This is a genomic window from Caulobacter sp. GW821-FHT10C03, from assembly GCF_059415485.1.
The window spans coordinates 1-45878 of record NZ_JBWKNI010000031.1 but is presented as its reverse complement, the minus strand read 5'-3'; the positions used below and the strand labels follow the sequence as shown (position 1 = coordinate 45878).

The window sequence follows — 45878 nt, the reverse complement described above, 5'->3', positions numbered from 1 at the left end:
AGCGCTCCCTCCCGAAGACCAAAAGGTCGTCGGCAATCCAGCTGCCCGAGTCGATTGAGGCCGCGGAACTTAGCGATCCAGCGCCGAAAATGCAAGTCGAAACCTTCATTTCCGAAGCTGCGAAGGCGTCCCCCGCGGCGAGGTGCGGCTTCTACGTGGGGCCTCCGCCGGCCGCAAGCCGATTCCGCCCGCCCCGCGCCCTTAGCTGTGGGCGGATCTGTGCATGGAGTCCGGAACAGAAGCGCTTGCGCCCCGCCCCGCCGTGGCTTCATAGAGCGCGCAGGGTCAGGTGCGCGCGGCTGACCCGCCTGACGCGCTCCATCTATAGAGAGCGCTCTATAGAAGAGGGGTCGTCGATGTTGTCCCAGAAGGCGCGCTACGCCCTGCGCGCGATGATCGAACTGGCGCGCGCCGAGGAGCAGGTCACGGCCGGCGAACTGGCCCTGCGCGCCGACGCGCCCCGCAAGTTCCTGGAAGCCATCCTGCTGGGCCTGGCCCGCCACAAGCTGGTGACCAGCCGCCGCGGCAAGTTCGGCGGCTACCTGCTGGCCCGCCCCGCCGCCGAGATCAATTTCGCCGAGATCATCCGCCTGGTCGACGGGCCGCTGGCCTTGGCCCCCTGCGTCAGCCGCACCGCCTTCCGCCGCTGCGAGGACTGCAGCGACCTGGTGACCTGCGCCCTGCGCGAGGCCCTGCTGCGGGCGCGCGACGCCACCGCCGCCGTGCTCGAGGGCTACACCCTGGCCGACGCGGTCACCGGCACGGGCGCCGAGCTGATCGGCTGACGCCCCTCTCTATATGTAGGGGCGCTCTCATATGAGGCGCTCCCTATAGAAGAGAGAGCGCCCCTCGCCCGCCCCGGCCTCAGCCGGCGGCGATATAGGCCTTCAGGCCGTCGGCCTCGGCCTGGGTCTCCTGGATCTTGTACTTCACCAGGTCGCCGATCGAGATGATCCCGACCAGCCGACCGCCCTTGGCCACCGGCAGGTGGCGGATGCGCCGGTCGGTCATCTTGGCCAGCAGGGCCTCGATGGTCTCGTCCGGCTGGGCGAAGATCACGTCGCGGGTCATGCAGGCCGAGATCGGCTTGGTGAGGGCGCCGGCCCCCTCCTTGGCGATCTGCCGCACGATGTCGCGCTCCGACAGTATGCCGGCGATGCTTTCGTCGGCCTCCAGCACCACCATCGCCCCGACCTTGCGGGCGTGCAGCAGGGCGGCCGCCGCGCCGACGGTTTCCTGGGGCGAGGCGGTGAACACCAGGTCGCCCTTGTCCTTCAGGATCTGAGACACCAGCAAAGCTCAATCCTCCCTTATGGTTCTTGGAGAACGAGGGTCTCGCAATCCCGCTCCGGGATCAATGGCGTAAGAGACGCCAAAGGATGCGCGGCCTTCCGATCGACCGCCCCAACCGCCGCGCGGTGCGCGTTTAACCAATTCTGGATACCTTGGCGCCTAGGATTGGCGTGTCCGGTTTTGGCACGGGGGTTGCTTGCAATCCCCTGGCAGACAGTCGCGGAGCCCGTCATGGCCTCAAATAAGAACAACAAGCCCCTCGTCCGGGCCTACGGCGCGGCTTTCGTCGCAGCCGGAGTCCTGATTTCGGGCGCCGTTCCGGCCTTCGCCCAGAGCGTCAGCACCAATTCGGCCTCGTACAACGCCGGCTATGGCCGCACGGCGGGGCAGGAAAACCAGATCGTCGACTATTCGACCCGCGACGCCAACGGCAACCGCGTCATCGTCGACGGCGTCATGCTGACCGGCAGCGACCAGAGCGTCTATTCCAGCCGCAGCTCGTCGGGCTCGCTCGACAGCTATTCGGGCGTCGGCAGCCTGGGCGGCTATTCCAGCTCGACCGCGATCGGCAACAACCTGACGGTCATCACCCAGGGCAGCAACAACGTGGTCATCGTCAACTCCAAGCAGGTCAACAACGGCAATGTCACCGCCGGTTCGTCGACCAACGGCGGTGTCTCCAATGGCAACTAAGCGGATCCTCCTGCTGGTGGCCGCGGCCTGCTCGGCGCTCAGCGCCTGTGGCGGCGGCGTGCCCAAGCGTCTGGACGCGGGCAACTACGCCCGGCCGATCGGCACGGCGCCGGTCACGGCCAACCCGACCCCCTATTCGACGGCGCTGAACTGCCTGGCCAGCTACGCTCGGCAGAACCGCGTCGCCGCCCCGCGCATCGCCGTAGGCCGCATCGCCGACTACACCGGCAAGGAAGAGTCCGACGGTTCGGGCCGCAAGGTCACCCAAGGCGCCTCGCTGATGGCCATGACCGCCTTCGCCAAGGCCGGCATGCCGATGGTCGAGCGCTTCGACACCTCGGTTTCCGAGCTCGAACTGAAGTACGCCAACAACAAGCTGATCTCCGACCGCCCGGCCCCGACGCCGGACGCTCCGGCCGACTATCGCAAGATCGTCGCCGGCCAGGTCGCGGGCTCGGACTTCTACCTGGTCGGCGGCGTCACCGAACTGAACTACAACATCCACTCGGCGGGCGCCGACCTCTACGGCGGCGACCTCGACAGCGACGGCCTGAAGGCCAACTTCAAGCGCCGCCTGTTCGTGATGAACATCGCCATGGACCTGCGCCTGATCAACAGCCGCACCCTGGTGGTGGAAGACGTCATCTCCTACCAGAAGCAGGTGATCGGCCGCGAAGTCAGCGCCGGCATCTTCGCCTTCGCCAACAATAACGTCTTCGACCTGTCGGGCGGCAAGGGCGCGCTGGAGCCGGTGCAACTGGCCGTGCGCTCGCTGATCGAGCGCTCGGTCGTCGAGATGAGCGCCAACCTCTACGGCATGCCGGGTCCCCAGAGCTGCCTGCAGTCGGATCCGTTCGGCGCCGACACCGTCGGCGTCACGGGCGCCTACACGCCCGCCTACAACAACCTGGGAACCAACAATGCGCAGACCCGCGAAGATCCGTCTCGCTGGAACGATCGCAGCGATCCCTCTGTGCGTCGCGGTCGCTACTAGCGTCGCCTTCGCCCAGGGCCAGGTTCTCAACAACCAGGTCAATCTGGGCGAGGTCTTCACCGAGCAGACCCTCAACGTCGTCACCGTCGAGGAGGGCGTCAGCGCCACCACGACCGCCGCCGGCAACGCCGTCGGCATCGGCGGCGAGCGCGCCGACGTCAGCGCCACCTCAAACCAGGTGAACTCCGGCTCGGTCTACGGCCACGGCGTGGTCAACGCCTCCGGCTCGATGGGCGCGTCCAGCGACGTCACCACCGTGGCGACCGGCAACAACGGCTCGGTCGACATGACCGAGGCCACCTATTCCGGCTTCACGGTCCAGACCAACAGCGGCGCGGTCACCGCCCGCGGCCAGGTCGAGGGCGAAACCGCCCAGGCCGGCGACCTGACCATGGCCACCCAGGCGATGGGCAACGCCCAAGGGCTCTATCTCGACAACGGCTCGGCCGGCGCCCGCATCAGCCAGGCCAATTCCGGCGACGTCCTGGCCGACGGCGGGGCGATCGTGCAGTACGTCAGCGGCACGTCCACCGTGGCCGGCGCGGCGGCGGGCAACAGCATCGCGATCGGCGGCTACAACCAGTCGGCCGCCCGCGTGATCGCCGACCAGGGCAACACCTCCGACCTCGTCCAGGCCAGCAAGTTCACCGCCTATGGCAACAGCTACCTGACCAGCACGGCGACCACCGCCGTCGCCAACGACCTGTCGGCCAGCAACACCGGGCCGCTGCTCGACGTGGCCAACCACCAGTACAACACCGCCTATGTGCGCTCGCAGGCCGAGACCAGCTCGTATCTCTACGGCTCGGCCCAGGCCAGCGCCAACGGTGTGGGCAACAACGCCGTCGTCGGCAACACCGGCGCGGCCCTGGTGCTCGACAACGTCCAGACCAACGACGGCGGCGGCGTCGAGGTGATCGCCAGCGCCACGGGCGACACCGGCTACGACATCGGCGCCAGCGCCACGGCGGCCGGCAATTCGGTCACCGGCTATGTCTGCAGCCAGTGCGGCGGCTCGATGAGCGTCTCCAACGACCAGTCCAACAGCGCCGACGTCTCGGCCCGCTCGACCACCACGGTCACGGGCTCGGCCCGCTCGGTGACGGGCACGGCCAGCGCCACGGGCAACAACGCGGCGTTCTACATCCGGAACTGAGGCCTCTCTGCTCCTCCCTTGCTTTAGCGGGGGAGGTGGCGCGCTGCGGATACGCAGCGTGACGGAGTGGGCGAGACTGGGCTCGGCCCTTCCCCCCGTAAAATCCCCGCGAGAGCGGGGACCCAGGTGTTTTCCAGCAATGCCCGTTCCCTCTCCCCTTGCGGGAGAGGGTGGCCTCCGAAGGAGGTCGGGTGAGGGGTCTCTCAGAAATCGAAACCGCGTGTGGCGGTCAGGCCGGGTGATGCGTCTCATGTCTGAGAGACCCCTCATCCGTCGGCTTCGCCGCCACCTTCTCCCGCAAGGGGAGAAGGATTTCAGCGCCCGTACACCGCGTCGCGCAGTTCCCGCGTCACCTGGCCGTTCATGCCTTCGAACGCGGTATTGGTCAGCAGCACCACGGTCAGACCAGCCTTGGGATCCACGAACCAGTTGTGCCCATAGACCCCGCCCCAGGCCAACGTGCCCTGCCCTTGCGGGGTCTTGGCCACCGCCGGATCGTCGAGCACGGCCCAGCCGTAGCCGAAGCCCCAGCCGGGGCCCTGGGTGGCGGCCTTGATACCGGCCTGGTCGGTGGTCATCAGCTTCACGGTCGCGGGCTTGAGCACCGGCCCGCCGCCCGTGCGCACGGCCTCCAGCAGGGCCAGCACGTCGCCGGCCGTGCCGACCATGCCCGCCCCGCCCGAGGGGAAGGCGGCCGGATCCGTCGCGCGGCTGGGGGCCATGCGCACGGCGGTGGCGCCCAGCGAGACGTCCTGATTGTCGGTCATCCGGGTGGGGGCCGGGCTGGCGTTGGCGTAGGGCGTGGCCAGGCGGGCCGGGTCCTTGGCCTGGAAGCCGGCGTCCTTCAGGCCCAGCGGCCCGGTGACGGTGCGCTCGACCACCTGCGGCAGCGGATGGCCGTCGGCCTTCTCGGCGACCAGCCCCAGCACGTCGATGGCCAGGGAATAGCGCCAGGCGGTCCCCGGCGCGAAGGCCAGCGGCCCCTTGCCGATCCGGGCGACGTTCTCGTCCAGGCTCAGGCCCGAGATGTCGAGCCCGTCCGAGACGCCCAGCTTGTGATACGGGTGCTCGGCTGTCTCCGACAGGCCGTAGGTCAGGCCCGCCGTGTGGTCGAGCAACTGGCCGATGGTGATGGTCGGGACCCGCCCGTCGGCCAGGGCCGGCTTGAAGTCGGGCAGCCACTTGGTCACCGGATCGGCCAGCGACAGCTTGCCCTCCTCGACCAGCCGCATGATCGCCACGCTGACGAACGGCTTGCTGACCGAGGCCAGGCGGAACACCGCATCCTCGCGCATCGGGGCGGCCGCCTCGCGGTCGGCCAGGCCCACGGCCCGGTGGTAGACGAGCTTGCCGTCGCGGGCGACCAGGGCCACCGCGCCCACCAGCCGCTGGTCGGCCACGGCGCGGTCGAGCACCGCGTCGATGCGGGCGGCCAAAGCGGCGTCCTGGGTCTGCGCGACCACCGCCGGCTTGCCCACGGCCTGGGCCTGAACCATCGCCGGCGCGCCCGCCGGCACCGCCCAAATCGCCAGGGGGGCCGCAACGCCCGCAAGCCATCGACGCATTTCGCTGCTCCCTCGCCGCCGGACGCCCGGCCTTCCTACGGAGTGGGATGCGGCCGCGCCTTGCGCAAGTCCAGGCGCGCGAGTTTCCCACAGGCTTGCGGGCCGATGTTGCAAACTGGAAGTCGCCCCGGCCCAATCCGCCGCCGCGCGGCCTTGCTTGCGCCACGCGCGCCGCCCAAGTTGAGCTTCGACATCTTCCGCAATCGATCGGTAGCCATGATATCCGTCTCGCGCCTGGCGCTCGTCGTCTCCGCCGGCCTGGCGCTCACCGCCTGCTCCACCCTGCCTTCCGTCCTGCCCGGTTCGAGCAAGAAGGCCGACGCCCCGACCGCAGCCGCCGCCCCGGCAGCGCCCGCGCCGCCGGTCGCCCCGGTCAAGACCTCGGGCCCGCAGTTCTCCGACCTCAAGCCCGGCCAGTGGCCGCACGAGATCTCCGACGTCGCCGTCGATCCGGCCATCCGCTTCGGCGTACTGCCCAACGGCATGCGTTACGCCCTGCGCAAGAACGCCACCCCGCCCGGTCAGGCGGCGCTGCGCCTGTGGTTCGACGCCGGCTCGCTGATGGAGGCCGACGACCAGCAGGGCCTAGCCCACTTCCTCGAGCACATGGCCTTCAACGGCTCGAAGAACGTGCCCGAAGGCGAGATGATCAAGATCCTCGAGCGCCGGGGCCTGGCCTTCGGGGCCGACACCAACGCCTCGACCAGCTTCGACGAAACGACCTACACCCTCGACCTGCCCAAGACCGACGACGGCACGGTCGACGACGCCATGATGCTGCTGCGCGAAGCGGCCGGCGAGCTGACCATCGACCCCGCCGCCGTCGACCGCGAGCGCGGCGTGGTGCTGTCGGAGGAACGCACCCGCGACACCCCCGGCTACCGCGTCTTCAAGCAGGGCTTCGCCTTCAACCTGCAAGGCCAGCGCCCGCCCGAGCGCCTGCCGATCGGCACGACCGACGTCATCTCCACCGCCCCGGCCCAGCGCATCCGCGACTTCTACCAGGCCTGGTACCGGCCCGAGAACGCGGTGTTCGTGGCCGTCGGCGACTTCGACCTCGACGCCATGGAGGCCAAGATCAAGGCCCGCTTCGGCGACTGGAAGGCCGTGGGCGAGCCGGGCGCGCGTCCCGACCTGGGCGCCGTGGCCCAGCGCGGCCTGACCGCCAAGGTCATCGTCGAGCCGGGCTCGGGCGAGTCCGTGCAGATCGGCTGGGCGCAAGCCGCCGATCAGCGGATCGAGACCAAGGCCACCGACCGCGAATACATGCTGGAATCGCTGGGCATGGCGGTGCTGAACCGCCGCCTGCGCGCCTTGGCCCGCGGCGAGACCCCGCCGTTCATCTCGGCCGGCGCCCTGCGCAACGACCAGTACCACGCCGTCCAGATCAACGGCCTGTTCGCCCAGGTGAAGCCAGGCGACTGGAAGACCGCCCTGCAGGTGCTCGACCAGGAACAGCGCCGCCTGGTGCAGTTCGGCGTGCGCCAGGACGAGCTGGACCGCGAGATCACTGCCATGCGCGCCGGCTATCAGGCCGCCGCCGCCGGCGAGGCCACCCAGCGCACCCCGGCCCTGGCCGGCGCCATCGTCGGCAGCCTGGGCGACCGCGAGGTGGTGACCAGCCCCTCGCAGAACCTCGCCGGCTTCGACGCCATCACCAAGGACCTCAAGGCCGACGCCGTCTCGGCCGCCGTGCGCGCGCTGTTCGCCGGCCAGGGGCCGCTGATCGTGCTGCCGACCCCGACCGCCATCGAGGGCGGCGAGGCCACGGTCACCGCCGCCTATACGGACTCGACCAAGACCCCGGTGACGCCGCCGGCCGCCCCGGTGGCCACGGCCTGGCCCTATGCGGTGTTCGGCCCGACCGGCAAGCCGGTGGAGCAGAAGGACGTCGCCGACCTCGACACCGTCTTCGTCCGCTTCGAGAACGGCGTGCGCCTGACGGTCAAGCCGACCAAGTTCCGCGACGACCAGATCCTGGTGAAGGCCCGCATCGGCAACGGCCTGCTCGACCTGTCCAAGGCCGGCCAGAGCCCCCTGTGGTCGGCCTCGTCGATGATCGAGGGCGGTCTCAAGCAGATCACCGCCCAGGACATGGAACAGGTGCTGACCGGCAAGGTCTGGAACGCCGGCCTCGGCGTCGAGGACGACGCCTTCGTGCTCAGCGGCCGCACCCGTCCCGAAGATCTCTCGACCGAGCTGCAAGTGCTGGCGGCCTACGCCTCAGACGCCGGCTGGCGGTCCGAGGCCTTCAACCGCATCAAGACCTATTACGGCACGATCCACGACCAGCTGGAGCGCACCAACAGCGGCGTGGTCGGCCGTGACCTGGCCGGGCTAATGCACCCGAACGACGGCCGCTGGACCTTCCCCAGCCGCCAGGACATCGCCGCCGGCTCGATCGACCAGCTGAAGGCCGCCGTCGGCCAGCCCCTGTCGACCGGCCAGATCGAGGTCGTGGTCGTGGGCGACACCACGGTCGAGAAAGCCGTCGCCGCCGTGGCCGAGACCTTCGGCGCCCTGCCCGTCCGCACCGGCGCGCCGGCCCCGGCCGAGGCCAAGCAGATCGGCTTCCCCGCCCCGTCCAAGACCCCGGTGATCCGCACCCACAAGGGCCGCGCCGACCAGGGCCTGCTGTTCATGGCCTGGAAGACCGACGACCTGTTCAGCGACCTGCAGCGCTCGCGCAACATCCAGGTCCTGGCCCAGGTGATGCAGCTGCGGCTGATCGACGAACTGCGCGAGAAGCAGGGTGCCACCTATTCGCCCTCGGTCTCGGCCACGGCCAACGCCACCTTCCCCGGCTGGGGGTATCTGGGCCTGTCGGTCGAGGTGCCGCCGGAAAAGCTCGACCAGGTGGTGGCCAGCGTCCGCAAGATCGCCGCCGACCTGCGCGACAAGCCGGTCAGCGCCGACGAGCTGGAACGCGCCAAGCTGCCGCGCATCGACCAGCTGGAAAAGGCCCGCGAGACCAACGAGTACTGGCTGGGCGCGCTCTCGGGCGCCCAGACCGACCCGCGCCTGCTCGACGCCACCCGCTCGGTGATCGCCGGCCTGCAACGCGTCTCCGCCGCCGACGTCCAGAAAGCCGCCCGCGCCTTCCTGTCCGACGACAAGAGCTGGACCTTCGAGGTCAAGCCGGAGAAGTGAACCTGGTCCCTCTCCCCTTGCGGGAGAGGGTGGCCCCCGAAGGGGGTCGGGTGAGGGGTCTCTCAAACCTCAAAACCGCGTGCGGCGGCCAGGCCTGGCGCAGCGTCCAATATCTGAGAGACCCCTCATCCGTCGACTTCGCCGACACCTTCTCCCGCAAGGGGAGAAGGACAAAAGAAAAAGGCCTCCGCTCTTTCGAACGGAGGCCTTTGTCGTTTCGAACGGGCTTAGGCGATCAGTAGACCACCCCGCCGACGCCGCCGTCGAGGCTCAGGCTCATGCCCGACGACCGCGTCTCCCGGACCGTCTCCTCGCGATAGGCGGTGTAGGTCTCGGTGGTCAGGATGGTCAGGATCTTCACGCCGGCGCCGTAGCGGCGCAGCAGCGAGCGCTCGTTGCAGTCGCGGGCCGGGCGCTGCGGACGGCAGACCAGGGTCCCGCCTTCGCCGCCACGAATACCGGGCGTGTGATAGAGCGCTTCGTTCTTCTGGCAGATATAGGTCTGGGCGCCGCGGCCGCCGGTGCTGACGTCGATCGTGCTGTCGTACTCCCCGATCACGTACTGCATGCGGCTGCCGGCGATGCAGCGATAGAGCTCGCCGTCATAGAGGTCGTCGATGTCGCGGTCGGGCGTGACCTGCGAGGCCGGGTGCGGGATGTCCTTGTCGTCCAGGCAGACGGCGCGGACGACGACGCGCTTGAACTTGGTGCGGGTGGCTTCATAGGCCGTGCGGCGGGCGGTCTCGCCGCCGATCACGTTGAGGCCGTCGATATAGCCGGTGGCCTGCGGGCCCGAATAGTAGCCGCCATGCGCGCCGCCGCCGTAGTAGACGGTCGAACTGGCGCCCGCGCCGGCCCCGGCGCTGCTGCCGGCCGAGGCATTGGCCGAGGCGCTCGCATTGACGTTGACGTTCACGTTGACGGAGGTCTTGCCGCCGCCACCGCCGTTGCAGCCGCTGTTGCAGCCGCTCGGCGGCTTGGGCGGGCGCGGGGGCGCCGGCGGCGGGGTGCAGCAGCTCGGAGGCGTGGTCGTGCAGCCGCTGTTGCACTGGGCGTAGGCGACACCGCCCACGAAGAGTCCGGCCAGGGCCGCCCCGATGGCGATCCACAGCTTGGACACGGTCAGTTTCGGCGCCGTCATGGCGTCTCCCCTTCACACAGCGTGCGTCTTCCAGCCGGTTCACCAGCAAGAAGCGCGCCATGGGCCCGCCGCGCCTCGACTCTGTGCCAAGACGATACGACGGGGCCCCTGGCCCGGTTCTCCTAGCAAGCCCCATGCGGTCGATCTGGACCGCGAAGTGGACCCGCCAGGGGACGACGATGTTCCATCCAAGCACGGAACGGTTGATAGACTATTGGCGAACCCAGGCCGGCGCCGCGCGCATGCCGTCCCGCGCCGATGTCGATCCGGGCGATTTCCTCGATATTCTGTCCCAGGTCTTCATCCTGGGACGCTCGGCAGGCCGCTATCCGTTCCGCCTGACCGGCGGCTTCGTGGCCGATCTGCACGCCCGCGACCTGCGCGGCGAGGACTCGCTGTCGCTCTGGGCGCTGTCGCACCGGCTGGAGGTGAAGTCGGCCCTGGAGGTAGCCCGCCGCCGTGCCGAGCCCGTCGTCGTCACCGCCGACATCCGCGCCCACGGCGTCGCCTCGGTCGGCATGGAGGTGCTGCTGGCCCCGATGACCGGCGCCAGCGGCGAGGTCGACCGGTTCCTGGGTCTCTACCAGCCGATCGCCATGATGCAGCGCCTGATGGGCCGCCCGGCCTACGAACTGGGCGTGCGCCGGATCCAGACGCTCGGCCCCAACAACGCCGAGGCCCCGCGCCTGCGGCTGGCCAGCCTGGACGGCCGGCTGATCGCCTGACGGCGGACAAGGTTTCCTCCCGGACTCTGGAGCGGGAGGCTTGCGTCGCACTGCCGGGTGCGACGCCGAAGGGACGGAGGGGGACGCTCGGGAGAGCGCCTCGCGGCGGGAGCGCCCCCTCCTCCCGGATTTACTCGGCGCCGCCGTTGCGAGCGGTGACGATCCAGCCCGCGCCATCGATCACCACGGACCGCTCCTGCGCCTTGGCCGCGAAGGCTTCACGCACCGCGATCCTGGCTTCTTCCACCACCGCCTTGGCCTGATCCGATAGGGCGCGGGTCAGCGGGCCGACCTGGAAGGCCAGGTCCACGGCGTCGGCGATCGCCGCCTCGCGCGTCTCGCCTTCGCCGAAGACGATCCGGTGGTCGACCGGCGTCAGCGCCACATCCACAAAGCCGGCTTCGCCCAGGATCCGCTCCACCCGCGCCCGGTCGCCGAACGAGAAAGGCCCAGGAGCCTCGGGTGGCGGCGCGGCGGGCGGGCCGACGATCGGGGCGATGGCCTTCAGCGGCAGCCGCACCCAGTCGTTCTCGCCCGCCCCGCGCCAGCAGACGAAGGCGAGGCGACCGTTCGGCTTCAGCGCCCGGCGCATGTGGCTGAAGGCCTGGGCAGGATCGTCGAAGAACATCACCCCGAACCGCGAGAACAGCAGGTCGAACTGCGCCACCGGCAGCAAAGCCCGGCTGGCGTCGGCCACCTGGAAGCGGGCGTTCGGGCGGTCCTCGCCCAGCTTACGGGCCCGCGCCACCAGCGGTTCGGAAACGTCGACGCCCAGAACGCCGCCCTTGGCCCCGACCAGAGCCGCCAGCGCCAGGCTGCCCGCCCCCGCCCCGCAGCCGATGTCCAGCACCTGCTCGCCCGGCGCCGGCGCGGCGGCGGCGACCGTCGCCCGGCCGTAGGCGTCGAGCATCCGGTCCAGCCGCGCCTGGTTCGCCACCCAGCGCTCGCCGGTGCGCCCGTTCCAGTCGGCGATCTGGTGGACATTGCGCTCGGTCATGGCAGGGCCTCAGTTGAGAATTGATCTCAACAAGCTTTAGCCCCGCCGTCGCCGGCTGTCGATCGAGAACACAGCCCCGCTAAGATCGCGGGGCCTCGGTCGCCAACTGGCGCAACCGTCGGACCGTGCTTTCGGCCAGATCCGCCAGATTCCAGGCCTCGCCGTCTTTCAGACGGTTGGCGATCATGCTCAGCGGATGACAGCCCAGTTGGACGCCCGTCAAGGCGACGCTGATCTCGTCGCCGTACGCGTCATCGACCGCCAGGGCCCATTCCAGGCCGCCGTGCGCGAGCAGCGCCTCGCCGAACGCATAGCCCACAGCCTCGATCGCCGCTGTCGCGCCTTCGGCCTCTGAAAGCAGAACATCGTAGAGCGCTTGCAGGTCGGCCGCCGACAAGCGCTCTACCCCGGCTATCCGTTCGGCCCGCGCTACCCCGGCGCGGACGGCCGCACGCTCGGCTTCATCGAGAGGACGGTAGATCGGCAAGGCTCAGCGCCCCGCCGCGTCCAGCGCCGCGATCACCTCGGGCGGCAGGGTCAGGCGGGCGCCGGCCAGCAGTTCGTCGAGCTGTTCGACGCTGGTGGCGCTGGCGATCGGGGCGGTGATGGCCGGATGGGCGACGATCCAGGCCAGGGCGATCTGGGCCGGGCTCGCGCCGGTCGCCTCGGCCGCCTGATCCAGCGCGGCCAGAACCCGGAAGCCCTTTTCGTTCAGGTATTCGCGCGCGACGGTCCGCCCGCGCGCCCGGCCTTCCAGATCGGCCTCGCTGCGATACTTGCCGGTCAGGAAGCCGGCGGCCAGGCCGTAGAACGGGATGATCCCGACGCCTTCCCGCGTCGTCAGCTCGGCCAGCGCGCCCTCGACCTCGTCGCGGTCATAGAGATTGAACTTCGGCTGGATCGACTCGTAGCGGACCAGGCCCTTGTCGGCCGAGGTCTTCAGCGACGCCTCCAGCCGCTCGGGCGTGAAGTTCGAGGCCCCGATCGCCCGCACCTTGCCGGCCTTCACCAGCCGGTCGAAGGCCTCCAGCGTCTCGTCGATCGGCGTGGCCGCATCGTCCTCATGCGACTGGTAGAGGTCGACGTAATCCGTTTGCAGCCGGCGAAGCGAATCCTCCAGCGCCGCGACGATGTTGGCGGCCGAAAGGCCCGGGCGCTTGGGCCACTTGGCCACCTTGGTCAGGATCTTGATGCTGTCGCGCTTGCCGCCGGCCGCCAGCCAGCGGCCGATCGTCGCCTCGGACTCGCCGCCCTCGTGTCCCGGGACCCAGGCCGAATAGACGTCGGCCGTATCGACCGCGTCGAAGCCGCCGTCGACGAAGGCGTCGAGCAGCCGGTGCGATGTCGTCTCGTCGGCCGTCCAGCCGAAGACATTGCCGCCGAACACCAGCGGGGCGATCGAGAGGCCGGAGCGGCCAAGGGGGCGTTGGCTCATGAAGCAGGTCCTATTGGAAGACGGCCGTGACTGTGGGCGGCTTCACCCGCCCTCGCCCAATCAAACTTTGAAATAAGGCCTATTGGGCGCGGGCAGCGGATCTATCCGAAAGCGCCCGCGCGCCTCCCTCTTCCGTAAAACCCCCGCGACAGCGGGGATTTTACGGGTGAAGAGGTCAGGCCGCCGCCGCGGCGGCCCCGTCGAACACCGGCGCGTCCTGCGGCGCCAGGGTCGCCTTCCCGCGCAGCAGGTCGGCCGCCCGTTCGGCGATCATGATCGTGGGCGCATTGGTGTTGCCGCCGATCAGGGTCGGCATCACCGAGGCGTCGATCACCCGCAGGCCCGCAAGGCCCTGCACCCGCAGCTGGTCGTCGACCACCGCCAGCGGATCGCCGGCCGCGCCCATCCGGCAGGTGCCGACCGGGTGATAGATCGTCTCGGCCTTGGCCCGGATCCAGGCGTCGATCTCGGCGTCGCTCTTCACCCCGGCGCCCGGCGCGTACTCGCTGTCGCGATAGGGATCCAGCGCCGCCTGGGCGGCGACGTCGCGGCCGATCCGCACGCCTTCGCGCATCGCCCGCCGGTCCTCGTCGGCGGCCAGGTAGTTGGCCAGGATCGTCGGATCGGCGAACGGATCGGCCGACCGCAGCCCCACCGAGCCCCGGCTCTCCGGCCGCAGCTGACAGATGTGCAGGGTGAAGCCGTCCTTCTCGACCACCACCTTGCCGTGGTCCTGCATGATCGCCAGCACCGCGTGAATCTGCAGGTCGGGCCGGTCGAGATCGGGCCGCGAGCGCAGGAAGGCGCCCGACTCCAGGAAGTTCTGCCGCCCAATGCCCTTGCCCATCAGCAGGTAGGAAAGGCCGACGCCCAGCTTGTTCAGCCCCTTGTTGGCCGAATAGGCGGTCTTCAGCCCCTTGGTCGTCCACGACAGGCAGACGTCCAGGTGGTCCTGCAGGTTCTGGCCGACGCCGCGCGACTCGTGGATAGTCGAGATGCCGTGCATCTTCAGCGCGTCCGGGTCGCCGATCCCCGACAATTGCAGAATTTGCGGAGACTGCACCGCGCCGGCGCTCAGCAGCACCTCGGCGTCGGCGTGCGCGACCGCCGTCTGGCCGCCCTTGCCTGCGACATATTCGACACCGATCGCCCGGCCTTTCTCGACCAGGATCCGCGTCGTGCGGGCCTCGGTGATGCAGGTCAGGTTCGGCCGCGCCAGGGCCCCGGCCAGATAGGCGGCCGCCGCGCTCCAGCGCTTGCCGTCGCGGATGGTCAGGTCGTAGGGGCCGAAGCCCTCCTGCTGGAAGCCGTTGAAATCCTTGGTCACCGGGTGGCCCGCCTGGCGGCCCGCCTCGATCACCGCCTTGTAGAACGGGCTGTCGGACTCGCCGGCCGAGACGTGCAGCGGCCCGTCGCCGCCATGATAGTCGCAGCCCCCGCAGTGGAAGGTCTCCGAGCGCTTGAAGTAGGGCAGCACCTCGGCATAGGACCAGCCCGACAGGCCCATCTGCCGCCACTGGTCATAGTCGCGCGCATGGCCGCGGATGTAGATCATGCCGTTGATCGCCGAGGATCCGCCCAGGCCCCGGCCGCGCGGCCACCACAGGCGGCGGCCGTCCAGGTTCGGCTCCGGATCGGTCCAGAAGCCCCAGTTGCTCTCGCCCTTGGCCTTGATCAGTTCGCCCACGCCCGCGGGCATGCGCACCAGCACCGAGCCGTTCTTGCCGCCGGCCTCCAGCAGCAGAACCTTCACCGCCGGATCCTCGCTCAGCCGCGCGGCCAGCACGCAGCCCGCCGAACCGGCGCCGATGATGACGTAGTCGTAGCGCGTGCCCGACATGGCGTCCCTCCCACAATGTTATCGTTGTTAAGACAGAGAGTGACCCGGCCCGGCGACGGCGGCAAGAGGGCGCGTAAACGCCGCCATAACGTCGTTACGGATTTTGCGAAGACTCAACCTTAATCCGATCTGCAAACCTGCCCGCCATCATGACGGCATCAGATCGATCGGCGGCTTCGTGGAGAGCGCCTTCCGGTCATCCGAACTTCCAACGGCGGCTTCGATCCCGCTGCCGCCGTGAGAAGCCCCGCGCACCGAGCCCCCCGCGCGGGTCCGTCAGGAGCGCCGCCGTCTTCCCCCCAGAGGGCGGCGCTCCTGCATTTTTCCGGCTCAGATGGCCGCGAGGCCGGCGCGGTAGCGCTTCCAGTTCTCGACATAGTGCAGGGCCGAGGCCTGCAGGATCATCGCCTGGTGCTCGCTGACCTCGCGGATGATCTTGCCCGGCGCGCCGACCACCATCGAGTTGTCGGGGATCTCCTTGCCTTCGGTGATCAGGGCGCCGGCCCCGATCAGGCAGTTCTTCCCGATCCTGGCGCCGTTGAGGATGATCGAACCGATGCCGATCAGCGAGCCGTCGCCGATCGTGCAGCCGTGCAGCATCACCATGTGGCCGACGGTGACGTTGGCGCCGATGGTCAGCGGGATCCCGGCGTCGGTGTGCAGCACCGAGCCGTCCTGGATGTTGCTGTTTTCGCCGATCGTGATCGGGTCGTTGTCGCCGCGCAGCACCGCGCCCCACCAGACGCTGGCGTTCTGCTTGAGCACGACGTTGCCCATCACGCTGGCGCTGGGGGCGATCCAGTATTCGCCTTCCGGGGGAAGCCGCGGCGCCGCATCGCCCAACGAATAGACAGTCATCCGTACACCCCGTGTTCTTTTGGCACGCAGAATCTTAATCGCTCAGAAACCATAATCACCCCATTGTAAATCCGGTGATTCGGCATGGAACATCCCTTCATCGGGAGACTTCCTTCCGTATCCGCCGCGGACCATACCGACCGCGGCCTCCTGACGACGGAGAACAGGGTCTTGCGTTCGGCGTTCCGGCGTACAGCACCGCCTTCCTGGGGCTCCACCGAGCCGCCTGGCCGCGCCTGCGGCTCCGTCTTCTGCTCCTCTCATCGACCCAAGGACGACGCCTCACGGCCTCGTCCTTTTTTCATGCCTGAATGGAGGCTTTGATGACCAAGCGAGCCCTGAAGCGGATGGTGCGCGAGGGCGCGGACGACCGCTACGACGACGCCAAGGTGCGTCGCCTGCCGGTGGAGCATCGCGGCGGCTGGTCGCCGCTGGGCGAGACGGACAACGCGCCCCGGGATCAGAGCTACATCAAGACGATAAAACCAAAATCGCCGGGCCAGGCCCAGCTGATGGAGGCCATGGACTCCAAGAACCTGGTCATGGCTCTGGGTCCGGCCGGCACCGGCAAGACCTACCTGGCCATCGCCAAGGCCGTGGAGGCGCTCGAGGCCGGCCGGGTCAACCGCATCGTCCTGTCGCGCCCCGCCGTCGAGGCCGGGGAGTCGATCGGCTACCTGCCGGGCGACATGGAAGACAAGCTGGCCCCCTATCTGCGCCCGCTCTACGACGCCCTGACCGATCGCCTTTCGGTCAAGCGCATGCGGGCCCTGATGGCCGAGGGCGCCATCGAGATCGCCCCGGTCGGCTTCATGCGCGGCCGCACCCTCAACAACGCCTTCGTGGTCATCGACGAGGCCCAGAACTGCACCTACATGCAGCTGAAAATGCTGCTGACGCGCCTGGGCTGGCACTCGACCATGGTGGTCACCGGCGACCCGAACCAGTCCGACCTGCTGCCGGGCATCTCGGGCCTGGCCGACGTGGCCGCCAAGTTCGAGGAGTTGTCCAACATCGCCGTCGTCCGCCTGGCCGACAAGGACATCGTCCGTCATCCCCTGGTGGCCGAGATGCTCGGCGTTCTGTGACCCTAATTCTGTAATTTCATAACAGTTCTTGCCCCTCGGGGCTTGAGTATGGGGCGGTCGGACTGCAAGGTCCGGCCGCCTTAACTGTTTTGGGACCCCATATGTCCGATGCCGCCGCCGCCCCACGCTCGGAGTTCACGCTCCGCGGCGTGCTTCTGGGGATCCTGATCACCGTCGTCTTCACGGCCGCCCAGGTCTATCTCGGCCTGAAGGTCGGCCTGACCTTCGCCACCTCGATCCCCGCCGCGGTGATCTCGATGGCCCTGCTGCGGTTCTTCAAGACCTCGACCATCCAGGAAAACAACATCGTCCAGACGATCGCCTCGGCGGCCGGCACGCTGTCCTCGGTGATCTTCGTCCTGCCGGGCCTGCTGATGATCGGCTGGTGGTCGAACATCCCGTTCCTGGCCACCTTCGGCATCTGCGCCGTCGGCGGCATCCTGGGCGTGATGTACACGATCCCGCTGCGCCGGGCGCTCGTCACCAACTCGCCCCTGCCCTATCCGGAAGGCGTCGCCGCGGCCGAGGTGCTGAAGGTCGGCGCCGGTTCGCGCGAAGGCGCGGCCGAGGGCAAGGCGGGCCTGTGGGCGGTGATCGCCGGCACCCTGGCGTCGGCGGCCTTCGCGGCCCTGGGCGCGGCCAAGATCTTCGCCGCCGAGGTCGCTACCTATTTCAAGGTCGGCAAGGGCGCGACCGGCATCGGCGCCTCCAGCTCGCTGGCGCTGATGGGCGCGGGCCACCTGATGGGCATCACGGTCGGCGTCGCCATGTTCACCGGCCTGTTCATCGCCTGGGCCGTGCTGGTGCCGATCCTGACCGGCGTGTTCCCGGCCGAAGCCGGCATGAGCGTCGCCGACCACGCCCTGAAGGTCTGGTCCACCAAGGTCCGCTTCCTGGGCGCCGGCGTCATCGGCGCGGCCGCCATCTGGACCCTGGGCAAGCTGGTCGTTCCGATCTGGCGCGGCCTGGTCTCGGCCTTCGAGGCCGGCAAGGCCCGCCGCTCGGGCTCGGGCGACATTCCGCGCGTCGAACAGGACATCCCGCTCTTCGTCGTCGGCCTGGTTTCGGTCGCCCTGCTGGCCCCGGCCGGCTGGCTGCTGGCCGCCTTTGCGCTCGGCGGTCCCGCCGGCGCCCTGGCCCTGCCGCTGACCATCGTCGGCGTCGCCTATCTGGTGTTCGCCGGCCTGCTGGCCGCCGCCGTCTGCGGCTACATGGCCGGCCTGATCGGCTCGTCCAACAGCCCGGTCTCGGGCATCGCCATCCTGACCGTGCTGGGCGCCTCGCTGCTGGTCGGCGCCATCGGCCGCGGCCTGATCGGCCCCGACGCCGCCAAGGCCCTGGTCGCCTTCGCCCTCTATGTCACCGCCACCGTCCTGGCCGTGGCCGTGGTCGCCAACGACAACCTGCAGGACCTGAAGACCGGCCAGCTGGTCGACGCCACCCCGTGGAAGCAGCAGACGGCCCTGGTGATCGGCGTGCTGTCGGGCGCCGTGGTCATCCCGTTCGTGCTGGACCTGCTGGCCAAGTCCAACGGCTTCGTCGGCGCGCCGAACCTCAACGTCGTGCCCGGCGCCGAGCCCCTGGCCGCGCCGCAGGCGACGCTGATCTCGACCCTGGCCAAGGGCGTCATCGGCCATAACCTGCAATGGGACCTGCTGGGCGTCGGCGCCCTGATCGGCCTTGCCCTGGTGCTCGTCGACATCGTCCTGCGCCGCGCCAGCAAGGATCGTTTCAGCCTGCCGCCGCTGGGCGTGGGCCTGGCCATCTACCTGCCCAGCGCGGTGACCGCCCCCGTGGTGGTCGGCGCCGTCGCCGGCTGGATCTTCGAGCGCGTGGTCTCCAAGGACCGCAAGGCCGAGGTCGCCAAGCGCCTGGGCGTGCTGATCGCCTCGGGCTTCATCGTCGGCGAGAGCCTGTTCAACGTGGCCCTGGCCCTGCTGATCGTCGCCAGCAACAAGGGCGCGCCCCTGGCCATCGCCTCGCCGCCGCCCGAGCACCTGGGCATGATCATCGCCCTGGTCGTCGCGGCGATCCTGGTGGCCGGCCTCTACGCCTGGTGCCGCATCCAGGCCCGGAAGACCGAACAGGCCTGATCGGACTTTTCCGCTGAAGACGAAGACCCCGGAAGCCGCCGCTTCCGGGGTCTTTTTCATTCCGCCGCCAGCACGGTGAACCAGACGTCCGCCCGCCGCTCGAAGCCCAAGGCCCGGTAGAGCGCATTGGCCCCGGCGTTGTCGGCGTAGCTGTGCAGGAACGGCGTCTCGCCCCGCGCCAGGATCTTGCCGGCCACGTGCGCCATCAGCCCGGCGGCGTAGCCCTGCCCCCGGAAGTCTGGGTGGGTGCAAACGCCGCTGACCTCGGTGAAGCCGTCGGGCCGCATCCGTTCGCCGGCCATCGCCGCCAGTTCGCCGCCGACCTTCACCCCGACGAACTCGCCCAGTTCGTGGGTGCGCGAGAAGAACGGCCCGGGCTTGGTCAGCGTGGCCAGGGCCAGCATTTCGGCCGCGTCGGCTTCGGTCAGGGCGACGATCTCGAAATCGACGGGCTTGAGCGGGGTGATCGCCGACGCCGCCATCTGCCAGCAGAGGGCGCTGGAGACCACCGCCGTCCCAGGGATCGGCGGCGGCGGAGAAAGCTCGACCAGGCCGCTGTTTCCATGCTCGCCGACGAGCTCGCCCAGGGCAGCCAGGCTCTCCGGCGTCTCATCCGCGATGGCGGCGAACAGGCCGAAGCGCGGATCCATCCGCAGCGCGCCCTCCTTGGCGATCGCCAGGTGCGCCTGCCGGCCGGTCAGGCTGGACCAGACAGGGCGGTCGAGGGGATGGCTCATGGGCAATAGGCGGCGATCAGGGCCTTCACGGCGCCGACGCTGGCCATGGCCGGCTTGTCGTCGCCGTCGAACATCTGGCTGGAGGTGAAGACGCCCTCGATCAGCAGCAGGAAGGCGTCGCCCAGGGCTGCGGGATCGCGCGCGCCCATCTCCCCGGCCTTGGCCCGAAGGCGCCGGCGCAGGTCTTCCTTGTGGGCCTGCGAGACCATGCGGCCCACGTGCTGGCGGTCGGGATACTCCACCGCCGCGTTGCTCAGCGCGCAGCCGCGATAGTCGTCGCCGACCGACCGCGCCGCCAGCCCTTCGAAATAGGCGACCATCTGGGCCTTGGGGTCGCCGGGGAACGCATCCTCGGCCGACTTGAAGCGGTCCCAGAAGCCTTCTTCCACCTCGCGCAGCACGGCGGCGACCAGGTCGTCCTTGGACTTGAAGCTGCGATAGAGGCTGGGCTTGGTCACCCCGGCCTTGCTGACGATCTCGTCCACGCCCACGGCGCGGATGCCCTCGCGGTAGAACAGGTCTCGGGCCGTCTCGAAGATCTTCTCGGCGGCCCGCGCACCGGGCGCATACGGCTGGAGGTGGAGGGGTTGGTCGGCGTCGGTTTTCGTCATCGGGAACAAGGCCTCTTGACGATGTTACTAACCGGTACGTACAACGCCATCAAGACCCGTACCGATCGGTTACATTTTCCGCTTGGAGCCTGACATGGCCGCGATCCGCCGCCCCTTCGGCCGCAACTACGCCTTCGTGGTGGCCGGCGTGACCTTCCTGGCCCTGCTGGCCGCCGCCGGCCTGCGAGCGGCGCCGGGCGTGCTGATCCTGCCGCTGGAAAAGAGCTTCGGCTGGGATCGCGGCTCGATCTCGCTGGCCGCCGCCATCGGCATCTTCCTCTATGGCCTGACGGGTCCGTTCGCCGCCGCCCTGATGCAGTCGTTCGGCGTGCGCAAGACGGTCAGCCTGGCCCTCGTGTTGATGGCCGTCTCCACCGGGCTTTCGGCCTTCATGACCCAGAGCTGGCACTACGTCGCCACCTGGGGCGTGCTGGCGGGCTTCGGCAGCGGGGCCGTGGCCATGGTGCTGGGCGCGACCATCGTCAATCGCTGGTTCGTCGAGCGGCGCGGCCTGATGCTGGGCCTGCTGACCGCCGCCACGGCCACCGGCTCGCTGATCTTCCTGCCGGCCATGGCCTTCATCGCCGAGCACGGCGGCTGGCGGCCCGTGGTGCTGACCGTCGCCGCCGTCGCCGCGATCATGGCCCCGATCGCCTGGCTGCTGATCCCCGAGCGCCCGGCCGACATCGGCCACAAGCCGTTCGGCGCGGGCGAAGACTGGGTGGAGCCGCCGCGCGGCTCGGCCTCCAACGCCCTGGCCGGCGCCTTCGGAGCCCTGGCCCGCGCCGGCAAGACCCGCACCTTCTGGCTGCTGTTCCTAGGCTTCTTCATCTGCGGCCTGACCACCAACGGCCTGATCGGCGTGCACATGATCGCCTTCTGCGGCGACCGGGGCATGCCCGAGGTCCGCGCCGCCGGCCTGCTGGCGTTGATGGGCCTGTTCGACCTCTTCGGCACGACGGCGTCGGGCTGGCTGACCGACCGCTACGACCCGCGCAAGCTGCTCTTCGTCTACTACGCCCTGCGCGGCCTCTCGCTGATCTACCTGCCCTATTCGGACTTCTCGATCGTCAGCCTGTCGGTGTTCGCGGTGTTCTACGGCCTGGACTGGATCGCCACGGTGCCGCCGACCGCCCGCCTGGCCACCCAGGCCTTCGGCGACCGCGACGGTCCGATCGTGTTCGGCTGGATCGCCGCCGGCCACCAGCTCGGCGCGGCGACGGCGGCCGTCGGCGCGGGCCTGATCCGCGCGGCCCAGGGCCAGTACGTCCAGGCCTTCGTCATCGCCGGCGTCGCCGGCCTGATCGCGGCCGGCGCCTCGCTGCTGATCCGCCGCGAGGTCAAGGCGATGGCGGTCTGAGCCAGCCTCCTCCACCGTAAAATCCCCGCGAAAGCGGGGACCCAGGCTTTTTCTGAAAGGCGTGGCGCTCGACGATAAAACACCTGGGTCCCCGCTTTCGCGGGGATTTTACGGGGTGGAGATTAAGCCCAAAAGAAAACGGCCGCCCCGGAGAACCGGAGCGGCCGCTTTGCATGCCCGGACGGGCGAAAGGCCTATTCGAGGTCTTCGGCCAGGATGGCCATCTCGAACATGTACGAGCCGTCCTCGTCTTCGTCCTGGAAGAGGACGCCGATGAATTCGCCCTTCACTTCGACCTCGGCGGAGTCCTTCTGCTTCGGACGGGCCTTCACGGCGATGTGCGGGTTGCCGAAGGTGCGCTTCAGGTGGGCTTCGAGCTTGGCGATGGCGGCGGCGTCCACGGGGGGCTCCTGATCTTGTTATTGGGCTTTCGCCCCCGTGGGGCGGAATGGCGGGAAACTAGAGGTCCCGGGCGCAAAGTGTAAGGCCTTTTGCGCGCGAACCGGCTCAGGCCTGTTGAGAAAACGGCGGCGGCGAGGTCGCTCGCCCCTGCTCCACGAGCCAGTCGCGAAAGCGCCGGGCCCCGCGCGAGGCGCCGGTCCTGGGCGTCAGGGCGCACAGCAGCGTCGGTTCGGCCGCCATGCCCAGCGGCGCCACCAGACGTCCGGCCGCCAGGTCCCGCTCGGCGAAGGCGTAGGGCACGACCGCCGCGCCCAGGCCGGCGGCGGCGGCCTCGATCATGTAGAAGTAGTGGTCGAACTCCCGCACCAGGCCCGGGGCCGGCAGGTCGAGACCCGCGGCCTTCGCCCACTGGTCCCAGCTGTGCAGGTAGGTGCGGGTGTGCAGGCGCGGCAGGGCCGCAAGGTCCGCCGCCGTCCGGACACGCGCGGCCAATTCAGGCGCGACGACGGGCCCTACGAAGGTCTCCAGGAACGGCGTCGCCTCGCCGTCCGGCGAGGGCGGGCCGCCGGGATCGCGCATCCGGATCGCCAGGTCCACGCCGTCGGCGCGGAAATCGAACGGCCCGTTGGACTCGGCCACCCGCACCGGCGTGTCTGGAAAGCGCGCGACGAAGTCGGGCAGGCGCGGGATCAGCCATTTCATGGCGAAGGTCGGCAGGCACGAGACCACGGTGGGCCGGGGCTCGTCCTCGGGCGGACGCGGCACGGTCTCGTCGAGGATGTCGAAGGCGCGGGTCAGGCCCTCGGCCAGCTTCAGCCCGGCCTCGGTCATGACGAGGCGATTGCGCGGCCCCTCGGTCAGGGCGACGCCCAGATGGTCCTCGAGCTGGCGGATCTGGCGGCTGACGGCGCCGTGGGTGACGCACAGCTCGTCGGCGGCCAGGGTCATGCGGCCGCGCCGGCCGAAGGCCTCGAAGGCGCGCAGGGCGTTCAGCGGCGGCAGCGGACGTCGAGCCATGTGACGAAACCTCACAGACCTCGACCGATAAGTCGTTAGCCGGTCGGGCGCAACCGCCGGATAAGCGCAGGCATGGACACGCGGCGGAAAATCACATCGGCGCAATGGGCGGCTGTCGCGGCGCTGTGGGCGCTGGCGATCTACGGCATGACGGCCAAGCCGGCGCCGAGGCTGGAGACAGCGCGGCTAGTGGCCTGCCGCTGAAGCTTGGCCGCTCAGCCACCTTGCCTCTAGGATACGCCAGCGCGGCGAACGGGATCCGAAGATGAAGTGGCCAGACCTGTTCAAGCCTCGCAGGGCGCTCGGCGACTACGATCCGCTGAACGATCCGACCATCGAGCAAACCTTCTACATCCTCACGGCGCGCAAACGCCGGGACGTCGGGCGCGACACCCAGGCGCGGCTCTATCTGCATGACGGCAAGCGCCTGATCGTCACCGCCGTCGCGGGCATCAGCGACACCGGACCGGTGGCCATTCTCGACATCGGGTCACCCGACCGCGAGATCGGCGCCTGCGTGCGCGAACACCTGCTGCGGTTCTCGCCCGACAGCCCGAGCGACATGCGCGATCACAAGGCCGCCGACTGGGCGGCGTTCAAGGCTTCCAAGGAGCGCTCGGTAAAGGGCTTCGAGGAACGATGCTTCATGGTCATCGTCCAAGGCGGGTCCAGCAGCGTCACGATCGACGCCTTTCCCCGCAAGGGCCTGCACCCCGGCTTCAGCGTCCATGCGACCGAGCGCTACGACGAAACCGAATTGGGCGCCGCCATCCGCCGGACCCTGGCCGGAGCCCAGGCCCTGCGGAGCGCGGGCGTCCTCTAGCCCTCAGATCACGTAGTCGTACACCACGTCGGCCAGGGTGTGGTCCATGGTCCGGGCCGGCTCTTCGCAGGTGGGGCAGTTGACCAGGCGGGCCGGCACGCCGGCGGCGGTGCAGTGCGGCGGGATCGGCTTGAGCACCACCGAGCCGGAAGCGACCTTGGCGTATTCGCCGACGGTGATGTTGCCCAGCACCTTGGCGCCCGCGCCCAGCAGCACGCCCTTGCCGATCTTGGGATGGCGGTCGCCGCGCTCGGCGCCGGTCCCGCCCAGGGTCACGCCGTGCAGCATCGAGACGTCGTCGCCGACCACCGCCGTCTCGCCGATGACGATGCCGGTGCCGTGGTCGATGAACACGCCCGCCCCGACGCGCGAGGCCGGGTGGATGTCGACCTGGAAGACCTCGCTGGCGCGGCTCTGCAGGTAGAAGGCCAGGGTCTCGCGATTGTTCTCCCACAGCCAGTGCGACACGCGGTGGGTCTGCAGGGCCAGGAAACCCTTGAAGAACAGGAAGGGCTGGACGTAGCCCTTGGTGGCCGGGTCACGCTCGAACACGGCGCGCAGGTCGGCCTCGGCCGCGGCGACGAGGGCCGGATCGCTCTCGAAGGCCTCGGCGGCGAATTCGCGGGCGGTCATGGCCCGCATTTCCTGGTCGCCGAGCTTGCGGGCCAGCTGGAAGGTCAGGGCGTCGGCCAGGTTGTCATGGCTGAGGATCACGGCGTTGAGCAGCGAGGCCAGGGCCGGCTCGGCCTTGGCGGCGTGTTCGGCCTGGTTGCGCAGGGCGGCCCACACGGGCGGCGCGGCGCGCTCGGTCACGACTTCAAGATGCTTGGCCACGGGGCTCTCCCTTCCCAGCGGAGACTAGAGCATATTTATTCAAAACGCCCTAGCCGAACGATCGGCGCACTGACTAGCGCCCCAGAACGCGCGCGGCCAGATCGGCCGGCAGTTCGCCCACGGACGCCATATGGTGCACCCGGAGCAGTAACGCCACCGTCAACGAGTCCGGCATCCGCCCAGTGACCGCCGCGTTCAGCGCTTCCTGGAACGGCACGCGGGCCACGGCCAGGTCCTCGGTGTCGTCGGGAGCGGTCTTGGTCGGCGACAGGTCCATGGCCAGGAAGCCGTGGGCGAACTCGTCGCTGATCGAGTTGGAAAGCTCCAGCTCGAGGATCAGCCGCCAGTCGGCGGCCACCAAGCCGACCTCCTCGGCCAGTTCGCGCTTGGCCCCGTCGAGCGGGTTCTCGTGCATCGGCGCGCCGCCCTCGGGGATCTCCCAGCTGTAGTTGCCACGCGGAAAGCGGGCCTGGCCGACCAGGGTCACCGTGCCGTCGGCGTGCAGCGGCACGATGCCGATCGCCTGGTTCTTGAACGACACCTTGCCGTACAGCGCCGGCCGGCCGGTCGGCGCGATGGTCTGGTACTCCGTCACCTCGATCCAGGGATTGCCGTAGACGACCTTGGCGCTGGTCACGCCCCAGGGCTTTCCGTGCGGCTTCAGCCAGATTGGATCGTCGGACATGAGCTCTCGACTTGTCTGAACCAGGGCGGGGCCATAGGTGACGTTTTCTGTAGCGCGCTTTCAGGAGATCGTCTTGGCCGGTTCCGTTCCCCCCGCCCCCGAATTCGGCGAACCGATCGCCATCGAACCGGCGCCCGAGGTGCTGGCCTTCCTGGCCCGCCGCCGCTCGGCCTCGGCCATGGCCCTGGTCGCGCCAGGCCCCAGCGAGGACGAACTGTCCGACCTGCTGCGCCTGGCCGTCCGCGTGCCCGACCACGGCAAGCTCGCCCCCTGGCGGTTCGTGCTGCTGCGCGGGCAGGCCAAGGCCGCCTTCGCCGAGAAGATCGCGCCCCTGGCCGCCGACCAGGCCAATCCGGTCAAGGCCACGGCCGCCATGCGCAAGCTGACCACCCCGCCCCTGGCCGTGGTGGTGATCGCCCGCCCGCTGTCGGACGAGGTGCCGAAATGGGAGCAGGTGATGAGCGCCGGCGCGGTCTGCACCCAGCTGCTGCTGGCCGCCTCGGCCATGGGCTACGGCGCCAACTGGATCACCGACTGGTACAGCTTCGACGAGCGGGCGCTTGAGATCCTCGGCGTCGCCGAGGGCGAGCAGGTCGCCGGCTTCCTCTACATCGGCACGAGCGCCGAACAGCCGCAGGAACGCGTGCGCCCGGACGTGGCGGCGATCACCAGCGAGTGGACGGCGTAGTTCCTTCTCCCCTTGCGGGAGAAGGTGTCAGCGAAGCTGACGGATGAGGGGTGGCACAGACGAAAAACGCCGCGACAGCTGATCGGCTGTCGCGGCGTCTTGCTTTTGAGAGACCCCTCACCCGACCTCCCTCCGGGAGGCCACCCTCTCCCGCAAGGGGAGAGGGAAACGGGTAATCACCCCCGGCCGCGATAGGCCGGCACGCCCTGCTCGGGCACCCACAGGCCTTCCGGCGCCGGGCCGGTCTGCCAGAAGACGTCGATCGGGATGCCGCCGCGCGGGTACCAGTAGCCGCCGATGCGCAGCCAGCGGGGCTTGGCGACCTCGACGATCTTGCGGCCCACCTTGACGGTGCAGTCCTCGTGGAACGAGCCGTGGTTGCGGAAGCTGGTCAGATAGAGCTTCAGCGACTTGCTCTCGATCAGCCAGTCGCCCGGCGCGTAGTCGATCACCAGGTGCGCGAAGTCGGGCTGGCCGGTCACCGGGCACAGCGAGGTGAATTCGGGGGCCACGAAGCGGGCCAGATACAGCACGTCGTTCTGCGGATTGGGCACGGCCTCGAGCACGGCGGCCTCGGGGCTCTCCGGCGCGGAGACGGTCTGGCCCAGTTGGGTCACGGAAAGTTCGGTCATGGTCGCGATTTAGGCCTCCGCCCCCGGCGAGACAAGCGCCCGCGCGCCGGTTACGGTGTCGCAAACAAGCGTTCGAACGCAGGAGGAAACGTATGACGGGTCGCGACTTCGACGGCTTTTCGGTGGTGGTCACCGGCGCGTCCACGGGCCTGGGGCGAGCGATGGCGGTCGAGACCGCCCGTCGCGGCGCGGCCCTGGTGGTGGTCAATTTCGCCAGCAGCGCAGACGAGGCCGAGGAGACCGCCCGCCAGGTCGAGGCTCTCGGCGCCCGCGCGGTTCTGGCCAGGGGCGACGTCGCCGACGACGCCGACTGCCGGCGGATCGTCGAGGCCGCCGCGCCCTCGGGCCGCATCGACGCCCTGTTCAACAACGCCGGCGTGACCAAGTTCGCCCCGCGCCACGCCGACCTCGACGCCGTGAACGCCGACGACTTCCTGCGGCTCTATTCGGTCAACGTGGTCGGCGCCTTCCAGATGGTGCGCGCCGCCCGCAGCCTGCTGGAGGCAGCGCCCCGCCCTGGCGCCGTGGTCAACACCAGCTCGATCGCCGGCGTCATGGGCAACGGCTCGTCGGTGCCCTACGCCGCCTCCAAGGGCGCGATGACCACCATGACCCTGTCGCTGGCCCGCGCCCTGGCCCCGAGGATCCGGGTCAACGCCGTCTGTCCGGGCTTCATCGACACCCCGTGGTTCGGCAAGGCCATGGACGAGGAGAAGATCGAGCGCCTGCGGGCCGGCGCGGCGGCCGCCACCCCGCTGCAGGTCGCCTCCAGCGCCGAGGACGTGGCCGGCGCCGCCGTGTTCCTGGCCTCGCCCGCCTCCCGCCACGTCACCGGCGAAACCCTGCTGGTCGACGCCGGCCTGCACCTGGGGGCCGCGACGATGGCGATGCGCTGAAGCCGCAGTTAAGCGCTAAACATCCACCTGGCGACAACTGTGGCCTAGGAAGCTGCTTATGAAGCAAATTCGTCACACATGCCCAAGTTTTGGACGACCCTTGTTCTTATCGCTGGCGCTGTCGCCTAGCTGATTGCAACTAGAGCACGGCCCGCAGTTAATCCTGGCTTGTGAACTGACGCGCTTGCAGGCGCCGCACAGGTTGGGAGCAAACTCCCGGCGGGCTAACAAAAAAGGGGATAGCACGGATGAAGTTCTTCAAGCTTTCGCTGGCGGCCGCCGCCGCGACGGTCGCCCTCGGCGGCGCCGCCATGGCCCAAGAAGTCAGCCTCTCGTACAATGTCGGCATCGCCAGCGACTACGTGTTCCGCGGCGTGAGCCAAACCCAGGAAGACCCGCAAGTGTTCGGCGGCGTCGATCTCGGCTACGGCATCGGCTACGCCGGCGTCTGGGCTTCGAACGTCGATTTCGGCACCGATGATCCGTCGGTGGAAGTCGACCTGTACGGCGGCATCAAGCCGACCGTCGGCGACGTGTCGTTCGACTTCGGCGTGCTGTACTACGGCTACGTCGAAGACAAGGGCCTGACCCCCGGCAAGTTCAGCTACACCGAACTGAAGGCCGCCGTGTCCAAGCCGTTCGGCAAGGTCACCCTCGGCGCCGCCGCCTACGTCTCGCCGGAATGGCCGGGCGACCTGGGCACCGCCACCTACGTCGAAGTCAACGGCTCGGTGCCGCTGAACGACAAGTTCTCGCTGAGCGCCGCCCTGGGCAAGCAATCGGTCGAAGACGCCGCCGACTACACCACCTGGAACGTCGGCGTCGGCTACGCCCTGACCGACAAGCTCGGCCTGGACGTCCGCTACTGGGACACCAGCGAGCATGACTTCGGCGACATCTACAAGTCGCGCATCGCCGTCTCGCTGAAGGCCGCTTTCTAAGCCAAGGCCCTTCGGTAAAGGATCAGCCGCCCGGGTTCGCCCGGGCGGCTTTTTCTTTGCCCGTTTACTGGGCCCGTTTACTTGGAACAACTTCGCCGGGGCTAGCCGCCCCAGGCGGCCTGGATCTCGGACGCGGTCTCCAGCAGGGCGAAGCTCAGCCCCAGGCTCTTGAGCGCGCCCTCGTGCAGGTCGGGCTCGTAGGCGGCGCAGGCGTCGCTGGCCACGAAGACGTGGTAGTCGCGATGGAAGGCGTCGCGCACGGTGCTGTCGACGCAGCACTCGGTCGTCAGGCCGCAGACCACCAGCGTATCGACGCCCCGCGCCCGCAGCCGCGCGTCGAGATCGGTGCCGACGAAGGCGCTGTAGCGCGGCTTGCGCACCACCAGTTCGCCCGGCCCGGGGAGCGGACCGTAGAAGTCGGCGCCGGACGTTCCGGCCCGGCAGATGGCCCGCTCGATCTCAGGATCGCCGCCCCGCCGGCGCATGCGCTCCAGCAAGGTGGGGGCGTCGGTCTGCGGCGTCGTCTCCAGGCCGACGAACACCACCGGCGCGCCGGCCGCCCGGGCCGACTCGACCAGGCGACCGGCCGCGTCCAGGGCGGCTTCGACCGCCGACAGGTCGACGCCGAACCGGCCGATCACCCCGTCCGGCGCGGCGAAGTCCACCTGCATGTCGACGACCAGCAGCGCCGTGCGCGCCGGCGCGATCCAGGTCGAAAGGCCGTCGTCGGCGCGGAGGGGGGCCGTGTTCAAGGATAGGCCTCCCGCAGGCCAGGCAGGATCTCGGCGCCGAACATGGAAAGACCGGCCTCGTAGTCGGGGAAGATCAGCATCAGCCCGTCCAGCTCGCAGGTTTCGACCAGGTCGCGGATCCGCGCCCCGCAGGTCGCCGGCGCGCCGATCACCGTCCGGGTCATGAACGCCCCCTGGCGCGCGGCGGTCTGCGCCAGGCGCTCGGGGGGCACGCCCCAGTTGGACAACATGGTGGTGACCGCCGCCATGTCCACCCCGTCGCGATAATGGTCGGCCAGGGCTTCGGCCTCCGCGTCGGTCGCCGCATGGACCACCGTGCACATGGCGTAGGTGCGGATGGCCTTGCCCAGCTCCGCCGCCCGCGCCTTGGCCCGACGGCTGGCCTCGCGCAGGGCCGCCTCGTCCTCGCCCCCGATGAAGCAGGCGTCGGCCTCGGCGACGGCGAAGGCAAAGCCGCGCTCGGAGACGCCGGCGCAGATCAGGTCCGGACGCGGCGCGCTGATCGGCTTGGGCTTGGACCGGCAGTCGTTCAACTTGAAGAACCGCCCCTGGTGGCTGACGCTGTCCTCGGTCCAGAGGCGCTTGACCAGGCGGGTCCATTCCTCGGCCAGTTCATAGCGGTCGTCGTGGCTCAGCGTGTCGTCCCAGGCGCTCATCTGGGCGAACTCGTCGCGATAGGCGCCGGCGACGATGTTGAGGCCCGCCCGGCCGCCGCTGATATGGTCAAGGGTGGCGATCATCTTGGCGGCCACGGCCGGGTTCTGCAGCAGCGGATGCAGGGTGGCCCAGATCTTCACGCGGCTGGTGGCCTCGGCCAGGGCGGCCATCAGGGTCACCGATTCCAGCGCCGCGCCCCAGTGGTCGGTCTCGCCGCCGAAGCCGCGGAACTTGGCCATCGACATGATGAAGTCGAGGCCGATCTCGTCGGCCAGCACGGCGGCGGCGCGGTTCTGGGCATAGAGGCCGTCCAGCGGCGGCGTCGTCTTCGAGACGATCCAGCCGCCATTGGCCACGGGCAGGAAGACGCCGAACTCCTTGCGTCCGTCCTCGCGCCCCATGCTCGCCTCCTGCCGTGCTCGCCCTGCTGGCGAGTCGGCGGCGACCATAGACCAAAAGGATGACGTTGCGAGACCTTGGGCGAGACCCCGGGACGAGGTATCGGCGTGCGGTATCAGGGCGCCGGGACGGCCTCCGTCTCCGCCGCCGCGAGACGCGGCTTGGGCGGACGCATCATCAGGGCCGCGACGAACACCACCGCGGTCAGGGCCGCGAACAGTTCGAAGGTCTGGGTGAAGCCCCCCAGCCGATCGCGCATGAAGCCGCCGATGAACGGCCCCGCCGCCGAGACCGCGCCCACCAGGCAGACCAGCGAGAAGAGCTCGACGTTGTTCCTGCGGCCGAAATAGTTGAGCAGCAGCAGGCTGACGGCCAGCACGGTGAGGCCAAAGCCCAGGCCCACGCCGACGGCGTAGAGGGCTTGCAGCGGCAGGGTCGTGGCCCGCGACAGGGCCAGCAGGCCCACGACCAGCAGGCCTTGCGCCAGGGCCAGCAGCCAGCGGGGATCGACCCGATCACCGACGGCCCCGCCGGCCAGACGCGCCACGACCTGCATCAGGCCTTCGGCGCTCAGCGCCCCGGCCGCCACCACCCCGGCCACGCCCAGCTGGGTCAGGTGGGCCTGGGTCAGGCTGGCGGCGGTCACCCCGGCCAGCAGGTGGCTGAAATAGGCCGCCACCAGGATGGCGAACTGCGGGGTGCGGACGGCGTCGCGGACGCTCCAGTCGTGGTCGGTGCGGAAGACGCGCGGATGGGCCGGCGCGGCCTTGGCGTCGGCGGCGGTCAGGCGGTCCATGGCCCGGCCCGCTTCCTCCAGCCACTTGGGTCCGCCGACAACGGCCGCGCAGAGCAGTCCCAGCACGCCGATGGCTAGCGCCTGCAGCGCCCAGTAGACCCGCCAGTGGCCGTCGAAGGCGCCTTGGCTGGCCAGCACCATCAGCGGCCCGGCCACGCCGCCCAGGGCGCCGCAGGTGAAGTAGATGCCGAACGGCATGGCCCGCTGGCGAAAGATCGCCGACAGCACGTAGGTCCCCGGGATCAGGGCCGCCGCCTGGAAGCCGACGCCCAGCAGGGCCGTGGCCAGGAAATAGGCCGGCAGGCCATGGACATTGGCCATCAGGGCCAGCCCCCCGGCCATCACGGCCGCGCCGGCCACCAGGGTCGCGCGCACGCCCCAGCGGCGGATCAGCAGGGTCGGCAGCCAGGACGAGGCGCCGGTGGCCACGCCCATGATCGAGAAGCCGAGGAAGGCGTGCTCCCAGCTCCAGCCCAGCTCCGGAACCATGGCCGGAATGACCACGCCCAGCGACGAATAGGTCGCCGCCGTGATCAGGAACAACAGCAAGCTGAAGGCGCCCAGCAGCAGCCAGGGGCGATGCTGGATCCGGACGTGGGCCATCAGAAGCGCCTCGCGAGAGTGACCCGCCACTCCCGCCCCTTGCCGGGCAGGGCGGCGAGGTTGGCGTAGGTGTCGGCGACGGGCGTGAAGTAGAGCTCGTCGAACAGGTTGTCGATGTTCAGCGTGGCCGTATAGGGGCCGTACTCATAGGCGACCGAGCCGCTGGCCACGGCGTAGGCCGGATAGACCGGCGCGCCGGGAACCGTGCCCGAGGTCTTGGTCACATGGGTGACGCCCAGCGTCGCGAAGACCTTGCCCCAGTCATGCTGGTCCGACGCGTAGGCGCCGTACAGGCTGACCACCGACTTGGGGATCAGGGTGTAGTCGTAGTCGCCCGCCCGGATGCTGGTGAAATCCCAGACCAGATAGGCCCCGCCATAGCCGTCCACGCCGCTGACGCCGACCGTGTAGACGGGGATGTACTGGAACGACTTGTCCGGCCCCTTCACCGTCGTGTGCTGGCTGTTGCCCGAGAAGGTGAAGCTGAAGTGGTCGCTGGCCAGCCAGCGCACCTCCAGCTCGACGCCCTTGGCGCGCGTGCCGGTCGGCACGGCGTTGATCCCCGTCAGCTGGGTGCGGTTCTGGCGATAGCCGGCCAGCGAGCCGATCAGCGTGCCCTTCAGCCACTGGAACTTCACGCCCGCCTCGGCCAGGTCGCTGTCCGACAGCCAGGCGTCGCTGGCGTCGGCCACCAGGCCCGGGGCGATGTCGCCCGCCTGGCTCATCTCCAGCGCCGAGGCCTTGGCGTAGGTCATGTAGGGCATCAGCCCGAAGGGCGCCTTGTAGCTGACGCTGGCCGTATAGGTCCCCTTGCCCTTGGCCGCCTTCTGCACGCCGGCGACAGTGTAGGACAGATAGCCGACGTCCTCCGACGTGACGTCGTAGTCGTCGTAGCGCCCGCCCAGCATCAGGTTCAGGCGCTTGCCCAGGGAAATGTCGGTGGTGAAGAACACGCCGGCCTGCGTCCACTTGGAGTGGTTGTCGTTCTCCCACGCCACGCCGTCGCCAGGATTGAACGGACTGCCGATGATGTCGGTCGCCGTGGCGCCGTACGACAGATCCCGGCGATCGAGCGCGATCAGGCCGCTGTTGAAGCTCTCGCGCCGCCGGCCGTCGAAGGCACGATATGAGGCGCCGACGAACGACTGGGCCCGCACCGCGCCGTCGAAGGCCTCGTTGCGGAAGTCCCAGGTCAGGCGGGCCTCCCAGACGTCGCTGTCGAACCAGGCCGGATAGCCGTAGGAGACGAAGCGCTTGTTCTCCAGGGAGTCGTAAAACAGCTGCAGCTTGACCGAGCTGTCGGGCGACAGCTTGCGGCCGATGTCGAAATAGAGGGTGTTGGTCGCCGTCTTCGAGAAGTCGGCGGCCGAGACGTAGACCGTGCGCGGCGACAGCTTGGTCGTACCCACCCCGGTGTCCAGCGTGTGGGCCGCGTCCGTCGTCGGAGAACCGAAATAGGCCAGGTACAGCGCGCTGGCGTAGGGGTAGTAGCCGATCTCGCTGGGCGTCAGCCGGCCGTTGCCGTCGCTGTCGACCAGGCTGGTGTCGCGGCCGGTGACATAGGTTCCGTTGTCGATCAGGTCCTGGGTCAGGCGGTTCCAGCCCGAGGTCTGCACGTCGCCCTGCGAGCGATAGATCATGCCGCCCAGCGCCACGCTCCAGCCGCCGCCCAGGTCGAAATCGGCCGAGACCTGGCCCGTCTGCCGCCTGGGATAGACGCCATGGTAGAAGCTGTGGTTGTCCTCGACCTCGCCATAGAGGTGGACGCCGCCGATCACCTGGCCGACCTCGACGGGCAAGCCGACCTGGGCCGTGGCGTCCTTCTTGTTGTAGTTGCCGTAGGTGAGGGTGATCTCGCCCTCGGGCTTTTCCAGATAGCCGCCCTCGCCCTTCCCGGACTTCGGGATGAAGTTCAGCATGCCGCCGACCTTGCCCGAGCCATAGATCGGGGTCGGCGGGCCGCGCACGATCTGGATCTGCTCGGCCGCCCCGATCGGCGTCGCGTAGGTGCCGCGGTTCTCGACGCGCTTGAAGCCGCGGAAGTAGTTTTCGGCCAGGGTGCCGCGGATGTTGAGCGCCCCCGGCACGCCGTAGAAGCTAGCCGTGTAGGTCCCCGGCGACACCGCCGTCAGGTCGTCGATGGTCTCGACGCCGTAGCGCTGCAGGGTCAGGCCCGAGACGAAGCTGGCCGAACGCGGCGTCTCGATCAGCGGCTTGTCCAGGCCGAACACCGTGTCGTTCGGCTGCTTTTCCAGCAGGCCGGCGTTGCGGTCGCGGGCCGTCACCACCACCGCGTCGACTTCCGTCAGCTGGTCGGCCGCCCGCGCCGAGGAGACGGCGGCGAGGCTCGCGAAAGCGCCGATCGAGGCGACGGTGGCGAGAAGGACGAGGCGACGAGACATGCGGCAGGCTCCGGGAAGCGGCGCCTTCGGCCCCGCCTCGCCGCACCAAATGGGGATGGCTTGACGTTCGTCAAAATCTCTTCTGACATTTTAGAACGAATTGCCAAAGCCCTGTGTCGAGAAAGCCTCACAGTTGGCGAGACGTTCCGCCGGCTGTCGCCCGCCGGCCACAGCCGGGCCTTCAGGCAGCCAGGCGCCGGGCCTCGATCCGGCGCGACGCGGCCTCGACCCGAAGCTCGTAGTGGTCGCCCTGGGTCACCTCCTGGACGTTGCGGGGACGATGGGCGACGACATTGATCCCGCCGGCGTGACGCAGACTGTCGAACAGGATCCCCGCCCCGCCCGAAGCCCGCACGGCCTCGCCCAGCACCTGGCCGGCCGTGTAGTCGTCGCTGGCGTAGACCTCGGGCCGCGCCGCCTGCTGGCCCCGGATGTCGAGATAGTCGCCCTCCAGCCTGGCCGAATAGACCCGGTACTGGCGGCTAAGCGCCTGCGCCCCCGTGGCGACCGCCTCGCGCCGCAGGTGGTGGGCCACCTCGGCCACCGCCGTCGTCAGCCGGGCGGCGGCGTACCAGGCGCCGAGGTCCGGGCCATTGAAGCGCATGCCGCCGGGCGCGACGTGCAGGAACGAGGCCATGACGATACTGGCGTTGGGCCGGCCATGGACCCGCTCATCGATCGGCAGGCGCGCCACGCGCTCGGCCACCAGGCGATCGTTGGTCCAGCCGGCCAGATCCATCACCGCGTCGAGATCGGCCGCCGTCGCCACCGTGTCGAACAGGCCGATCGGCGGAAAGCGCGACGGGATCAGCCGATAGCTCGGCTGCGGCGCCGGCGCGTAGGCCTCGCTCACGAGAAGACGATCTCGGCGTCGTCGTAGGCACAGAAGTCGCGGTCGAGATCGCCCGGCGGCATGTAGAGCCCGCCCCGCGCCGCATCGAGGAAGCGGCGCACGCTGATCAGGCCGTCCTGGGTTCCGCAGGTCAGCAGGTCCAGCGGCGGGCGGCCGCCGAACAGCGGGGCCGTGTGCGGCGTCCGCAGCCAGGCGACCGCCTCCCGCTCGCCCGCGTGCAGCACGCCCAAGGCCTGGTGCACGCCCAGCACCGCCGAGATGCGGGTCAGCATGTCGAGATCCAGCGTGACGTCGCGATGCTCCCGCACCGCCTTCACCCAGTTGTAGTAGGTCGAGCGCGACGGCAGGCCCAGCACCAGCAGGCGCTGGTCTTCGGACAGGTCCCACAGGTCGGCGATGGCCAGGAAGGTGCGCAGCCCCGGCCCGCTCAGCCGACGGCGGTTGGCCGGCGAGAAGCGCGACAGGTCCAGCACGGCCGAACCGGCGGCGACTTCGACAGGTTTGCGCTTGGCGACGGGCATGCGGGCCTCCATCCAGATCCGAATATAGTCCAAATATGGACTGGATGGAAGATCGCAGACTTCTCCCTTCCCCCTTGATGGGGGAAGGGTCGGGGATGGGGGTGATCTGCTGAGCAGGCGGCAGCGCGCGGCTTTCGACGCCGCACCACCCCCACCCACCCCTACCCCATCAAGGGGGAGGGCTAAGGACGGCGCGTTAAGCCTCCACCTGCGGCCGCTGAACGGCCTCGGGGGTGATGCTGAGGATGCGGATCATCGCCGCCTTCGAAGCCTCGACGTCGCCGCTGGCGATGACGTCGGCGACCTCGCGGTGCTGCTCGATGTCGGCCATCAGCTCGGCCTCGGTGGCCCCGCCGAACGAGAACACCCAGAAACGGGCGGCCTTGTGCTGGAGGGGGATCAGGATCCTGGCCAAAGCCAGGTTGCCCGAGGCGCGGGCGACGGCCGCGTGGAAGCGCTGATCCATGGCCACCAGGGCCGGCAGGTCGCGCGCCCGGGCGGCGTCCTCGGCCCCATCGAACACGGCCTTGATGGCGGCGATGTCGGCCTTGGAGGCGTGGCGGGCGGCCAGGCCCGCGCAGTGCGGCTCGATCAGGGCCCGCGCCTCGTAGCCCTGGCGCAGGTCCACCAAGTCCAGCGGCGCCACCGTGGTGCCCGAGCGGGCGCGGCGGATCACCAGCCCCTCCAGCGCCAGCCGGCCCAGGGCGTCGCGCACCCCGGCCAGGCCCGCATCGTAGCGCGCCGCCAGCGACTGCTCGTCCAGCCGCGCGCCGGGCGCCAGCTCGCCCAGGATCAGGTCGAGCAGGATCTTCTCGTAGACCTTGGCCTTCTGCAGGTCGGGCGACCAGTCCTCCAGCCCCGACGACGAGCAGACGTCCAGCACCAGCATGCGCGACCGCGCGCCGCCGGCGACACCGTCGTCAGGGGCCCGCAAGGGCGAAGGCTGGCGCACGAAACCGCTCCCGAAGGTTGTCTTCGAACTGATAGGTAAGCTGAAATGTCAGTTTCGCCTAGTGGCTTCGCACCCGTAAGGGTGCGGGCTCAGGCGATCCGGCCGCGCCTCGAAGGACGCAAAGCGCCCGCAGCGCCTCAGACGCCCTGCATCGGCGGCTGGAACAGGCCGGTCGGCGAGGCGGTGAACACCTCGCAGCCGTCTTCCGTCACGCCGATCGAGTGCTCGCACTGCGACGACAGCGACTTGTCGCGGGTCACGGCCGTCCAGCCGTCGCCCAGCACCTTCACCGCCGGCTTGCCCAGGTTCACCATCGGCTCGATGGTGAAGAACATGCCGGCCTTCAGCACCGCGCCCTGACCGGGACGGCCGAAGTGCAGGATGTTGGGCGAGTCGTGGAACACCTTTCCCAGGCCGTGGCCGCAGAAGTCGCGCACGACGCTGCAGCGCTGGGCCTCGACGTAGCTCTGGATGGCGTGGCCGATGTCGCCCAGGGTCGCGCCCGGCTTCACCACCGCCAGCCCGCGGGCCAGGCTTTCATAGGTAATGTCCACGAGGCGGCGGGCGCGCGGCCCGACCTCGCCGACGCCGTACATCCGCGAGGTGTCGCCGTGCCAGCCGTCGACGATGACGGTGACGTCGATATTGGCGATGTCGCCCTCGCGCAGGGTCCAGTCGCCCGGGATGCCGTGGCAGACCACATGATTGCGCGAGATGCAGACCGTCTTGGGATAGCCGCGATAGAACAGGCAGGCCGGCAGGGCGCCATTGTCGAGGATGAACTCGCGGGCCAGCGTGTCCAGGTGGTCGGTCGAGACGCCCGGAACCACGTGCGGGATCAGCATGTCCAGGCACTCGGCGGCCAGACGGCCGGCCTTGCGCATGCCTTCGAAGTCTTCCGGCTTGTGGATCTTGATCTCGCCCGTACGGGTCTCGGTCTCGATCTCGAAGGCGTCGTCGAGGGTCATGGGCGGCTCAATCTCAAACGGGGCGCGTCACGCGGGGGAGCGCCAGGAACAAATGTCGGTCGGGCTTATGTCGCGACTATAGCACGAAAGTTCAACGGGCGTCGCGAGGGGTTGGCCCCTTGAGCCGCTGAGGGCAAAGAGCCAAGCCCTATTGGCACACGATCGCGCGAACGGTCGCCCTCGGAATCACATTTCGAGGCCCTAGGCACATGGAAGAGCGCGCCTACTTACAAGGATGATAGCGAGGTGTCCACGCGCCGCCTAACCCACGGGAGAGCGCGGAAGAACCAACAGCGTATTTTAAGGGCGACGAAAAATCTCGCCGATTTTCGATCGGACCTCCCTCGAAGTAATCACCGTTATTCAGCATCGACGAACGGTTCCAGATGCACCTGCTGGAACGTGTCGAACACCTGAACCATCCCACGCCACTGTCCTACGAAACCCGGCGCAGCGATCTGCATATGGACCCTCCGGAAAGCGACGCTGCCGCCGACACTATGAAGACAGCAGATCGTGTGTTTCTGGCCCTTGAATAGGGGGAGGTGCGAGGTGGGCGTAAACTGGTAGTTAAAGCCGTAACCCGCCCAACGCTGTTCAGGGTCTTCAACGATCTGTGTTCCAAGCGGCGTCCACGACAGCGCAGGCTGCGTGAACTGAAGCTCCTGCCCAACGGTGACAGTCACCGAAAAATATTTCACCAGCGCTGGCGAAACGTTCTCGATGTTGATGGCGATATCGCAGCTGCCATGCTCGTCTCGGTTCATCAGGAGCATGTTGGCCACGATCAGCGGTGCCTCGTTCCGACGCATCAAGTCCTTGATCTCGTGATCGAGCATCGCTTGAGCCTTGGTGTCATACCGGCGGAAGTACTGTTTGTAGAGCCGCGACTGATGTGGGGCTAGGGTGGTCGCCTGCGGAACATCAATGACGAACGCTCGCTGACCGTTGTCCAACGGAACTGGGAATACCGCGACGCCGTGTATAGCCGGTTCGATGTTGCTGGTCAGGATGTCGTTGATCCGCTCCGGCTTGAGGTCGGCGACAGAAATGCCGTCGTCAATCGCAGCAGCGACGCCTTTTGCCTCTCTCACACCGAAGTAGATGCGACCACCGGCGGCGTTCGCCAAGGCGGTGACATCCTTCACGAGTTCTCGGCGCCTTTCGTCAGCCTCTTTGCCCGTAAAAAGCAGAGCCTCGGACTGCTTGAACTCCACCGTCTGCCCCTCGGTCAGCCCGATCAGGGCCTCAAGGTCGGCTTGTTTCCATTCCGATAGCGGCTTCAAGTGTTGCTCCATCGAGGCCTGGCAAGGTGCCTACCCGAATTCATGTCCTGACATGGTCGTGGCGTTGATCGCGATTTTGGCGACTTCCAAGAATGAAGCACTCATGCGCTCGTACTCGTCGCGGAGGGACAGTTCACCTTGTTCGAGGCCACCCTTGATCCAGTCCCAGTACACATATGCCGCCTCTAGCGCTGGGCTGAAGTTGGGGAACCTGTCGCTCGACGGGGCAAGCGAACGGTGGGCCGCATTCTCGTCTCGATAGGCCTTGATGGCGGCATGGTACTTTCGCCATTCCTCCTGAGACATTCCGACCGCTTTCAGCAGCGCCTCTCGAAAGGCGTCGGCCTCAAACATGTTTTTCCAGTGCAGCTTCTGGTTCTGCTGGTGGTCAGAGCCGAAGAGGATGCACCAGTCGATCACGGCGGTGTCGTACATCCCACCGGAGATCACACCCCAAAACACCGCCGTCCGCTTTACGCCGATCTCGTTGATCGCTCGATTGAGCGCCACCGCCCGAACGATGGTGACGAGGGTGTCGCGCGCGAATTTCTTGTTGGTATCGGGGAAGAGCATACCCGCAGCTTAGCAATGGGCTCTGCCGCGTAAATAGAGGACACCCCGGCTCACAACCCTCCACGCCATCCCCCAGCCAGACGGCACGGGCAGCGTCATCGGCGACCGTCCCTGCCTGACCGCCCAGCCCATCGAGCCCCTCTCTGCTAGCCGCGATGCGCGCCCAGCCGGACAACGACTAAGACTAGGCCACTATCGTATCGCGATCGTCGAACGGACCGCGCATACGGCGGCTGATCCGGACCTGTTCCGTGGACATGTCGCAGGCGTAGACCAGTACCTCGACACCGACGGAATGCGCCACGTCCAGCCCGCGCGCGAAGGCCGGGTCCAGCTCGCGGCAGGCCTGGAAATCCTCGCAGTCCTCGCGCTGCACGACGAACAGCGCCACCGCCCGGTGGCCCTCGGCGACCTGGGCGGCCAGGTCCTCCAGGTGGCGGGTCGAGCGGGCGGCCTTGCAGTCGGGAAACTCGGCCAGGCCCGGCGAGCGCGACAGGTGGACGTTCTTGACCTCCAGCCAGCACGGCGGCCGGTCCGGATCGGTGAGCAGGAAGTCCACCCGGCTGGCGGCCGCGTACTTCACCTCCGGCCGCACGTTGGCGTAGCCCGTCAGTTCGGGGATCACGTCGTTCGCCAGCGCCTCGGCGACCAGCTTGTTGGGCAGCATGGTGTTGACGCCCACCAGCCCCATCCCGTCCGCCCCGGCCGCCTCGACCAGTTGCAGCGTCCAGGCCAGCTTGCGCTTGGGATCGTCGGAGAACGACACCCAAGCCCCCTGCCCCGGCAGGTTCACTCCCAGCATCGCCCCGGAGTTCGGACAGTGCGCGGTCACCTCCCGCCCGTCGTCCAGCACCAGATCGACGAAGAAGCGCTTGTAGCGCTGGACGATGCGGCCGTGGGTAAGCGGTTGCGGCAGGAGCATGCGAAGCCTAAGTCGAGTAGCTATCCAGGATAGCGTTTAGGGGACGGCGACCATGACGGCCAGCAAGGATCGGGTGACGGCGGCGGTGCTGATCATCGGCGACGAGATCCTGTCGGGCCGCACCCAGGACGTGAACCTGAACGCCATCGCCAAGTACCTGGCGACCTACGGCGTCGACCTGGCCGAGGCGCGCGTGGTGCCCGACGTCGAGCAGGAGATCGTCGAGGCGGTCAACGCCCTGCGCACCAAGTACGACTACGTCATCACCACCGGCGGCATCGGCCCCACGCACGACGACATCACCGCCGACTCGGTGGCCAAGGCGTTCGGCGTCACCGCCCCCGAGCATCCCGAGATCATGGCCCTGCTGCGCGAGCGCTGGGGCGAGCCCAACGCCGCCCGCCGCCACATGGCGCACGTGCCCGAGGGCGGAACCCTGGTGAAGAACCCCGTCCAGGGCCCGCCCGGCTTCCAGAAGGAAAACGTCTTCGTGCTGGCCGGGGTGCCGGCGATCATGCGCGGCATGCTCGACGACGTCGGCCCGCGCCTGCGCACCGGGGCCGTGGTGGTCGCCACCACCGTCCGCGTCACCGGCACGGGCGAAGGCACGATCGCAGCCCCGCTGGAAGCCGTCGCCAAAGCCCATCCGGACCTGTCGATCGGCAGCTATCCGTTCTTCGCCCTGCCAGACGTCTACGGCGCCAGCCTCGTCATCCGCGGGCGCGACCCCGCCGAGGTCGAGGCCGCCGCGGTCGAACTGGAAAAGGCCCTCGCCGACCTCGGCGTCACGGGCGTGGAGCGGCTGGAGGCCTAAAGCATTTTCGAGCGAAGTGGATTCCGGTTCGCGTGAAGAAAATGCGTTAAAACAAAGAATTAGTTCTGGCCTGATGCGATCAGGTCGGAAATCTAATCCTCCTCACCGGCCTCGATCATCGCCTGGGCCAGGCCCACCATCGCTCGCTGGGTCTTGGGACCGGCCTGGGCGTAGGCGCTCAGCAGGTCCAGCGCGCCGGGCAGGGTCAGGGCCGCCAGCATGCCGGCGCTCTCCTCGGCGGGGGCGTCCTCGCCCACCAGGGTGGCGACCGAAGTCTCCAGCCGGGCGGCGATGCGCACCAGCATCGAGGCCGACACGCGGTTCTCGCCGCGCTCGTACTTCTGGATCTGCTGGAAGGTCAGGCCCAGGGCCTCGGCCAGCTCGTCCTGGCTGATTTTCAGGTAGCGACGACGAATACGAATGCGCGTTCCGACGGCGAGGTCGATGGGATCCGGGCCGGCTGTCGTCATCTAGGCATGTCCGAAAATCAAAGAACTCGGCTATCTATCGGCGTGGCCGCCCCGCGCCGCAACGCACTTCATCCCTAGATCGAGTGGAGCCGATTCGCTCGCCCCCATGGACACGCCTTCCAATCCCGCCGCCGGCCTCGAACTTCTGACCAAACGCGAGCGCGAAGCCCTGCGCCTGGTCAGCGAACACAGGCTTTCCAAGGAGATCGGCCCGCTGATGGGGGTCTCCAAGTCGCGCGCCGACGCCCTGGTGGAAAGCGCCTGCCGCAAGCTGGGCGTCAACGGCCGCCGGGCCGCGGCCCGGGTGCTGAGCGAGCATGAACGGGGAATCGATCCCCCGGTCGGGCCGCCCGCCGACTATGGGACTCGATACCACCCCGACCCAATCGGACTGGCGGGCGCCCCGCCGGCCTCGCCACCGTCGTCCTTGCGTAAAACCGAGGCCTACGACGACCGTGACATCCGACCAGAACACCCCCGCCCCAGTCAGCCTGCAGGAGCATCGCCTGGGCATGCTGGTGTGGAAGGCCCGCCAGATCAGGCAGGCGGTGACCGCCTTCGAACAGGCCTGGCCGCCCCTGCCCCCCGAGCCGCCGGTCCCGCCCTTCGGCTGGTCGCAGCTGCAGCGCCAGCTGACCGACCTCGCCCCGCCGGAACTGGCCCCGTTGGTGACCGACCTGGTCTCGGCGATCCGCAAGGAAGCGGCCGCCAAGCCGCCCGAGATGGTGCTGAGGGAGATCCTGACCATCACCGCCACGGTGCTGGACGAGAGCTTCCGCGAGAAATGCGCGGAGGATTCGACCATGCTCTGACCCCCGCCTTCCGCCTGCTGGCCGTCCTGGCCATCGCGCTCGGCTTCGCCATGCTGATCGGCGGGCTGCTCAGCGCCCGCCAGGTGGTCGAGCTCTTCCAGAACCTGCGCCACGGCTGAGGCCGCCTTTCCCCAGAAGGCGCCCGCCGGCGCCTTCGCTCAACGTCCGGATCGCGGCCCGCCGAAGCCGCCGGACCTTTCGAGGGGAACTCCACATGAACCGCCGCATCGTCGCCGAGCATCTCGCCACCCGCCTGTTCACCGCCGAGGAGGCCGTCGACAACACCCTGGCCGCCATGGGCGAGCTGATCGCCGCCATGCCCCGCGCCCGCCTCCAGGCCCGGGTCGCCGCCGGGGTGGGCCAGCAGGCCGTCGACCACGTGATGGTGGCCGCCTCGGGCCTGGCGGACGTCCGCCGCTCCCTGATCGCCGCCCACGGCGCCCTGTCCGACGCCAAGGACCAGATCGGCCTGCGCCGCGTCACCCTGGTGGGCGGCGGCGACAAGGAAGAGCCCGACTCCACCCGGGGCCAGCTGGAAGTGGTGAAGTCGGCCTGAGGCCCCAGCGCCCCCTTCGCCCCTTTGCCGATCCCGCGATTCACCGCGACAATGGCCCCCGGACACGTTCGGGGGCCGCCTTGTTCTCAATCCTGCCGACCCAGCTGGGCGCCGGCGCCATGTTCGTCATCTGCGGCGTCGCCCTGTGGATCGGCGGCCGCATGGAGCGCGGCCTGGCCATCGCCACCATCCTGGCCTGGGTGGGCTCGGCCGCCCTGGAGATCGACGACCACCGCATCCCCCAGTGGGGCATCTTCGCGGTCGACCTCGTCTATCTCGGCGTGCTGGGCAGCCTGGCCCTCTTCGACCGCCGGATCTGGCTGCTGTTCATGGCCGCCTTCCAGCTGCTGATCGTCCTGACCCACGTCGCCTTCGCCCTCGACCGCTCGCTGATGCAGTGGGGCTTCTTCTCGGCCTACTACCTGTGGAGCTACGCCGAGCTCGTGGCCTTCGCCATCGGACTGGCGGCGCTGGCGTGGAGGCGGAGGAAACAGGCTCGCCGCTGAGCGAGGGTGGCCGGCCCGGGCTGGGACGCGCGAGCCGGCCGGCGTCCGACAGTGTGGAGTGGAAACGAACGCGCGCCCGACCTCGCGGGAGTCGCCGCGCTCATCTGTGCGCTGCCGCACAAGGCGCTCTAGATGGCTGAAAAGCTGGTGCGGGTAGCCGGGATCGAACCGGCAAGGCCCATCATGGCTTCGCTCCAACCTTGGCAAGGAGGCTAGCGAGGCCAAGTTCTGGAGCTCCATCATCCTTGACTATACCGTCGGCAGATGACCGGAAGATCGCCGGTAAGATCAGTGCTCGATCTTTTTCATCCGCACCTTTCTCAGATATTAGAGCTAAGTAGCACGTAACCAATACCGCACGCTCTTTCGCATCATGTTCGAGGTGATGCTCACTCAGATAAAGACGAGTTAGCAACCTCCCAATCCACAGCAAAACACCGGTCACAGTCGCCAACCCCGCACCGATTATGACGAGCGCGGTACTCGACGGCTTTGTACCTAAATGTTCCAAATACAACAGGCCGCCAGATGCCGTGAAAAACATCGTTGGCAAGCCAATCAAAGCACCGACAAAAAACCATCGCAACCGCTCCAAGCGATTTGGTTTCTCCGCTCCATGCTCTCTAGCTTTTGCCATCCAATAATCGACAGAAGCACGCAGAGACATATCTTCGCGATAAGCCGTTTTTAGAGCCTCAAGGTCCTCACCACCTTGTTTAACTTGATCTTTAAAGATAGAATTCTGCTGCTCAAATACGACCAAGGCACGATTTGTAACATCAATTCCTTTTTGATATTCCACCTGAATTTCAGCGACACCCTGTCGGTCTAGCAGACTATTTCGCAAATTTGGCTCCGCTGCCAAAAGCGCGCCACGCATCGCTTTCGCAGTGCGCGCTTCACCCAACGAAACAGCTCCTATTGTCGCGGCATACGCAAATGCCGCAGTCTCTGCATGCTCCCCCTCCAATAACTCAAGTAGAAAATCGCCCACCCGAGTTCCAGAGAGTATTAACTGCGGATCTTGAAGGGGCTCTTGGATTGCCCCCTCCAATGCAATGACAGGTCGTTCAGGTTCGACCTCCTGGGCGACCCAACGTAATTTTTGGTACGCGTGACGCGGTGCCTTACCAAATCCATAGCCTTCCTGAAGTTCCATCAAACGCGTCCAGGTCAAATCTTCTCTGGCCGCCCACGCCGTTACCTCGTCCCGATCGTAAAAAGTGAAGCTCGCATCTTGGAATATGAAATTGAGCGGGCCAGGCATTAGGGCTGCGTCCTCTTCTTGGCGCAAATGGAGCGCAAAAGTAGAGTTGAAACCATTCGACACCACAAGCTGCGAAGCCAAGGCGCCGTTCAAAGCATGATATCGGAGTTTGGTGCGGGCAGCCGGGGTCGAACCGGCAAGACCTTGCGGCCGGCGGATTTTAAGTCCGCTGCGTCTACCAGTTTCGCCATGCCCGCGCGCCTGGTGACCCTGGCCTAGCCTAGCTGCGGGAGGTCGTCGAGCCCCTCAATCTGCGGTCCAGCCGCCGTCGACGACGAGGGAGGAGCCGGTCATCAGGGCCGAGGCGTCGGAGGCGAGGAAGACGATGGCGCCCATCAGGTCCTCGACCTGGCCGAGGCGCCCGAGCTTGATCTTGGCGAGCACGCTCTGCAGGAACGCCGGATCCTCGAAGAACGGCTTGGTCAGCGGGGTCTCGATGAAGGTCGGGGCGATGGTGTTGACCCGGATGCCGTGCGGGGCCAGGTCCAGCGCCATGGCCTTGGAGAGGCCCTCCAGCGCCCACTTGCTGGCGCAGTAGAGGGTGCGGTTGGGGCCGCCGACATGGCCCATCTGCGAGGTCATGTGGATGATCGAGCCCTTGCTCCCCGCCTCCATCATCCGCCCGGCGACGGCCTGGGCGACGAAGAAGGCGGCCTTCAGATTGAGGTCGAGCACGGCGTCGTAGTCGTCGACGCTGACGTCGGTGAAGGGCTTGGGGCGGTTGGTCCCGGCGTTGTTGACCAGGATTTCGAAGGCCGGACGCTGGGCCAGGGCCGCGTGAACGGCCTCGACGTCGCCGACGTCCAGCACCAGCGCCTCGGCCGCTCCGCCCTGCTCGCGGATCGCCTGGGCCGCCGCCTCGATCTCGCCGGCAGAGCGGGCGACCAGGGTGACGGCCGCGCCGGCGTCGGCCAGGGCCGCGGCGGCGGCCAGGCCGATGCCTCGCCCCGCCCCGGTGACCAGGGCCCGGCGGCCGTCCAGCCGGAACGACGGCGTGCTTGGCAACACAAGAGGGGGCAGCTCCATCGCCCTACCCGCCCCTATTCCGCCGCCAGCACGGGCGAGGCCGCGCCGGCGTAGGGCACCTCGCGATGGCCGTAGCGGCGCACGCGGAT

Annotated in this window: 47 protein-coding genes, 1 tRNA gene and 1 pseudogene; 19 read left to right on the top strand and 30 right to left on the bottom strand. The window is 68.5% G+C overall.

The genetic code is table 11. The features are described from left to right. Window positions 1-356: 356 nt before the first annotated feature. Window positions 357-785, top strand: a complete 429-nt coding sequence (locus tag AC07NG_RS24750) for an RrF2 family transcriptional regulator (protein WP_110120654.1) — start codon at window positions 357-359, stop codon at window positions 783-785. 79 nt (window positions 786-864) lie between these two features. On the opposite strand, the gene AC07NG_RS24745 is transcribed toward AC07NG_RS24750, so the two are convergent. After that, window positions 865-1296 carry a CBS domain-containing protein gene (locus AC07NG_RS24745; protein WP_110120655.1) on the bottom strand — a complete coding sequence of 144 codons (432 nt, stop codon included), beginning with the start codon at window positions 1294-1296 and terminating at the stop codon, window positions 865-867. 228 nt (window positions 1297-1524) lie between these two features. Here AC07NG_RS24745 and hfaA point away from each other — a divergent pair, with 228 nt between their 5' ends. From hfaA to hfaD, 3 genes are read left to right on the top strand one after another with little or no spacing between them, the layout of a single operon-like run. Next, a complete protein-coding gene (gene hfaA / locus AC07NG_RS24740) occupies window positions 1525-1986 on the top strand; it encodes a holdfast anchoring protein HfaA (RefSeq protein WP_494596997.1) in 462 nt (153 codons plus the stop codon). After that, a complete protein-coding gene (hfaB, locus tag AC07NG_RS24735; protein ID WP_110120657.1) occupies window positions 1976-2980 on the top strand; it encodes a holdfast anchoring protein HfaB in 1005 nt (334 codons plus the stop codon). The genes hfaA and hfaB overlap by 11 nt, the downstream gene beginning before the upstream one ends. Continuing rightward, window positions 2907-4136, top strand: coding sequence for a holdfast anchor protein HfaD (gene hfaD / locus AC07NG_RS24730; RefSeq protein ID WP_494596995.1), 1230 nt, complete (start codon window positions 2907-2909; stop codon window positions 4134-4136). The genes hfaB and hfaD overlap by 74 nt, the downstream gene beginning before the upstream one ends. A 314-nt stretch (window positions 4137-4450) precedes the next feature. Here hfaD and AC07NG_RS24725 read toward each other — a convergent pair whose 3' ends face one another. Then, the gene (locus AC07NG_RS24725; protein WP_494596993.1) at window positions 4451-5701 is read right to left on the bottom strand and encodes a serine hydrolase domain-containing protein; all 1251 of its coding nucleotides are present in this window, start codon (window positions 5699-5701) and stop codon (window positions 4451-4453) included. 216 nt (window positions 5702-5917) lie between these two features. Between AC07NG_RS24725 and AC07NG_RS24720 the strand changes: the two genes are divergently transcribed. Continuing rightward, the gene (locus AC07NG_RS24720; protein WP_494596991.1) at window positions 5918-8851 is read left to right on the top strand and encodes a M16 family metallopeptidase; all 2934 of its coding nucleotides are present in this window, start codon (window positions 5918-5920) and stop codon (window positions 8849-8851) included. A 235-nt stretch (window positions 8852-9086) separates the two neighbouring features. Here AC07NG_RS24720 and AC07NG_RS24715 read toward each other — a convergent pair whose 3' ends face one another. Further along, window positions 9087-9992 (bottom strand): hypothetical protein, encoded by a 906-nt coding sequence (locus AC07NG_RS24715; RefSeq protein ID WP_494596990.1) that lies wholly within the window; start codon window positions 9990-9992, stop codon window positions 9087-9089. A 179-nt stretch (window positions 9993-10171) separates the two neighbouring features. Between AC07NG_RS24715 and AC07NG_RS24710 the strand changes: the two genes are divergently transcribed. Beyond that, window positions 10172-10717 carry a PAS domain-containing protein gene (locus AC07NG_RS24710; RefSeq protein WP_494596989.1) on the top strand — a complete coding sequence of 182 codons (546 nt, stop codon included), beginning with the start codon at window positions 10172-10174 and terminating at the stop codon, window positions 10715-10717. Between the two features lie 130 nt (window positions 10718-10847). On the opposite strand, the gene AC07NG_RS24705 is transcribed toward AC07NG_RS24710, so the two are convergent. The 5 genes from AC07NG_RS24705 to AC07NG_RS24685 form a co-directional block, all read right to left on the bottom strand. Continuing rightward, window positions 10848-11714 carry a class I SAM-dependent methyltransferase gene (locus AC07NG_RS24705; RefSeq protein ID WP_494596988.1) on the bottom strand — a complete coding sequence of 289 codons (867 nt, stop codon included), beginning with the start codon at window positions 11712-11714 and terminating at the stop codon, window positions 10848-10850. 79 nt (window positions 11715-11793) lie between these two features. After that, complete coding sequence (locus AC07NG_RS24700; protein ID WP_494596987.1) at window positions 11794-12201, bottom strand: DUF3806 domain-containing protein; 408 nt, start codon at window positions 12199-12201, stop codon at window positions 11794-11796. 3 nt (window positions 12202-12204) lie between these two features. Continuing rightward, window positions 12205-13149, bottom strand: coding sequence for an aldo/keto reductase (locus AC07NG_RS24695; RefSeq protein ID WP_494596986.1), 945 nt, complete (start codon window positions 13147-13149; stop codon window positions 12205-12207). A 175-nt stretch (window positions 13150-13324) separates the two neighbouring features. Further along, window positions 13325-14989, bottom strand: coding sequence for a choline dehydrogenase (locus AC07NG_RS24690; protein WP_494596985.1), 1665 nt, complete (start codon window positions 14987-14989; stop codon window positions 13325-13327). 330 nt (window positions 14990-15319) lie between these two features. Continuing rightward, complete coding sequence (locus AC07NG_RS24685; protein WP_494596983.1) at window positions 15320-15847, bottom strand: gamma carbonic anhydrase family protein; 528 nt, start codon at window positions 15845-15847, stop codon at window positions 15320-15322. Between the two features lie 311 nt (window positions 15848-16158). Here AC07NG_RS24685 and AC07NG_RS24680 point away from each other — a divergent pair, with 311 nt between their 5' ends. Both AC07NG_RS24680 and AC07NG_RS24675 read left to right on the top strand, forming a co-directional pair. Beyond that, window positions 16159-16935 (top strand): PhoH family protein, encoded by a 777-nt coding sequence (locus AC07NG_RS24680; RefSeq protein ID WP_487292508.1) that lies wholly within the window; start codon window positions 16159-16161, stop codon window positions 16933-16935. A gap of 101 nt (window positions 16936-17036) precedes the next feature. After that, entirely contained in the window at window positions 17037-19028 is a 1992-nt protein-coding gene (locus AC07NG_RS24675; RefSeq protein WP_494596981.1) for an OPT family oligopeptide transporter, read from the top strand. A gap of 56 nt (window positions 19029-19084) precedes the next feature. On the opposite strand, the gene AC07NG_RS24670 is transcribed toward AC07NG_RS24675, so the two are convergent. After that, a complete protein-coding gene (locus tag AC07NG_RS24670) occupies window positions 19085-19765 on the bottom strand; it encodes a GNAT family N-acetyltransferase (RefSeq protein WP_492857465.1) in 681 nt (226 codons plus the stop codon). Then, on the bottom strand, window positions 19762-20376 hold the full coding sequence (locus tag AC07NG_RS24665) for a TetR/AcrR family transcriptional regulator (RefSeq protein ID WP_494596980.1): 615 nt from the start codon (window positions 20374-20376) through the stop codon (window positions 19762-19764). Before AC07NG_RS24665 ends, AC07NG_RS24670 begins: the two co-directional genes overlap by 4 nt. 94 nt (window positions 20377-20470) lie before the next feature. On the opposite strand from AC07NG_RS24665, the gene AC07NG_RS24660 reads away from it, so the two are divergent. Then, complete coding sequence (locus AC07NG_RS24660) at window positions 20471-21736, top strand: MFS transporter (protein ID WP_494596979.1); 1266 nt, start codon at window positions 20471-20473, stop codon at window positions 21734-21736. Between the two features lie 194 nt (window positions 21737-21930). Here the strand turns inward: AC07NG_RS24660 and AC07NG_RS24655 are convergent, their stop codons facing one another. Then, window positions 21931-22137: a DUF3126 family protein gene (locus tag AC07NG_RS24655; protein WP_110120674.1), complete on the bottom strand. Its 207-nt coding sequence runs from the start codon at window positions 22135-22137 to the stop codon at window positions 21931-21933. A 106-nt stretch (window positions 22138-22243) separates the two neighbouring features. Beyond that, a complete protein-coding gene (locus tag AC07NG_RS24650) occupies window positions 22244-23155 on the bottom strand; it encodes a LysR substrate-binding domain-containing protein (protein WP_494596978.1) in 912 nt (303 codons plus the stop codon). A 265-nt stretch (window positions 23156-23420) separates the two neighbouring features. Here AC07NG_RS24650 and AC07NG_RS24645 point away from each other — a divergent pair, with 265 nt between their 5' ends. Beyond that, the gene (locus AC07NG_RS24645) at window positions 23421-23978 is read left to right on the top strand and encodes a hypothetical protein (RefSeq protein ID WP_494596977.1); all 558 of its coding nucleotides are present in this window, start codon (window positions 23421-23423) and stop codon (window positions 23976-23978) included. A 3-nt stretch (window positions 23979-23981) separates the two neighbouring features. Here AC07NG_RS24645 and cysE read toward each other — a convergent pair whose 3' ends face one another. Then, window positions 23982-24812 carry a serine O-acetyltransferase gene (gene cysE / locus AC07NG_RS24640; RefSeq protein WP_110120676.1) on the bottom strand — a complete coding sequence of 277 codons (831 nt, stop codon included), beginning with the start codon at window positions 24810-24812 and terminating at the stop codon, window positions 23982-23984. 73 nt (window positions 24813-24885) lie between these two features. After that, on the bottom strand, window positions 24886-25497 hold the full coding sequence (locus AC07NG_RS24635) for an NUDIX domain-containing protein (RefSeq protein ID WP_494596975.1): 612 nt from the start codon (window positions 25495-25497) through the stop codon (window positions 24886-24888). A gap of 73 nt (window positions 25498-25570) precedes the next feature. On the opposite strand from AC07NG_RS24635, the gene AC07NG_RS24630 reads away from it, so the two are divergent. Then, a complete protein-coding gene (locus AC07NG_RS24630) occupies window positions 25571-26185 on the top strand; it encodes a nitroreductase family protein (protein WP_494596973.1) in 615 nt (204 codons plus the stop codon). Between the two features lie 176 nt (window positions 26186-26361). Here the strand turns inward: AC07NG_RS24630 and queF are convergent, their stop codons facing one another. After that, entirely contained in the window at window positions 26362-26817 is a 456-nt protein-coding gene (queF, locus tag AC07NG_RS24625) for a preQ(1) synthase (protein WP_110121693.1), read from the bottom strand. A gap of 92 nt (window positions 26818-26909) precedes the next feature. Here queF and AC07NG_RS24620 point away from each other — a divergent pair, with 92 nt between their 5' ends. After that, entirely contained in the window at window positions 26910-27713 is an 804-nt protein-coding gene (locus AC07NG_RS24620) for an SDR family NAD(P)-dependent oxidoreductase (RefSeq protein WP_494596972.1), read from the top strand. 248 nt (window positions 27714-27961) lie between these two features. Then, complete coding sequence (locus AC07NG_RS24615) at window positions 27962-28654, top strand: TorF family putative porin (protein WP_487291737.1); 693 nt, start codon at window positions 27962-27964, stop codon at window positions 28652-28654. A 101-nt stretch (window positions 28655-28755) separates the two neighbouring features. Here the strand turns inward: AC07NG_RS24615 and AC07NG_RS24610 are convergent, their stop codons facing one another. The 11 genes from AC07NG_RS24610 to sfsA all read right to left on the bottom strand — a co-directional run bounded on the left by AC07NG_RS24610 (window position 28756) and on the right by sfsA (window position 40338). Then, on the bottom strand, window positions 28756-29406 hold the full coding sequence (locus AC07NG_RS24610; protein WP_494596970.1) for a cysteine hydrolase family protein: 651 nt from the start codon (window positions 29404-29406) through the stop codon (window positions 28756-28758). After that, window positions 29403-30464 carry an LLM class flavin-dependent oxidoreductase gene (locus tag AC07NG_RS24605; RefSeq protein WP_494596969.1) on the bottom strand — a complete coding sequence of 354 codons (1062 nt, stop codon included), beginning with the start codon at window positions 30462-30464 and terminating at the stop codon, window positions 29403-29405. Before AC07NG_RS24605 ends, AC07NG_RS24610 begins: the two co-directional genes overlap by 4 nt. A 113-nt stretch (window positions 30465-30577) precedes the next feature. Beyond that, on the bottom strand, window positions 30578-31861 hold the full coding sequence (locus tag AC07NG_RS24600; RefSeq protein ID WP_494596968.1) for an MFS transporter: 1284 nt from the start codon (window positions 31859-31861) through the stop codon (window positions 30578-30580). After that, window positions 31861-34263, bottom strand: coding sequence for a TonB-dependent siderophore receptor (locus tag AC07NG_RS24595; RefSeq protein WP_494596967.1), 2403 nt, complete (start codon window positions 34261-34263; stop codon window positions 31861-31863). The genes AC07NG_RS24600 and AC07NG_RS24595 overlap by 1 nt, the downstream gene beginning before the upstream one ends. Window positions 34264-34444: 181 nt before the next feature. Further along, the gene (locus AC07NG_RS24590; protein ID WP_494596966.1) at window positions 34445-35116 is read right to left on the bottom strand and encodes an RES family NAD+ phosphorylase; all 672 of its coding nucleotides are present in this window, start codon (window positions 35114-35116) and stop codon (window positions 34445-34447) included. Beyond that, window positions 35113-35637 carry an antitoxin Xre/MbcA/ParS toxin-binding domain-containing protein gene (locus AC07NG_RS24585; RefSeq protein ID WP_494596964.1) on the bottom strand — a complete coding sequence of 175 codons (525 nt, stop codon included), beginning with the start codon at window positions 35635-35637 and terminating at the stop codon, window positions 35113-35115. Before AC07NG_RS24585 ends, AC07NG_RS24590 begins: the two co-directional genes overlap by 4 nt. Before the next feature lie 196 nt (window positions 35638-35833). Continuing rightward, a complete protein-coding gene (locus tag AC07NG_RS24580; protein WP_492857476.1) occupies window positions 35834-36526 on the bottom strand; it encodes a GntR family transcriptional regulator in 693 nt (230 codons plus the stop codon). Window positions 36527-36726: 200 nt separating this feature from the next. Next, window positions 36727-37557: a type I methionyl aminopeptidase gene (map, locus tag AC07NG_RS24575; protein WP_492857451.1), complete on the bottom strand. Its 831-nt coding sequence runs from the start codon at window positions 37555-37557 to the stop codon at window positions 36727-36729. 359 nt (window positions 37558-37916) lie between these two features. After that, on the bottom strand, window positions 37917-38843 hold the full coding sequence (locus AC07NG_RS24570) for an AlbA family DNA-binding domain-containing protein (RefSeq protein ID WP_494596962.1): 927 nt from the start codon (window positions 38841-38843) through the stop codon (window positions 37917-37919). 30 nt (window positions 38844-38873) lie between these two features. Then, the gene (locus AC07NG_RS24565) at window positions 38874-39416 is read right to left on the bottom strand and encodes a hypothetical protein (protein WP_494596960.1); all 543 of its coding nucleotides are present in this window, start codon (window positions 39414-39416) and stop codon (window positions 38874-38876) included. A gap of 184 nt (window positions 39417-39600) precedes the next feature. Beyond that, on the bottom strand, window positions 39601-40338 hold the full coding sequence (gene sfsA, locus AC07NG_RS24560; RefSeq protein ID WP_494596958.1) for a DNA/RNA nuclease SfsA: 738 nt from the start codon (window positions 40336-40338) through the stop codon (window positions 39601-39603). Between the two features lie 52 nt (window positions 40339-40390). On the opposite strand from sfsA, the gene AC07NG_RS24555 reads away from it, so the two are divergent. After that, window positions 40391-41152, top strand: coding sequence for a competence/damage-inducible protein A (locus tag AC07NG_RS24555; RefSeq protein ID WP_494596956.1), 762 nt, complete (start codon window positions 40391-40393; stop codon window positions 41150-41152). 92 nt (window positions 41153-41244) lie between these two features. On the opposite strand, the gene AC07NG_RS24550 is transcribed toward AC07NG_RS24555, so the two are convergent. Beyond that, window positions 41245-41622, bottom strand: a complete 378-nt coding sequence (locus AC07NG_RS24550; protein ID WP_487291747.1) for a helix-turn-helix domain-containing protein — start codon at window positions 41620-41622, stop codon at window positions 41245-41247. Between the two features lie 106 nt (window positions 41623-41728). On the opposite strand from AC07NG_RS24550, the pseudogene AC07NG_RS24545 reads away from it, so the two are divergent. The 5 genes and pseudogenes from AC07NG_RS24545 to AC07NG_RS24525 form a co-directional block, all read left to right on the top strand. Next, window positions 41729-41917, top strand: a pseudogene (locus AC07NG_RS24545) (LuxR C-terminal-related transcriptional regulator); the annotation flags it as partial. A gap of 160 nt (window positions 41918-42077) precedes the next feature. Next, window positions 42078-42434: a hypothetical protein gene (locus AC07NG_RS24540; protein WP_487291748.1), complete on the top strand. Its 357-nt coding sequence runs from the start codon at window positions 42078-42080 to the stop codon at window positions 42432-42434. Continuing rightward, window positions 42407-42553: a hypothetical protein gene (locus AC07NG_RS24535; RefSeq protein WP_199228593.1), complete on the top strand. Its 147-nt coding sequence runs from the start codon at window positions 42407-42409 to the stop codon at window positions 42551-42553. The genes AC07NG_RS24540 and AC07NG_RS24535 overlap by 28 nt, the downstream gene beginning before the upstream one ends. A 95-nt stretch (window positions 42554-42648) precedes the next feature. Continuing rightward, window positions 42649-42990: a hypothetical protein gene (locus AC07NG_RS24530; RefSeq protein WP_110121678.1), complete on the top strand. Its 342-nt coding sequence runs from the start codon at window positions 42649-42651 to the stop codon at window positions 42988-42990. An 80-nt stretch (window positions 42991-43070) separates the two neighbouring features. After that, window positions 43071-43496 carry a hypothetical protein gene (locus AC07NG_RS24525; RefSeq protein WP_494596954.1) on the top strand — a complete coding sequence of 142 codons (426 nt, stop codon included), beginning with the start codon at window positions 43071-43073 and terminating at the stop codon, window positions 43494-43496. A gap of 181 nt (window positions 43497-43677) precedes the next feature. On the opposite strand, the gene AC07NG_RS24520 is transcribed toward AC07NG_RS24525, so the two are convergent. The 3 genes from AC07NG_RS24520 to AC07NG_RS24510 all read right to left on the bottom strand — a co-directional run bounded on the left by AC07NG_RS24520 (window position 43678) and on the right by AC07NG_RS24510 (window position 45768). Beyond that, the gene (locus tag AC07NG_RS24520; RefSeq protein WP_494596952.1) at window positions 43678-44844 is read right to left on the bottom strand and encodes a DUF6161 domain-containing protein; all 1167 of its coding nucleotides are present in this window, start codon (window positions 44842-44844) and stop codon (window positions 43678-43680) included. 29 nt (window positions 44845-44873) lie between these two features. Beyond that, a tRNA-Leu gene (locus tag AC07NG_RS24515) sits at window positions 44874-44960 on the bottom strand. 49 nt (window positions 44961-45009) lie between these two features. Next, entirely contained in the window at window positions 45010-45768 is a 759-nt protein-coding gene (locus tag AC07NG_RS24510) for an SDR family NAD(P)-dependent oxidoreductase (RefSeq protein WP_494596950.1), read from the bottom strand. Between the last annotated feature and the right edge of the window lie 110 nt (window positions 45769-45878).

Bases quoted from the DNA above. Each gene is read 5' to 3' on its own strand.
- AC07NG_RS24535 (WP_199228593.1), top strand. From the start codon at position 42,407: ATGCGCGGAGGATTCGACCATGCTCTGACCCCCGCCTTCCGCCTGCTG.
- AC07NG_RS24615 (WP_487291737.1), top strand. From the start codon at position 27,962: ATGAAGTTCTTCAAGCTTTCGCTGGCGGCCGCCGCCGCGACGGTCGCC.
- AC07NG_RS24555 (WP_494596956.1), top strand. From the start codon at position 40,391: ATGACGGCCAGCAAGGATCGGGTGACGGCGGCGGTGCTGATCATCGGC.
- AC07NG_RS24600 (WP_494596968.1), bottom strand. From the start codon at position 31,861: ATGGCCCACGTCCGGATCCAGCATCGCCCCTGGCTGCTGCTGGGCGCC.
- AC07NG_RS24680 (WP_487292508.1), top strand. From the start codon at position 16,159: ATGGAGGCTTTGATGACCAAGCGAGCCCTGAAGCGGATGGTGCGCGAG.
- AC07NG_RS24585 (WP_494596964.1), bottom strand. From the start codon at position 35,637: ATGCCCGTCGCCAAGCGCAAACCTGTCGAAGTCGCCGCCGGTTCGGCC.
- AC07NG_RS24620 (WP_494596972.1), top strand. From the start codon at position 26,910: ATGACGGGTCGCGACTTCGACGGCTTTTCGGTGGTGGTCACCGGCGCG.
- AC07NG_RS24650 (WP_494596978.1), bottom strand. From the start codon at position 23,155: ATGGCTCGACGTCCGCTGCCGCCGCTGAACGCCCTGCGCGCCTTCGAG.
- hfaB (WP_110120657.1), top strand. From the start codon at position 1,976: ATGGCAACTAAGCGGATCCTCCTGCTGGTGGCCGCGGCCTGCTCGGCG.
- AC07NG_RS24720 (WP_494596991.1), top strand. From the start codon at position 5,918: ATGATATCCGTCTCGCGCCTGGCGCTCGTCGTCTCCGCCGGCCTGGCG.
- AC07NG_RS24665 (WP_494596980.1), bottom strand. From the start codon at position 20,376: ATGACGAAAACCGACGCCGACCAACCCCTCCACCTCCAGCCGTATGCG.
- AC07NG_RS24715 (WP_494596990.1), bottom strand. From the start codon at position 9,992: ATGACGGCGCCGAAACTGACCGTGTCCAAGCTGTGGATCGCCATCGGG.
- sfsA (WP_494596958.1), bottom strand. From the start codon at position 40,338: ATGCTCCTGCCGCAACCGCTTACCCACGGCCGCATCGTCCAGCGCTAC.
- AC07NG_RS24580 (WP_492857476.1), bottom strand. From the start codon at position 36,526: ATGCTGGTGCTGGACGTCTGCTCGTCGTCGGGGCTGGAGGACTGGTCG.
- AC07NG_RS24565 (WP_494596960.1), bottom strand. From the start codon at position 39,416: ATGCTCTTCCCCGATACCAACAAGAAATTCGCGCGCGACACCCTCGTC.
- AC07NG_RS24595 (WP_494596967.1), bottom strand. From the start codon at position 34,263: ATGTCTCGTCGCCTCGTCCTTCTCGCCACCGTCGCCTCGATCGGCGCT.
- AC07NG_RS24685 (WP_494596983.1), bottom strand. From the start codon at position 15,847: ATGACTGTCTATTCGTTGGGCGATGCGGCGCCGCGGCTTCCCCCGGAA.
- AC07NG_RS24670 (WP_492857465.1), bottom strand. From the start codon at position 19,765: ATGAGCCATCCCCTCGACCGCCCTGTCTGGTCCAGCCTGACCGGCCGG.
- AC07NG_RS24530 (WP_110121678.1), top strand. From the start codon at position 42,649: ATGAACCGCCGCATCGTCGCCGAGCATCTCGCCACCCGCCTGTTCACC.
- hfaD (WP_494596995.1), top strand. From the start codon at position 2,907: ATGCGCAGACCCGCGAAGATCCGTCTCGCTGGAACGATCGCAGCGATC.
- AC07NG_RS24705 (WP_494596988.1), bottom strand. From the start codon at position 11,714: ATGACCGAGCGCAATGTCCACCAGATCGCCGACTGGAACGGGCGCACC.
- AC07NG_RS24645 (WP_494596977.1), top strand. From the start codon at position 23,421: ATGAAGTGGCCAGACCTGTTCAAGCCTCGCAGGGCGCTCGGCGACTAC.
- AC07NG_RS24750 (WP_110120654.1), top strand. From the start codon at position 357: ATGTTGTCCCAGAAGGCGCGCTACGCCCTGCGCGCGATGATCGAACTG.
- AC07NG_RS24605 (WP_494596969.1), bottom strand. From the start codon at position 30,464: ATGGGGCGCGAGGACGGACGCAAGGAGTTCGGCGTCTTCCTGCCCGTG.
- map (WP_492857451.1), bottom strand. From the start codon at position 37,557: ATGACCCTCGACGACGCCTTCGAGATCGAGACCGAGACCCGTACGGGC.
- AC07NG_RS24690 (WP_494596985.1), bottom strand. From the start codon at position 14,989: ATGTCGGGCACGCGCTACGACTACGTCATCATCGGCGCCGGTTCGGCG.
- AC07NG_RS24695 (WP_494596986.1), bottom strand. From the start codon at position 13,149: ATGAGCCAACGCCCCCTTGGCCGCTCCGGCCTCTCGATCGCCCCGCTG.
- AC07NG_RS24660 (WP_494596979.1), top strand. From the start codon at position 20,471: ATGGCCGCGATCCGCCGCCCCTTCGGCCGCAACTACGCCTTCGTGGTG.
- hfaA (WP_494596997.1), top strand. From the start codon at position 1,525: ATGGCCTCAAATAAGAACAACAAGCCCCTCGTCCGGGCCTACGGCGCG.
- queF (WP_110121693.1), bottom strand. From the start codon at position 26,817: ATGACCGAACTTTCCGTGACCCAACTGGGCCAGACCGTCTCCGCGCCG.
- AC07NG_RS24725 (WP_494596993.1), bottom strand. From the start codon at position 5,701: ATGCGTCGATGGCTTGCGGGCGTTGCGGCCCCCCTGGCGATTTGGGCG.
- AC07NG_RS24710 (WP_494596989.1), top strand. From the start codon at position 10,172: ATGTTCCATCCAAGCACGGAACGGTTGATAGACTATTGGCGAACCCAG.
- AC07NG_RS24635 (WP_494596975.1), bottom strand. From the start codon at position 25,497: ATGTCCGACGATCCAATCTGGCTGAAGCCGCACGGAAAGCCCTGGGGC.
- AC07NG_RS24550 (WP_487291747.1), bottom strand. From the start codon at position 41,622: ATGACGACAGCCGGCCCGGATCCCATCGACCTCGCCGTCGGAACGCGC.
- AC07NG_RS24675 (WP_494596981.1), top strand. From the start codon at position 17,037: ATGTCCGATGCCGCCGCCGCCCCACGCTCGGAGTTCACGCTCCGCGGC.